The organism is Enterovibrio sp. FF113, assembly GCF_041439165.1.
GTDB lineage: Bacteria > Pseudomonadota > Gammaproteobacteria > Enterobacterales > Vibrionaceae > Enterovibrio > Enterovibrio norvegicus_A.
Map to the genome: position 1 here is coordinate 1 of NZ_JBGONO010000024.1, position 57,671 is coordinate 57,671.

Sequence of the window (57,671 nt, forward strand, 5' to 3'; positions counted from 1 at the left end):
TTTCTAGTTTCTAGTTTCTAGTTTCTAGTTTCTAGTTTCTAGTTTCTAGTTTCTACAAGATTAAGGCTTCAAGCTTTCTGGCAACACCACTAAACAATCGGCCTGATTTCGAGGCCAGATCTTATATTCACCGTGGTATTTGATGATCGATTTGTAATCGGTCACCTTAGTGGCGAGCAAGCCGTTAGCCAAAAAGGCTTCAATGAACCAAGCTTCTGGACCGCGGACATAGAGGCTCATCGGCTTCACTAGCTCCCCTGCTTCGTTGAAGCTTTTTTCCACTGCAGCACTATTTGCCACAAAGGAATGCTGCCCATCAGAAATGACCCGCATCTTGCGGCTTATCTCTTGATCCGTATGCACCATCCAATCATTCTTTTCCAGCTCGGTAAGCAAATCATCAAACTGAGCAATCGTGACAGCAACATGCTCATCGCCGTCTGGAAATTGATGATGATATACCGAAGCAATATGCAGCATTTGGCCTTTAAGATTGGCGTGTTTACCCATACTGCGACCTTGCTGAACCCAACGCGTCAGATCTTTCAGCACAACGTTGTCAAAACGCTGTTTCTTGATCGACTGCGCCACCCAGCGACAAAGAAAAGAATCTTCACTCACTGGGTTGTTTTGTATTTTTCCTGCCGCTTTCGCGTCGTTAAGTTCGCTTAACGCTGAATCCACTACGGATTTGATTTCTTTTATGTAACTCATGTTCTTATTTTTTCGCTAAACCCCAGTAAAACAGGGCGGATAAAATCGCACATGCAGCCATAGCACCGGTCATGGGCCACGCTGAATGCACAGGAATGGAGGCGACTATACCACCAACAATAGTACCGATACCAAATCTCATTGTGCCTGCTAATGAAGAGGCTGTACCTGCCAACTCAGGGTAAGCACTCAGCACACAGGCCATGGAATTACTGCCAACAATGGAAATCGTACCGACAAAGAGCATTACCGGAATCACTGTTCCCCATAAGCCCAAACCGAAAACCTGACCGACGATCAACCCAATGCCAGCGAAGAGTTGGATCATCAAACCGATTTTCAGCATATTCTCGCTGCCCACTTTGCGCACAAACTTGCCATTCAGCATGGTAAACAGAATCAAGCACACCACGTTAAGGCCAAACAGGTAACCGAAGTTTTGGGTGCTGACACCGTAGTAATCGATGTAGACAAAAGAACCTGCCGTTAAAAAAGAGAACATGCCTGCAAACGAAAAACCAGAAGCCACGATGTAGCCAACAGATTGCTTGGTGCGCAGAATTTTCGCGTAATTACGCAAGGTCGAACCGATACGTAGCCGCGGGCGGCGATCAAGCGCCAACGTTTCAGGGATCATTGTCACCACGAGCACAATCACCAGTGCGGCGAAACCTGCCAGTACCCAAAAAATCGAACGCCATCCAAACCAAACCGCCAGATATCCCCCCATCATAGGCGCGGCCAAAGGTGCAACCGTCATGACCAAGGTAATAAACGACATGGTGCGGGCGAAATCTTCTTTATCGAACATGTCGCGAACCAGCGCTTGAATCACGACTGCAGCAGCAGCGCCACAGAAACCTTGCGCAGCACGAATATAAGTCAGAGTTTCAATATCAGTGGCGTTGGCACTCACCACTGCGCCGATCAAGAACATGATGACGCCGACGATCAATACGGGACGACGACCATAACTGTCTGAAATTGGGCCGTGAATCAACTGCCCCAGAGCAAAACCCGCGGTATACGCCGCGAGTGTACGCTGAACAAGCCCCGGCGCGACACCCAACTCCCTCGCGATATCAGGCATGGCGGGTAAATACATATCGATAGCCAACGGCGTCAACGCCGCAATCGCGCCAAGGACGAGGATCAAAAGAAAGGTCAGCTGTTGAGCTGGCTGATGTACCGCATTCGTTGTCATGTACGCCTTAGAAAGAAAAGGTGAAGAAAAAAGATGCACAGTTCAAAACTGTGTCTGGCTCACATAATAGCACTATGATTAATTCCCTTGAGGAAATAATGACTTTCTATTCAGACACAAACGGAATCGCTAGTAAATTGCAGATAATTAAGCATAAAAATTCATCATGACAATAAAATATCTCGTCTATCGGCTTGTAGCATCTATACATGAGACTTCACCGTCGGGAAACCGAGCACAAAAAAACGCCGCGGAACAAATGCCCGCGGCGTTTTCAATCAAGATGGTTTAGTTGAAGGTGCTGACTAGCGCACTTCTCGTCTAAGACATCCGATTTCGATATGATTATTTGCGAGGCATAAAGAGTGCGATTTCTTGTGCGGTTAGTGCACGGTATTGCCCAGGCTCCAGTGAATCGTCTAGCACTAATTCACCCACTGATTCACGGTGAAGGCCGACGACTCTATTGCCGACAGCAGCAAACATACGCTTCACTTGATGGTATTTACCTTCGTGAATCGTCAGTAGTGCTTCCTTCTCGCTCACTTGCTCTAGCTGTGCTGGTAGCGTGTCTGTTTTTTCTCCACGAAGCAGAAGACCTTCAGAGAACACATCCGCCGTCTCTTCTGAAATCGGATCATCCAGCACAACACGATACACTTTATCGCACTTGTGTTTAGGCGATGTCACACGGTGAGACCATTGACCGTCATCAGTCAGCAGAAGCAAGCCTGTTGTGTCACAATCTAGGCGACCTGCAATGTGCAATTTATCCGCACCGACTTCGTCTACTAGGATAAACACGGTCGGGTTATGCCCGTCTTCATGAGAGCACACATAGCCTTCAGGCTTGTTCATCATGATGTAACGCGGGCCAGACAAATGCAGTGAAGCGCCATCGAATTCGACATCAGCATCTTCTGCAATTTTCAATGAGCCGCTCTTAACGATGTCACCATTAACTGTCACGCGTTTTTCTTTGAGTAATCTTGTTGCTTGGGTGCGGGTAACACCTACCGTTTCACAAAGAAATTTGTCTAGCCTGATCATTGTATTTTGTCCGTGATGTTCTCGATGGGCGCATTATAGGAAGTTCACGTTAAAGGTACAGCGAAAAACGTTTTATCAATCTCATATTGAACCGATGAAATTGCACTCTCGTTTCTCATGTCTATAACTAAGAGATGGCGAACTTAACAAATTCGTTACAGTCTAATCCTGTGCCCTTGGATTTATGATTATAATCTCGCACTGGTTAACATGTTGATTAGGGAAGCATTTATGAATATTACGCTGCAATCACCTTCCATAGAGTCAATGCCGCGTCTCCTCGAACTATCAAAGCAACTGCATGATCACGAGGCACTTTCTTTTGATGTGGCACATGTGACGTCTGCGTTCAATTTCTTGATTGCCCATCCCGCACATGGCGATGTGTTTCTCATCGAGCTTGATAAAAGTGAGGAACAAGAGGCGATCGGCTTTGTTGTGCTTTGCTACAGCTTTAGCATTGAACTGGGTGGACGCATCGCAGTCATCGACCAGATATACTTGTCACATGATTGGCGACGCCAAGGGGTGGGTTCTCATGTCCTACCCAATATCGAATCTCATGCACAAGCGAGAGATTGTCACGCAGTCATTCTTGAAGTAAACATCGGCAATAGCGGCGCACGTGAGTTCTATGAACAATTCGATTACATGCCTCGACGTCAACACTGCTTAATGACCAAGCGATTGTTGCGCTAATGAACTCGCCCGCTAGCTAATTATTCTGTGCCTCGCTACACTGGGCGGCCTTAAACGGCTGCCTTATTGATCGCATGTATACCCTTCGACCTTACCAAGCAGACACGGTGAAAGCCGTCGTTCACTATTTCCGTCGCCATTCTACGCCCGCCGTTGCTGTACTGCCTACTGGCGCGGGTAAAAGCTTGGTCATCGCCGAGCTAGCAAAGCTTGCCCGAGGGCGAGTATTGGTGCTAGCCCACGTTAAAGAGTTGGTGGAGCAAAACCACGAAAAATACGAAGGGTACGGCCTAAAAGGCGGTATTTTCTCAGCCGGCTTAGGCCGCAAAGAAAGCGCAGATAAAGTCGTGTTCGCCTCGGTGCAATCCATGGTGCGAAATCTTGACGAATTCAACGATCAGTTTTCCTTGCTCGTTATCGACGAATGTCACCGTGTGCCAGACAACGCAGACAGCAGTTACCGCAAAGTTATCTCTCATCTACAGCAGGTTAACCCCGGCATTAAAGTGCTTGGTTTGACCGCAACGCCCTATCGCCTCGGCATGGGTTGGATTTATCAGTTTCATACCGCAGGTCGTGTGCGAAGTGAAAAGCCGCGCTTCTTCCATGACTGTATTTTTGAACTTCCGATCCGATTTTTGCTTGATGAAGGCTTTCTCACTGAAGCCAAGGTGCTGGATGCGCCCGTACTGAGTTATGACTTCTCGCAGCTCAAAGCCTCAACGACAGGGTTTTACAAAGAAGCTGACTTAGACCGTGTTATCGAAAATGCCCCTCGCGCGACGCCACAGATCGTCGATCAAGTCATGCAATACGCGAAAGACCGTCACGGCGTGATGATTTTCGCCGCCACGGTGAGACACGCTCAGGAAATTCTTGGACTTTTGCCACCCGCTGAATCCGCGCTGGTGATTGGCGAAACCGCGCTGGACGAACGAGACAGCATTATCCAGCGCTTTAAAAAGCGAGAAATAAAATATCTGGTTAACGTATCGGTGCTGACTACAGGATTTGATGCGCCGCATGTTGACCTGATCGCCATTTTACGACCAACTGAATCAGTTAGCCTGTATCAGCAAATTGCAGGCCGAGGCTTAAGACTCTCCCCAGGCAAGAAGGATTGCCTGATATTAGATTACGCTGGCAATGTTTACGATTTGTATCAGCCTGAAATTGGCGACCCTAAACCTGACAGCGACAGTGAAATCGTCACGGTTCCCTGCCCCGCATGCGGCTTCAATAACAATTTCTGGGGTAAACTAGACGACAATGCATTTCTGATTGAGCACTACGGACGTCGTTGCCAGGGCTTTTTTGAAGACGAGGATGGCGAACGAGAAATCTGTGGTTATCGTTTTCGCGCCAAGTATTGCAGCGAATGTGGCGCAGACAATGACATTGCTGCTCGTCGCTGCCATCAGTGCGACCATACCCTTGTCGACCCTGACAAAAAGCTACGAGATGCATTAAAGCTCAAAGACGCCATGATCATGGCATGCGCCGACATGCGCTTGGAAGCGGGTAAAAACAAATTCGACAAGCCACAACTTAAAGTGACTTTTGTGGGACACGACGGCGCCGAGATCCACGAAGTCTGGCCGCTTTCCACTAAACGACAGAAAGATGATTTTCTCGCAAAATTCATCAACCCGCATTTGGTTGACCGTCATCGCCCGTTTACCGATACCGCGCCTTCCAAGGTTGTCAGAGCTGAGCATCGCTTACGATTGCCAGATTTTGTCGTGGCGAGGAAGAACGGTCGATTCTGGGCGATCCGCGATAAAATCTTCGACCTCGACCAATTTGCGTCACAGCAAGAAGTGAGCGACATGATCAACAGCGCAGCGTGAAACAACGTGGAACCAAAACGTGTAAATTGATTGCCATAACGTGCATAACGAACAGTAATCACTCAACGAGCCACCAAATGACGTATAACGTCCTAGTTTCACTTGTGATCCCACTATCTGGGTGGTAGTATCCGCGCTCGATTTACTCGTATCTAGATTGGTCGCATTCTGGATACATATTCTCAACTCTCTATTTTAAAGAGTATATATTATGAAATTCGAAGCAGTAGTACGTACTGAGCAGGGTAAGGGTGCGAGCCGCCGCCTGCGTTTGACTGACCACTTCCCAGCTGTAGTTTACGGTGGCGAAGCCGCTCCAGTTGCTATCTCTCTTGAGCACGCTAAAGTGATCACTCAGATGGATAAGCCTGAGTTCTACGAAGCGATTACTCTAGTAATCGACGGTCAAGAAGTGAACGTTAAGCCACAAGACATCCAACGTCACCCGTTCAAACCAAAAGTTATGCACATGGATTTCATCCGCGTATAATTGCTTTTGCAGTTTGACGGCTCTTCGCTTCGCTAAGAAGTGAATGAGACACAAAAAAAGCGCCGACTATCGGCGCTTTTTTTGTGTCTGTTATTTTAGGTATTATTCTTTCAATGCCAAACTTGGCTCATATTCATCACCAAGCTCACCTATTTCCAATCTTTCTGGTTCTAGTCGCTTTTGGTTTTAGTCTTCATCACCAAACAAGGATTGTTGAGGATTGGTTTCTTCGACAGCTTGCATGGCTTCTTTCGCCAATTTCGCCTTTATAACACGCGTATAGCGCTGCTTACATAACCGCACGACATTGCGTCGCTGTTCGCTGCTAAAGTCATTCCAATGGAAACGCTCATCCCTGCTGCGTAAGCAACCTTTGCAATACCCCTTATTGTTCACCTGACAAACACCAATACAGGGGCTGGGCACCGTAAAAAAATCAAGTTGCTCCAACTTTGCACCTCATTGCCGTTAAGCTATTCATTTCATTCAAGCGACTTTCCGATCGAAAAGCAAATTTCAGCAGATATCAAACGGGATCAAGTAACAGAGTGAGTAATCGTTCCATGCGAATACCGCCCGCTACATTCACTTATCTACCTCTTTTTATGACAACCACATAGTAGGTGAATTCACCTACATAAAAGAAATATCATTGCGTTTAGTGGTCTGAATTTGTTACTTTTACCACATAACCTTTCGGGTTATCGTCATGAATCGGAATAAGTGACGAGAAGAAATGAGTAATAAAAAGGAGTAGTTATGTCGTTTTTTGTACCCGCTGCAGAATCCCAAGAACACGCAGAATCTATTTATACTGCGATAGCCAAGCATATTGATGCTCCCATCAACGACGCACGTATTGCAGCCCTGACATGGAAACATGAAGGTCAGGAAGTCATTGCCAAGGTAGGACAGGCCCTGCCAACGTGTTTTGGCTCAGACGATGAAGTTATTCTCGCCATATTTGACTGTGGTGATGTATTTAAAGTCTGCACCCCAAACCGTGGTGCGGTCTGTTTTGACCCAGTAGTCGCTTCACGCACCAACGTTTCGAACGTTGATCTCTTCTAGTACCGACGAATTTTCCAATAAAAATACCGGGGAATACCCCGGCATTTTTTCTCTGGATAAAACTTAGAACAACCCCAACTGTGGCATCGACAAGGCATCAAAGCTCTTGCCGACAAACGGTAAAATACCGTCTGCAATAGGTTTTAACTGCTTATCAACGTAATGCTGGTAATCATATTGGCTAACCAACGCTTCTAATGGCTCAGGGCCATTTAGCGTGATCACATACTCAATCCAACCGCCATGCTGGTATTGCAGCGCTCGACCGAGTTTTTCATTCACAGCATCGGCCTTACGGGCGGCTCTTACATGCGGCGGAACATTTTTCTCGTAATCAGACAGCTTGCGACGCAGCCTCTTTCGGTAAATCAACTTTTCATTATTGTGACCGCGTAACGTATCTTCGACCATGGTACGAACATAATCATCAATGTCTTCACCATCGAAAACCCGTTGATACAAGGTCTGCTGAAACTCCTGCGCCAGCGGCGTCCAGTCGGTTCTGACTGTTTCTAACCCTTTGTAAACAATGTGTCGCTCACCTTGCTTGTCGACCAAGCCGGCATAACGCTTTTTGCTGCCGGTATCTTGGCCTCGAATCGTCGGCATCAAAAACTTCTGATAATGCGTTTCATACTCAATTTCGAGCGCCGAAGGGATCTGATATTCATCCAGAAGGTGCTGATCCCACCACTGATTGATATGTGCCACCAGCGATTGCCCTACTGCGTCCGCTTCTTCGTGACTGTATTGACGCCCTAACGACACAAAGGTCGAATCAGTATCGCCATAAATAACGTTGTAGCCTTTCGCTTCAATCAAATCACGTGTCAGCTTCATGATTTCATGCCCGCGCATAGTGATTGACGACGCTAAACGGTGGTCGAAGAAACGACAACCCGATGAGCCCAGCACACCATAAAAAGAGTTCATGATGATTTTTATTGCCTGCGAAAATGCTTTTTCGCCCTGCCGTTTGGCTTCATCGCGCGCTTTCCAAAGGTTTTCAATCATGGCAGGAAGAAAGTGCGTCTCACGGTGGAAAACACCACCACGAAAACCCGGCACAGTCAGGCTTGGATCGTCCTGTTTCAGCCCTTCGATCAAACCCAGCGGATCAATCAAAAACGTACGGATAATCGACGGGTACAGCGATTTGAAATCGAGCACCAGCACAGAGTCATACAAGCCAGGCTTACTGTCCATGACATAACCGCCGGGGCTGGCAATCCAGTTTTCACTGGTCAGTGTAGGCGCGACATAGCCAGCTCGGTGCAACCTAGGCATATACAGGTTGGTAAACGCTGCAACCGAGCCGCCAATGCGATCTAGCTCAATGCCAGTTAGGCGGGTGCGTTGGATCAGAAACTCCATCAAATGGGTATCCGCAAAAATACGATTCACCAACACACAATCTTGTAAGTTATATTTCGCCAATGCGGGCTTGTCGTCCCGAAACATACGATTGATTGAATCCATACGATCATAGGGATTATCAATCGCTTTCCCTTCACCAAACATGGTTCTGGACACCGATTCCAACGACCAAGAACGAAAACTGTATGTCGCCGTTTTCAAGCCATCAATACCGTCAATCACCACCCTTCCCGGTAACGTAATAAAGCCTTGGCGACTGTTGTTGGAATCACGCCAATGCGCTTTTTCAGCACCTCGGCCCAAGCGCAAATCAATTTTGTTAAATGCCGCGCGTTTAATCAGTAAGCGAAAATCGAAATCGACAACGCTCCAACCCACGATCACATCGGGATCAAAGCGAATAAACCATGCATTAAGAGCTTTCAATAGCTCGAGTTCGTTATCGACCCAGTCAATCCAAGGCATCTCTTCTGTATTATCAGGCGTTGGCCCAACCATGATGACGCGGCTGTCCATCTCACCGTCTAAGCCAATGGAATACAAAACGCCCTTTTCAGAACACTCAATATCCAATGAAACACGCGACAATGAGGTCGAATAGTCAGACGCTTTGGCTTTCACATTACGGTATTCGACAAAACCATTTTTCTGCTTTGCTGTACCCGTAAAGGTTAACCCGCCGCAAATAAAGCGCTCCATCAAGTAACGGTCGGTTAATCGCACGTCTGCTTCATAGGGTTCAAACTCTTCGGCTTGCAACAATCGACTCGCGCGAGTGGCATCAGAAATGGTATTGAAGTAGAACCCCGTCATCTCACGATGCAGAAAATCACACAACGCGAGTGCTTTGCAGTGAAAACGAAAGGCAGCCTCGGTCAGAGTTTGTTGCGCTGCGGACACCCGTTCGTTGGCAACAAAGAAAACTGGTTTCTCGCCTGTTATCACCAATTTTGCAGGGCCAGTATTTGTCTGCACCCAAAAAACAAGTTCGGTGACATCACCGATATCTCGGCCATGGCGGCTGATGATGAATCCTTCTTGATATTGCAAGGCGGCCTCAGAGGTTAAATTGACGCTGGCAGTATACCCAAACTCGAGCATCATCCGTTAGGTATGCTTTCGCAGACAAAGCACTGTTGAGGCCACACTCTTGGTCGCTCCTCCTTCCTTTGAACTTGTTATTGCTAGACTCATTATCTATTGATAGAAATACCAACACTCAAGGATGAACCATGAATAGTCGCGTCTCTCACATTGTGGTCGTTGATGATGAACATGATGTTAGGACAGTTTTGACCGATGCATTACGCCAAGTAGGTTACACCGTCACGCCTGTATCCACTGGTGAAGAGCTCTACGCGGCAGACAATGTCGATCTTGCTGTTATTGACCTGCGCCTTAACAACGAAGATGGTCTTCAACTTGCCCGGCAACTTCGCGAAAACAGTGACATACCGATCATGATGTTGACGGGGAAAGGCGACGAAACAGACAGAATCATCGGCCTCGAAGTGGCTGCTGATGACTACATGATGAAGCCGTTTAATCTTCGTGAGTTCACGGCCCGCATTAATGCGCTTTTACGTCGAAGTCAAAACGCCGGCACAAAACGAGTGTCCGTTGAAACAAACGAAACGGTTTACCAGTTTGACGATTGGACGTTATATCTCTCGCGGCGATTGCTTCAGCATGCCGATGGGCGCACACCAGATCTCACTTATGGCGAGTTTTCGTTGCTAGAAGCCTTTATCTCCTCACCGCAGCGGGTATTGACGAGGGAACATTTGATGGAACGAACCCATGGCTATGATTCTGACTCTCTCGATCGCACCATAGACGTGCTTGTGGTGCGTCTTCGCCGCAAAATCGAATCCAACCCTCGAATCCCTCGACTCATCAAGACCGAACGCGGATTGGGGTATTGCTTCGATGCTTCCGTCACCAAACTCGTTCCACAACCTCACTGAGCCATCCCATGAACGGAAACAGCATTCGCCCTCACTTAATGTTGACGCTTTCCGTCTTGCTTGCGCTGACCACACTCATGGCTGGCTTTTCTCTGTTCACGCTGTGGCAGAACCAATATCTGCTCGACAGAGTCACACAAACTACGCTCGCAGATACTCAGACCGCATTGAATTTATCCCAGGGTGTTGCCCAGATTGCCGCGTTGGCACCTTATACGGCCGCTTCAGCAAGGCCTCACCAAATCCAAAACGAGAAGAAACAACTTCAAGCGAGGGCAGCGACGTTAAACGACGACGCCCTAAAGCTCACCACACCTTCATACGCCCACGAGTTGGGTCAGCGCATTGGCGAAGTTGACGTGACCCTGCAAAAACTCATGTCGAACGTTGAGCGAGAATTGTATATCCGAGAAGATTTGATGGCACAGCAGTTTGCACTTGATGAGCTAGACGCCTACCCATTTGGCGCCCTTTTTATTCACGCTTTTGCGAAAGATCCTACCCGCATTTCGCAAGGCTGGATTGACCAAATCACCAATATGCTAACGAGTGACCCAGTCGCAAACGAACGAATCGCCCATGATGTAATGCCAGTTTTAGCGTCATTGACTCGAAGTAATACACATATCAACGTCCTGCGTTCAGAAAATGCCTTCCTGCTTGCTTCAATCCGCGCACAATCAGATCGCATGACCGACTATGTGCGTGAAATCGTCGCTATTCATCAGCAGGAGGTAAGCGAGCAACAACGCCTAGCTAAATCAGCGATTAATCGTGTGATGCTACTGATGGCTATGATTCTACTTTCTTTGGTGGCGGGCGTTTACTACCTCTACCGATTCAACGATAAAATGGCCAAAGATCTCCTAAGCGTAACGGATGAGATGCTAAATCTAGCTCAAGGCAACACCCAGCAAGCGCCCGTTAAGCTCGAACGAAAAGATGAAATCGGAAAACTGGCCACCGCATTCTCGGCATTTCAGCGAAATGCCATAGAAAAAGAGCGCGCGACACAGGATCTTTTCCAGCAAAACGTACTCCTTGAAACCATTTTCCATGAAATGCAGGATGGCCTAAGTGCCTTTGATGCCGACAACCGCTTGCTCGCGTGGAACAGCAAATATGCGTTCCTATTAGGTATTGATGAAAACCAACTGGCGTTCGGCATGACCATTGAAGATGTGCAGGAAAAGCTTTCACTTCGTCTTCAGTCTTCCGCTGAACATGCACAGCAAAATGAAACCTACACCTCGCTAAGGCACCTTCAGCCCTTGCTGTTTGAAAGACAGTTCAAAGATGGGCGTATTATCGAATATCGTAGCCAGCCCATTCCTTCTGGCGGATTTATCACCTTGTATCGCGACCTAACAGAAAAGCGCCAAATCGATCTCGCGCTCAAACAAGCACAAAAAATGGAAACACTGGGACAACTCACTGGCGGGATAGCACATGATTTCAATAATCTACTCTCTGCCTTGAGCGGAAATTTAGAGTTATTGGATATGACTAGCACGCTCGATGACACCAGCAGGACCTATTTAAACCGCGCACTCTCTGTGACCGAAAAAGGCAGCCAGTTGATTGAGCGCCTGCTTGCTTTTAGCCGGACCCAACCCCTCCACCCCGAACCTGTCAACGTCGAGCAAACCTTGGATGAGTTGTCCGATCTCATGGAGTACTCGTTAGACGGCACAAGTCAGTTAATGATGCATACCTCGCCACAAGACGCGCTCATCTTTGCGGATAAAAGTGGGCTAGAAAATGCGTTGATGAATTTACTTCTCAATGCCAATGCCGCCATGACACAAGCAGGGAGAGTTATCGTCACGACACGCCAATGCTGCCTACTTCACGACAAGAAAGCAGCGGTAATTATTGAGGTTGAAGACTCAGGCAGTGGTATTCACCCTGATGACATCGATAAAGTGATGGAGCCATTCTTCTCGACCAAAGAAAAAGGCAAAGGCAGCGGATTGGGTTTGAGCATGGTATATGGGTTTGTGGAGCAATCTAAAGGCGAGATTGTGATTGATTCAACTGTGGGCAAAGGCACGGCTATTAGCATGATCCTTCCTTGTTACGAGCTTGAACACCTCGCTTCAACCACGGAAAAAACCTCAATGACTTCTATCCCAGATGCTACCAATACAACTGCACCTGCTGCCACCAGCACTATGCAAGCGCTTCACCTTGAAGGCATCACCATTTTGCTGGTTGATGACGACAATGATGTCGCGCTACCGATAAAGCAAATGCTAGAAACGCAAGGTGCTTCCGTAACGCTTGCGACTTCAGCCAAAGAAGCCATCAAGCTCAGTGAAGCGACAAAGCCGAACTTTGTCATCAGTGATATTAACCTTGGCAACAAAGAAACTGGCGTCTGGCTCAAAAACACGCTTCACGTTATACAACCTAAAATACCTGTGATCTTGATGTCAGGATTACCCAAAGAACAGCTTAGTCAGCAGTTTGGCTATCAGTCAGATTGGGACTTGATCACAAAACCCGTCACTCGTCATGCGCTGTCAGCGGCACTACTTCGCGTTATATCAATCGGTTAGCGCCTTTGTTTCAATTGTGAATGAAATATCTTTCCGTTTGAAACCGACCATTCGTTTTTGTTTGTCAGTCTGTAGATGTCAATTCACAAGGAGATTTGCTATGAATTCGCTTTTACGGAAATCGCTCTTAAAAAAATCACTGCTGGCCGCCATGATTGCATCGCTACCGATGGCACAAGCCACAGCAGAAGAAGTGCTCATCGGTCTCATCACGAAGACTAACACCAACCCTTTCTTCGTGAAGATGAAGGAAGGCGCACAAGAAAAAGCCACGGAGCTTGGCGCAAAAGTGAGTTCTTTTGCCGGCCGTTTTGATGGCGATACAGATTCACAAGTTCAGGCCATTGAGAACCTCGTGGCGGCTGGCGCGAAAGGCATACTGATCACACCGAGTGACCCTCAAGCACTCGCGCCCTCAGTCAAACGTGCTCAAGATGCCGGTGTATTGGTGATTGCGCTGGACACCCCTTTCACACCACCCAATGTGGCTGATGCCACCTTCGCGACTGATAACTTCAAAGCCGGTGAATTAATTGGCGAATGGGCGAAAGCGCAAATGGGCGATGAGGCCAAAAATGCCAAAATTGCACTGCTTGATTTGAGTACAGCCAATATCTCTGTCGATGTTGCACGTAACCAAGGTTTCCTAACAGGCTTTGGCATCGACACCAAAAACCCTAACATTAACCGCGATGAAGACGACCCTCGCATTGTGGGTAACGACGTGACACAAGGTTCTGAAGAAGGTGGCCGTCGCGCCATGGAAAACTTGCTGCAAAAAGATCCCAGCATCAACCTCGTATACACCATCAACGAACCCGCGGCTGCAGGCGCATATGAAGCGTTGAAAGCACTAGGCCGGCAAGATGATGTGATGATTGTTTCTGTTGATGGTGGCTGCCCAGGAGTCGATAACGTTGAAGCTGGCGTCATTGGTGCAACCTCTATGCAGTTCCCTTTGCAGATGGCTTCGCTTGGCGTAGAAGCTGTCGTTGAATACGCGAAATCTGGCGTAAAACCGGGCGCTACACCGGGTAAAGCATTCTTCGATACGGGCGTAGAGCTGATCACTGATGAGCCCGCAACTGGCGTGGCTTCATCAACATCTAAGCAAGGTAAAACTAAGTGCTGGGGCTAATCCTCTAATGCGATAGAGAGGGCGAGATGCCCTCTCTCACTTTCTTGCGAGCACGGACGCACTCGGGAGCGCGTAATGTCATCACCACAAACCCCCTCACCTAGCGGCAACAGGCTCGCGGGTGACCAGCTTTCGAACGAAACCTTTAGTCTCGTTCAGCGCATTCAGCTTTATCTTCACAATCACCCCACAGCAGTACCCTGCCTGGTGCTGATACTTGCGGTCGCTTTTTTCTCTACCTTGGTTGGCGATAGATTTTTCCATCCGTTCAACCTGTCATTAGTGCTCCAGCAAGTGACGATTATTGGCGTGATTGGTATTGCCCAAACGCTGATTATTTTAACAGCAGGCATAGATCTTTCTGTCGGCGCCATTATGGTGCTGACCTCTGTTGTAATGGGCCGATTTGCTATCGACTTTGGGCTGCCCGCCCCTGTCGCGCTCTTTGCTGGGCTGCTTGTGGGCGCGTTGGCAGGCCTAATAAATGGCCTATTGGTGGCAAAAATCAAGCTTCCCCCGTTCATTGCGACCTTGGGGACTTGGAACATCTTTTTTGCTCTTAATCTGTGGTATTCAAACAGTCAAACCATTCGCTCTCAAGTCATCGACCAGCAAGCGCCGCTGTTACAGTGGCTTGGTAATACCGTCGAAGTGTTTGGCGCTCGCATCGCCTACAGTTCCCTTTTTATGTTCGTTTTGTTCATCGTGTTTTGGTATGCACTCAATTGGACGGCTTGGGGTCGACATGTTTATGCCACAGGCGATGATCCTGATGCAGCGCGCCTCGCAGGCATTAGAACTAAACGAATTCTGCTGTCGGTGTATATCACCGCGGGCGTAGTTTGTGCCTTAGCGGCGTGGGTATTAATCGGTCGCATCGGCTCTGTCAGCCCGCAAGCAGGCTATACCGCCAATCTCGATTCCATAACCGCAGTGGTCATCGGTGGCACCAGTCTTTTCGGCGGGCGTGGCTCCATTTTTGGCACACTTATCGGCGCCCTGATCGTGGGAATATTCCGAAATGGCCTTGCGCTAATGGGCGTAGACGTGTTGTGGCAGGAGTTTACTGTCGGCGTATTAATCATTGTTGCGGTCAGTATCGACCAATGGCTGCGGAGGGTATCGTCATGAGTGAGTCAAACCAAGTACCTGTTCTACAAGCGCGAGGGTTGGTTAAACGCTACGGGCGAGTCACCGCGCTAGACGGTGCAGATTTCGACTTAATGCCAGGTGAGATACTCGCCGTCATTGGAGACAACGGCGCGGGCAAATCTAGCTTAATCAAAGCACTTTCTGGCGCACTGATCCCCGATGCAGGAGAGATTACCCTTGACGGTAAGCGCGTGAATTTCAACAACCCGATGCAAGCGCGAGAAGCAGGTATTGAAACCGTATACCAAAACCTTGCTGTTGCCCCTGCTCTAAACATTGCTGATAACCTGTTTTTGGGCAGAGAGATAAGACACAATGACTGGCGCGGTAAATGGTTTCGTATGCTGGACAAAAAAGCCATGCGAGACAAAGCCAAAGAGAAACTCACTGAATTAGGATTAATGACCATTCAAGATATTACGCAGGCCGTCGAAACCCTATCAGGCGGTCAACGCCAAGGGGTAGCGGTCGCTCGCTCAGCGTTATTTGGGTCTAAAGTTGTGATCATGGATGAGCCCACCGCGGCACTTGGCGTTAAAGAGTCACGGAAAGTACTCGATTTGATCCTTGAGGTGAGAAATCGCGGCATGCCAGTGGTACTGATCAGCCATAACATGCCTCATGTATTTGAAGTGGCCGATCGGGTTCATATTCATCGCTTGGGTCAACGTGTGGATATTATCTCACCCAGCACCCACACCATGTCAGATGCTGTTGCCATCATGACGGGCGCCATGGAGCCCGGCACTTCAGAGTCTGGTACTTCAGAGCAAGCAAAAGCCCCTGCATGAAAACACTGAATGCCCTGACACTTTACCTCGTCTGCTTGTTTCCTTCATGGTCTCAGGCAGCCATCACGGCAGGTGTCAGCGTGTCAGATCTCACCAACCCCTACTTTGTTACCATGGTGCGAAGCCTTCGCGATGAACTACAAATAACGTTTGGCGATGATGTTCGCCTACTGGTTCGTTCCAGCGCTTATGATCACCCTCGCCAAGTGAGACAGCTTGAAGAATTTGTCGCCGAAAAGGTTGACGTTATTTTCCTCGTTGCGTCCGACGAACACAAAATCGGCCCTACGGTTGAACGTATCGTGACACATGGAACACCCATTTTTGCTATTGATGTACGCGCCAAAGGAGCAACTGCGACCATTACCACTGACAATGTTCAGGCCGGACGCATTGCTTGCAAAGGGCTAGCGGAATCACTAAATGCCCGCGGAAATGTAATCATCATTAACGGCCCCCAAGTTTCTTCTGTCATCGAGCGCGTGACCGGATGCAAACAAGCGCTGGTGCACTATCCCAAGATAGTGGTCATCAGTGATCAATTGAACGGCACGGCAAGTATTGAAGGCGGATTGGAGAGCATGGCGTATGCACTACAAGCATACTCAGGGATTGATGGCGTGTTTGCGATTAACGACCCGACAGCTCTTGGCGCAGAGCAAGCCATCGTACAAGCCAACGCCAACGCGCTGATCATGTCTGTAGATGGAAGCCCTGCTGGACGTGATGCCCTACTTCAAAGGCGAAAAGGCTGGATAGGCACAGCAACTCAGTTTCCAGATGTCATGAGTCGCGAAGCTGTCAAAATCGCTGATAAATGGCTCGATGAACATAAAGTCGATAGCACAGTAGTGTTAATACCCACAAAACTAATGAATCAAGACAATGCCGCTTCATTTAGCGCATGGTGAACAGTGACGACGAATAAGGACATGGATCGGCGCTTTACACAAATAGTGAGGGGTCGTGTGTTAGGCGCTTTGTGCTAGGGTCGATGTAAACAAGAGAAAAGCACTGAACCGATGCTTAGAGCGTTACGCTTCGTTTTCAACCAGACCTAAGCGGTACTCATTCTGACCTAAGTCACTGGCGACTGTTTTCGATCCCTGCCAACGAATGTCACTGCAATACCAAGTAATATCACAGACGCAGAAATCATCATTCGCATCGAGATAGACTCAGACATCAAAAGGTGACCCGCAAATGCTGCCATCACAGGAACTGACAGCTGCATCACCCCTGCTTGTGTCGCTTTAAAGTGCTGTATCACGCCGTACCATATGGCGTAGCCAATCGCGGAAGCAATGGCACCAGAAGCAATGGCCAGCCAAACACCCTCTTGAGAAAGCGTATTCATTGGAATATTGAGTAAGAAAAATGGAATAACAAAGAAAAGACTTAGTCTAAAGTTAATACAGTTAGCTTTGAGTTGTGGCACTTTCATTTCTTTACCCAGCACGCTATACGCGCCCCACGCCACACCTGAAATCGCCATCAATATACATCCCCACACATTTGGAGAATTTACACCAGGTGAAACAAGGTAGCCCAAACCACAAATGGCCGTTAACGCACCAATGTATTCCATGCCACTTGCGCCACCTTCGCGATAGTGACCGTAAGCAAACATGGTTAGTTGAACAAAGGCAAACAAGATAAGTGCCCCCATTCCGGTATCAAGGTATAGGTAAGCAAACGAAAACGTGGCGGCGTACAGAAACAGCATCGCTGCCGCCAACCAATGCTCAATCGCACTATGGAGCAATTGGCAATTGTCTTCCGGCGTGTTGCGCTTTGATGCGACTAAAGAAGAAAGCAAAAACAACATCGCGGCACCAGAAACCAGCCGGATTGAAGTAAATGAAGCGGGATCGATATCCGTGTCAGACAAGGCCATACGGCAAAGCACAGAGTTTGCTGCGAAGAAAATCAACGCGAGAATCGCCATTGTTATGTTTTTAATAGAAAAAGATTCTGCTCGCAACATAGTTCCATTCACTGTAGTGACACGTGCCAATATTGACCGTGTAGCTTCTACATATCTTTCACACCTTTGAGAAAAATCAGATTTTTTGTTTGGTATGTTGAACTTTGTCAAGACTCATAGAATGAATATAATGGGCAATATCTCAACAATGTCGTTTGGAAATTCGACGTTGAGAAGGTAAAATATCGCTCCTGATTTTTAGTGGTGAAGTGAATGTCTGACGCTAAACGCAAAGCGCTTAAAAAGATTGCAAAATGTTTGGAGCTGAGTAACTCATCCAACATCAATGAAGCTGCCGCAGCGATAAAAATGGCACAGAGCCTGATGAAGAAATACGGCTTGGATCAAGACGATATTGATTTCATCCGTATGGGAAAAACCACATCAGCCACCCTGCTACCCACCTCGATCAGCGACGCTGTTCTCAAAATAATTCGAGGCATTAATACCCGCTTTGGCGTCGAATGTGTGCTAACGAACCACAAAGGGCTTAAAAAAGCGGAATTCATTGGCGATGCCGATCGCGCCATTTTCGCCGCCTTCGCATTTGATATTGTCTATCGTGAAATGAATGAACACATTGGGCAATTCCGCAATAGCTTCCAAGGTTCAGGCACATCGCAAACAGAGATCACTCGCAGAATGGGTTCGTTCACGTTTGGCTGGCTTGATGGCGCATTAGCAAAACTGCCTAACATCGCGCCTGATGGCGATGCAGACAAAAAAATCAAAGACTATATCGACAGCCAGTTCAAGAACATCGACCGTGAAACCTTTAAGCAACAATTGAGAGATGCGATGAAGGGGATCACAGACGATTATGAGAAAGGCATGAAAAAAGGAAAACAGATTTCCGTCAGCCGCCCAGTGTCTGGCAAACAAGCAGCAAAGCGCCTCTACTAGGCGCTTTTTCATTTAATCCCAACACTGCGACAACGTCACTTACCCCCCAGTTAGCCCCAGTTAATTTCACGCAAGCCACTGAATTAACAATAATCCAACAAAAAACCTCTTTTTTTGAACAGTGTTGTATTAAAAAAGCCTGAATTTCTGTCCTGCCTATTGTATTGCGCGCTTTCCCCGCCTAGCCTAGCTTATTAAATCACCACATCAGTTGGTGATTGAAAAGATTTGCGAAAAGCAAACTTGTGGTGGTGACTTGTAACGTAGTACTGAAGTCTCTCTTACCAAACCCTCTCTAGAAGGAATGGAGAAAACAAATGAAAAAAGCAGTGATAAGCCTTGGATTAATTGTGGCCATAAGTCCATTGGCAAGTGTATACGCTCAAGATGATTCAAACTTTTACCTCGGTGCTCGCGTCGGTTCTTCAACACTTTCAGACGCTTGCCAAGTTGGCAGTTGTGACGACAACGAAGTCGGCGGCGGCTTAATTGGTGGTTACGACTTCGGTAACGGTTTCTCAATTGAATCAACCTATGATTACCTAGGCCATTTCGATGCAAGCTATAGCCCAACACCTGGCGCTATTAGTGGCGATCTGACCGCATTGACCTTGGCGCCAAAACTGGGCTTCGGTATTACTGACCAAACTGAGCTTTACGGTAAAATTGGTGCCGCTTGGTGGGATTGGAACAGCAACGCAGGCGACCAAGACGATATTTCTCTGCTAGGTGCAGTAGGTCTTGATCACCGTGCAAGCGATCTGGTTAATGTTCGACTTGAATACCAATACATCCACGACATGGATGAAGGTTACTTCAACGCCGATAATCACCTGATCAGTGCTGGTTTGACTTTCCACTTCGGTCGTACCTCTGAGCCAGAACCAGTTGTCATGGTAGTTGAAGAAATTGTTATTGTTGAAACAGTCGCAGAGCCTAAGAAATATGTGTTCTCTGAAGCCGATGACGTAGAACTGTTTGCGTTTGGTAAAGCAACCTTGTCAGATGGTGCTTCACAGCAACTAGGCCCGATGCTTAAACGCCTACAAGATTTTGATACCTCAACGGCTATCATCGTCGGTCACACTGACAGTGTCGGTTCAGAAGCATTCAACCAAACGTTGTCAGAAGAACGCGCACAGACTGTTGCAAACTACTTCGTCGATAACGGCATCAGTGCAGACCGTCTGAGCGTTGTTGGTGCAGGCGAAAGCGATCCTGTAGCGTCTAACGACTCTTCAGAAGGCCGCGCTAAAAACCGCCGCGTTGAAATTGAATCACCTGAGTTTGTTTACGAAGAGTAATCACACCGAGTGATGACACGCCAATGACCAGAGCCACGTCGTAATGACGTGGCTTTTTAGTTCATGTGGACAGAATCAAACGCCAGCAGTTGGTTCCCAGCCCACAAGCAAAGCATCAATAACCGGACGATCTTCGCTTCGCACACCCGCAACGCGCTGATAAAGCGGACGAGAACGATCATTCAAACGGGGATATTGCCAACCGTGGGTGGTTGTAACAAATGTTTGGGCGAAATCCGCAGAGTACCGCAGGCAACCTGCCATCACAGTATCAACGTAACTCTGCACCACTGGCTGAACGGTACACGGCGTAATCACCTCTTCTGTCACGTATACATAAACAGGCCCATCAATAACAAACGCATCGTCCAATACCTTAACGCGTTCACTGTCTAACAATATCCGCTTATAACCTGCCTCACGAATATCAAAAACATCGAGCGCCGAGTCGTCAATGTGAATCAATACGCCATTGCAATAACCATTCCCTTCACGAACAACAAGTGGAGACATCTTGGCTGTACTCACTTTACTCCAATGACGTTGCAAGCCAGACACCAGCGCTGGAAACGCTTTCCCAGTCTCACCCGTCAATCGTCTAGATTCGTCATTAATCAAACTGCCATAACCAAAAATGTACATAAACCCACTTCTTCTTTGTATTTCCTACAGAATACTCGACAAACGCGTGCTAATGTCAAACGAACGAGGACATCGCTTGGCACTAAACAAGAGTAAAAACACCTCAAGCGCCCTCTCAATCGACGCTTTTTCAACCAGATAACGTTTGATTGCGTCATCATCATCGAAAAATTTAAGCTCAATAATAACAACGCCCGACAACAGCATTATCATCGTCCTGATGAGCCTACCATGTTGAAATGGTAAGAATGGAATCATTCACAGCTCACGGTTGAGATACGAGATGGAATAACACTATGAAAGCGATAGAAAAAATCGAAAAACAGTTTCAAAAGCTCTCCAGCTATTCGCATTTAGCCGCGATTTGCGGGTGGGACCAAGCTACGATGATGCCAGACGGCGGCAACGACGCACGCTCAAAAGCCATGAGCGACCTCGCTGTGCTTTGCCACGAAACACTCACAGACTCACGCATGGGTGAATGGATAACAACAGCAGAAAGTGATACGTCACTCACTAACGAACAACGAACTAACCTTCGTGAAATTAAACGCGCTTGGACTCAAGCCACGCAATTTCCGTCAGAACTGGTTGAGAAGAAATCTCTGCTTGGTTCAAAATGCGAACATGAATGGCGCAGCCAACGCGGCAAAAATGATTGGCCTGGATTCGCAGAGAACCTGAAAAAGGTCGTAGAGGCGTCTCGAGAAGAAGCTAATACCCGCGCCACTCAAACGGGTGTCCGCCCTTATGACGCCATGCTCGACCTTTATGAACCCGGTATGACCACCGAAAAACTCGACATACTGTTTGGCGATCTTAAATCATGGCTGCCAAACCTGATTCAGAAAGTGCTCGAAAAGCAAAAATCGACGGTAATCACCGAGCCAAAAGGCCCTTTTGACACCGACAAACAAGCAGCTCTCGGCAAGCAGATGATGGAAATCCTCGGATTTAATTTCAATCACGGACGACTCGATGTCAGTGTTCACCCATTCTGCGGGGGCGTACCTTCGGATGTTCGTATTACCACCCGTTACGACGAGCAAGATTTCACGTCTGCGATAATGGGCGTGGTTCATGAAACCGGACATGCTCGATACGAACAAGGCTTGCCAAAAAGCTACGCAGGCTTTCCCGCTGGCGAAGCCCGCTCGATGGGGATTCATGAAAGCCAAAGCTTGTTCTTTGAAATGCAACTGGGTCGACATCCGTTCTTCGTTGACCACCTCGCCACACTATCCGCAGAAGCCTTCGACAAACAAGACGACGCTGCATTTGGCAGAGAAAACATCAACGCCCTCTACCAGCGCGTCCGACCTGGCTATATCCGTGTTGATGCAGACGAAGTGACCTACCCAGCACACGTCATTCTTCGCTTTGAGATCGAACGCGACCTAATCGAAGGAAAAATTGAAGTCGATGACATTCCAGCCTTGTGGAATCAGAAAATGCAGGAATATTTGGGTCTCTCAACCGACGGCGAATACACTAACGGCTGTATGCAAGATATTCATTGGACCGATGGAAGCTTTGGGTACTTTCCAAGCTACACACTAGGCGCCATGTATGCCGCACAATTCATGCATGCCATGCGTAAAACCGTCGATGTGGATGCATGCTTAAAGAACCTAGATTTGGCGCCGGTCAGTACATGGTTGGAAGAGAACATTTGGTCAAAAGGCTCAACGCTCTCCACCGATGAATTGGTGATTCAGGCGACGGGCGAACCACTCAACCCTGAGTATTTCAAACAGCACTTGATTGCGCGTTACTTGATTGATTGATTAACTACCAGCGCGGCCGAGTGCTGCGCTGACATTTTCTGGACAGAAACTGCTGAAAATTGGCGTTCTAAATCGTTGAGTATCAATAAAGTAAGCTTGGGCAAATTTCGCTTTTAACAAACTATATTCTCGTGACTATTTACTGCGAAATTCTTACACGTTACTCAACGAGTAATACACCACCATTTCTAATACCTTGATGAAGCTCTCCGTTTCAAAAAAAACAAGGCATACTGAAAAATCCAAACAGAAAATGCCTTAATAAAAAGTCAGTATGTCATATTGATTTTTACGTATTATATGTATTAGCCTCGCTTCTCAATAAAGTAGGAAGCGTTGGCCTTTAGCTGCCTATGGCTATTATTCCACTTCGCAAAGACTCACCGTTCATCTTCAACCAACACATTGAGCATACATCCACATAGCCATGAAACTGAAAAGCTTATACCTTTTGCAACGTGTATAGCTTGGTTGCCCATCTCTGGCTATCACTCTGATGAAGTCACGTAATCAACAACACCGAGTGAAAGTATTGAAAATTGGAATAATAAAAATACACCACAGCGTCACAAGCAAATATAAGATCAAGCACATAAAAGCAGATCAGCAACAACTATAATAAATACCATTATTAAGAGTGATACTTTGGTTATGTCCATTTTTATTTACTCAACGCATGCATAACTGGTAAGCATTGGAATTGTTGATGAGTTCTTTTAAAACAGTATTCGGTATCGACTTACGTACATTGGCATTGTTCCGTATCGGTCTCGCCTTAATGATTCTGGTTGATCTGATCAGTAGAGCGCGTGATATCTCTGCGTTTTATACTGATGACGGGCTGCTTAGTCGCACCGCGTCCATGGCGCTTTCCTCAGAGTATCGACTTTCACTTTATTGGATGAATGGTAGTGAATGGTTCGTCACGTTACTTTTTGTCATTGCTGCGTTCGTCGCTATCTTGCTCCTCATTGGCTACAAATCCAGAACCATGGCGTTCATTAGTTGGATTTTTCTTTTCTCTATCGTAAATCGAAACAGCATGATTGTAACCGGCGGTGACGTACTGCTCGTGGTTATGTGTTTTTGGGCAATCCTGTTACCTATTGGTGCAAGATTTTCAATAGATAGCTCGCTAAATCGTCGATATAAAACAGACGAAAATGCAGTACCTGATGACCACAGATACTTTTCAGTTGTATCGGTCGCCGTTCTTCTTCAGGTGATGTATTTGTATTTTTTCACCGCATTATTGAAAACGTCAGATGACTGGCAAGTCACCATGGATGCCGCATACTACGCCGTTCATATCGAACAACTCGCCACCGTATTTGCCGTTTGGATGAGAGGTTTTCCTGAACTGTTAACCTTTGGTACTTACTTTGTTTGGTATCTAGAAATCATTGCAATATTTCTGGTTTTCTCTCCTATCTTCCACGTTCAATTGCGATTATTCACACTTGCACTGTTGATCGTCATGCACAGCGCCTTCTTTCTGTCTCTCCACATCGTGCTTTTCCCATTTATCGACTTTATGTCGCTGAGCTTACTCATTCCGGGAGTGTGTTGGGACTGGTTAGCCAAATTCAATGCCAAACCCAAACGGAGAGACATCGTTATTTTCTATGATGAAGGCTGCGGATTCTGCAAGAAAACCTGCCTAATACTGCGAAACTTTCTTCTTCCTGACAGTGTCAAGATACACCCTGCACAGAAGAACCCCGACATTTATCCAATCATGGAAAAGGAAAATAGCTGGGTGCTTCGTGACCATCAAGGTGGCTTACACACTCACTGGAATGGCGTTCAATATCTGTTTAGGGTATCACTACTTTTTAGACCCATCGGAGTAGTGATGGGATGGAAACCCCTATTAGGGGTTGGAAATAGACTCTATCGTTGGATAGCCGATAATCGTGACATGATGGGGCGAATTACTGAACGCTTTCTGCCTTATAACGACCAAAAAGACCGTGCCGGTTATGTAGAAAATTGCGTGGCCTTGGGGGCACTTTATATTGTGACTTACTACAACGTTAGCGGTGTTCAACAATTTCACGTAAAACGCCCGCAACATGTCTCGATACCCGCTAAGGTGCTACGCATTGATCAACATTGGGGTATGTTCGCTCCCTCCCCCCTTAAATTCTCTTTGATGCCCGTTATCGAAGGTAAAACCCGAGGTGAAGACGTCGTTGATGTTTGGAGTATGAGCTTTGAGCCACCAAGCCGAGTGATACCTGAACTTCTATCTGCAGAGTTCAAAAATTACCGTTGGCGTAAATACTTTGGAAGATTGCATTCAAATCGTAACAAGAAAGTACTCGCAGGTTATGGTGGCTATTTATGCAAGCAATGGAATAACGAAATCTTACCCAAAAACAAACAGTTGGCATCTTTCACAATTGAATTTGAACGACTAAGAACCATGCCAAATTATAGGCCGCGTAAACCCTCAACAATAAGGGTGTGGACCCATTGGTGCTTCAAAGAATACGCAAAAAAATAGGTTTATCTGTTGCAGCAACATCTGTAGTAGACGTTTTAGGCTAGAGCGATGGATCATTTGGGTACTTACCAAGCATCGCACTAGGTGCCATGTATGCCGCGAAATTCATGAAAGCCATGCGTAAAACCATGGATGTGGGTGGATGTTTAGAGAACCTAGATTTAGCGCCGCTCAGTGCATCGTTGGAAGAGAAAATTTGGTCAAAAGGCTCGACACTCTCCACCGATGAATGTTTATTCAAGTGACGAGTGAAGCGCTCAACACCTCACCACCGGCACATCGCCCCACCGCGTCGTATACTGGGGCGACAAAAATTCACGCCGCATACCCCACTTCGGATCGATCCCCTGCGCAGCCATAAACACCGCGCCCTTACCATAACGTTGATTTACCCCATCAAACGCCTGCATCAATGCCGGGTTACCTGGCTGTGAGTTAAACAAGTCTGGCTGAACGTGCTTGGCGTTCACCAAATCAAGCAACCCGACACCTACCTTGTAATAACGCACCCCTTCTTGAAAAAGCTTAGGCACCATCACCGCCACTGCAGAAGTGATCACCGCCGTATCATCCGCCGGAAACGCAAAGTGTTGCATCTGCTTAAAACTCTTTGGTCTTTCATCAAACGGAGAGTTACCCGCAAACACCATTAACACCGAACACAAAGACCCTTGCGCACGTAACTTCGCGGCCGCAATTCCCGCGTGTTTACACAATGCCTGGCGCAACGATTCTTCATCTTGAATTCGCTCCCCCATCGACCGTGTTGAGAAGATCTGCTTCTTGTCCGCGCGGGCCACATCCCACCCTTTGCAGACTTCGCCGTTTAACTCCCTGACCGTGCGTTCCACTTCAACGTTAAATGCCTTACGCGCAAGGCCAAGTGGCATGCGAGACAACTGCAGTGCGCTATTCACCCCTTGAAGCTTCAACCTCGCGGCAATTTTACGGCCGATGCCCCACACATCCCCCGCTTCCATGTGCGAAAGCACCGCAATACGCTCGGTTTCCGAGTCCAACACACAAACACCGTTGTAACCCTGTAACTTTTTCGCTGCATGGTTAGCCGCTTTGGCCAAGGTCAAGGTTGCCCCCATACCTACCCCGACCGCCAACCGACACTCTTTCCATACTGCATGACGCAGTTCCTGCCCTTGCGCACGTAAATCAAGCACCGCACTGCAGCGATGAAACGATAGGAACGATTCATCAATCGAGTAGACATGCTGCTCAGGCCCAAAGCGACCGATCACCTGCATCATGCGATCAGACAAATCGCCATAAAGCTCATAGTTCGACGAACACACAATCACCCCTGCCGCCTCACAACGGGCACGAACCTGAAAGTACGGTTTGAATTTCTCTATGCCTGCCTCTTTCGCCTGTCGGTTCGCCGCGACGACACAACCATCGTTATTGGAAAGCACAATGACTGGCTTGCCACGCCAATCAGGCCTAAACACCTGCTCGGCACTGCAATAAAAGGAATTGGCATCCACTAACGCGAACACAAAAGCGGACTCTGGCGGTGACAGCGGATAGAGCGGATCACAACACCCTCAATGGTAAAGGTGTCGTGTTGAGTGATGGCCACAGAGGAATACTTGTCATTGGCCGAGAGCAAAAGGCGACGCGAAACATCAAGTAGCTTACAGATAAACTCGCCGTTTAAGTTTGCCACAATCACATCACCATCCCTGGCGGTAACGTGCCGATCGACGATCAAAATGTCGCCATCGAAGATGCCCACGCCCTGCATGGAATCACCCGACGCTTTACCAATAAAGGTCGCGCTTGGATGCTCGACAAGCAGCTCATCAAGGCTCAAAGGCAATTGGCGATAATCGCCCGCTGGCGACTCAAAGCCAGTAATACCGGCACTCGCAAGAATAGGGATAATGGTCATAAAATATACTGTTTATATATACAGTATTCATTTTAGCGCTTTTCGTCTTACAAGCAAGATCCCACGTTTCTGACAGCCGGAAATTTGAACAGGACTAAAACGCAGCAGGGGCACAATCACGCAAAGATAGTTGAAACCGTAAATGCCATTGAAGCAACTGAGGCTGCTTGGAAGGCGCCAAGAGACACGTGCTGGGCGACGGTTTCTATAAACCTACCGTGCTGGCAGATATGAGTCAGGATATGGCCGTCGCAAGCGAAAGCACCGACTCAGTCACCCCCTCCTCCCACAACACCCCCATCATCAAAGCCATGCTCGATGTCATTAGATGGCCACAAAGGATGACGAAACAAGAAGAGAGCGCCAGCGCCAAGACATACCAACCGCTAAAGCCGCAGGCAATGACAAAATCAGCGACAATCAACCCGATACAGAACGGCATCAGAACGTGAAAAACCACAGAGAGAGGAAAGACAACACCTAAACCGTCTGAGTAGACATCAAGAACCGTTTAGCGCGTGGATCTTGGATTCATGCTCGGTATGCCCATCATGTGGCGCCATCTTGACCTGAAAATTGTGCGCCTTAATCCCGGCAGCCTGAAAACGTATTGCGATTCCCGTACGAATATCACTGGCGAGATTCCAAGCTCTGGAAGCTGAATTAGTCCAACCCGCCACCCAGCATTGATAAGCATCTTTATCGAGATCCATGACCCAGAATGCAGGCGCATCCTGAGAAATAAAATGCTGGCTGTCCTCCACTGCCTCAATAGCCATCTGTCGTACTTGCGCTAAATCATTTTCGTAAGAAGTATAAAACTCCACATGAACCCAAATGTAAGGATCGTTGTAAGAGAAGCTTTCCAACTCCAGAGACAGCATTTTGTTGCTGGGAATGATCAACCGCTTCCAGTTCCAGAGCTTAATAATCGTGTGGTTTAGGCTGATGTCCTCCACGGTACCGTATTGGTTGTCAACCACGACGGTATCCCCGACCCGGATAGCCTTGGAAAGAGAAAGCACGACACCAGCAATAATATTTTCGATAACAGGCTTCGCTGCAAACCCCAGAACCGTGGTAGAAACAGCAACAACAATTGAAACCAAAGCAGCAGGTATCGAGTTTAGAAAAGGAAACGATAACGCGATACCAAAGACAACAAAGATAAAGAAAAAGGCTATCTTGCTGATAATGGAAAAACGGTTCTCAATTTTCTCTACCGCCGCATCAATTTCTGCGGGTTGTCCTGGCACTTTAGGAGAAGTAGTCTGGACGCTGTTGAAGTTTTTAAGACGCCGGAGCCTTTTCTCACGGTTTGATTTTGATTTTAACAGCGCAGAAGCCGCCCACCAGATAACAACTACCCCAATAAGGCAGACTGTACCAAGATAGATATAAAGATTGTCTATCGTCATACCCGCACCATTTCCTATTTATTGCCAAAACACAAAGACGCCAAAACCTTTGGTTTCATGGTAGACACCTTGCACGACAAACTCCACGACCAATAGAAATAATCTGGGTGTTATGAAGCGTTTATTTCAATATCCAACAGCTTCAGATTGACTAGATATGGTACTAATGACCCGCTTCTGAAACCTCAATATTGAAGAGATCGGATATACTTACTTCATCGTGATGGCATAGAGAAAATAACATGACGAAAAACAGAAAAAGTGAGGGTGTTGCAAGTGTTTCACCAACGGATGCACACGAACGCCGCGCAGCTAAAGCCGTTGTCTGTTACGCCACAGATTCTCTGCCTCCCTTTGATGCCAATTTTTATCACACAGCAAGAGTTTCATCCACTCGCACTGCTTTACAAGAGATCCCCCCAAGGGAAGCACGCTGCTTTGTCGTTCCCGAGGGGTGTTTTTTCCGGATATCCTGCCAGCATGGCTCACAGGTTGGGGACTTGAATCTCTGGCAACGAGATGATCTCAGTGAACACTTTTTCAGTGGAAAAACCCGACAACTGCATGCCACCCATTTAACAACCGGTGACAGATTGTGGAGCAACATGCCTTATTTAAGGCCGATAGCAACGATTACAGATGATTCATTGAGCTGGTATGGATGGGATCAGGATGGCGCGGGTGTACATGATGTCATTGGCACGCGTTGCGACCCCTACACACACAACCGACTCCATGGAGAAAACTACCATCATTGCTGCCACTCTAACCTCACCCGTGCACTGGCGGATACACGAGGCGTCAGCCCAAAAGATGCAGAAAAACACATTCATGATGTATTAAATGTGTTTATGTGTACGGGTTTCACCAAAGATTCGCACCAATATTTTATGAAAGCCAGCCCAGCACGCAAAGGGGATTATATTGAGTTCTTTGCCGAAACCGATTTGCTTGGAGCGCTTTCAGCATGTCCAGGGGGAGATTGCAGCAGCACCCATTCCAGTGATGGCGCGCAGTGTTTTCCGCTGACGGTAGAGGTTTTCACCCCAGAGAAACAAACGCTTGATACGTGGCAACCCTTCCAACGTAGTGAGTACATTGCTAAATAGCTCACGTTAATCCTTGGTACAGCGAGTGGAAACTGCCGAATTTACCACAATGCGTATTTACATTGATGTAACACTTATTTATCGACGCATAAATTTACTTAGACCATGGTGGTTCTGGTCAGAAGAGACACTCTTTGTGTCCCCCCTTGAGATCACCGTTAACTTCCTAACATTTCATAACTTTACGTGAAAAAATCATCAGCGAAAGATTTCATCGCTCCTGACTAACAACACCCTCTCGCTTTTCTCCTCTGCTCACACCGCTCGACAAAATCTTGATATGACCTCTCGCTTTATGAATTGCCTTATCTGCTCTTGTTCGTACGTCAATGTATGCACCACTCTTACTAACGGCTCTAATAAATAACACCTTTACACCTTTTGATGCTTATTCCTAATTTTGTGCTTGATTTGGAGAAATACGAGTATGAGCGAAGTCAAACTTCCATTTGGCGCAAATGTCCTATTTGTTAGTGGCACTGCTTCTCTCTACCAACTTCCAACAAAAATTGAAGTCGTCGTCGGCAAGCACCTCGATAAGGGTCAAATACTTAACGTAGAAAATGACACTATCATTGCTTTTCAAGATGACAACGGAAGACCATTCATCTAAAGCAATAGCGATATACATACTTTGAACGAAGCACTTAGCTCAGATTCCGTCCATGTCGTCGATCTGGGCGGAATTGAGCAGCAAAATCTAATCCATAAGGGATCTCGATAGAGGGGAAGTTTTCTGGTTTTTTAGAGACTTTATAATTCTCGCTGGATTCCCCATAACGATGGAGCCATCCGGTACCGAACGAAACACAACACTGTTGGCCGAAACAACGCAGTTTTTTCCAATCTCAACGCCTTTCATGATCACGGCCCCTGTACCAATCCATGAACCATTACCAATTTTCACAGGTAAAACTTCAAGCCTAGCAATTTCTGTATCCGTTCCACGACCTTCAGTTGTGTGTCCGTCGCAGTCCATAATAGTCACCAACGGTGCGATACCTACATCATCACAAATTTCTACGTGAGAATACGAAACAATAGCAACACCCATCATTTGCACACGATCTCCTATCGTAATTTTCCCTGGTGGGTTTGCGTTTGCTTTGACTGACGTGAGTTTGGTGCAGGCACTATGAAAAGGAGGGCGATCGCTATCTGATTCGATAAAGCTGTTTTTACCAATAGAAATAACACCTCGAAACGCGTCGATTTCCTTTTCATTTAGCTCCTTATAAACGGAGTAGCCGACTTCATCCTGGACCGACGTAAAGCAAATACGTGGCACGTTTGAAATGACGGCTGAGTCATCTACGCTAACCCCTCTTTCTCGTAATAAATTGGCGACATGTGCAGGATCGGTCAAGAACGGTCCTTCTTCAGCTTGGCGATAAAAGGCTTGGTCATCTGGCAAACTGACAAATTTACTTCTGTACGTTGGCATTTAATTCCCTATAAATCATGGTGAAAACCTAACACTTGTCATTATTTAGACAACAAAATTGCCTGACTCCAATTCATTTTCAAAATGTCAGAAGAAATATCACTGTGTTTGTCTATGATGTATTTCAGACTTTCCTGACCTGACGATTTCGCATATTCAGCTGACTTATCATGAGGGAGATGAAGCGCCAGTGGCGTTGAGAGTAAACCAAACTTACCACCTGCTGAGAATAACCGTATGCCAAGCTCCATGTCTTCCCCCCCCCATCGACAAAAGGATTCGTCGAACCCTTCAACATCCTTTAGCAGTGACGTTTTACAACTCACATGACATGTCCAGAAGACAAACCAAGGGAAGCGACTGCTCTTATAGCCGTTCTCTAATGCGTGAAGGTGATCATAACGACAATCTGGGTACTGATTATTTTGTGCTAGCACTCGAAATATGCCTTCAGCATGATGCTCACGATAGAGGGTCAAAAGCGCCTTTTCATTCCTAACTTCAAATTCGTCGAAGCCGTATGAAAAACCAATGAGTACATCATCATCACTGCCTTTATAATGATTGCTATGAGCGAGGATAAGATTGTCAGGTGCTATAACGCCTGAATCTAGGAATAGGCAAATTTCATGTTTTGCTGAAAATATCCCGATATTTCGAGCTTTGGCTGCTCGAAAGCCTTTGTCCTCTTGAAAGAAGTAATGAAGGTTGATTCGATCTTTAAAACTGTTCACAACATGACGGGTATTGTCTTTAGAGCCATCATCTACAACTATTACCTCAAATAAATCATCGTCACACTTTTGCGCCACAAGTGACTGAAGCGTCTCCTTCAGTAATTCGCTACGGTTATACGTCGGGATCACCACACTGACTTTGTTCGCACTCATTTCTGCCACCTATTTTTTAGGGAGTTCACAAGAGGCCTTAGCGACCAGTTCGTTCAACGCACCAACCATGGAGCTCATCCAAAGTGTCTGATAGCAACGATTAGGGTCTTTAAATTCCTCAAAACGCTCAGCGATCTCTGCTTGTCCAAGTTGGTAACCCGCAATAACGCAGAATAAACTCTGTGTAGAAAGAAGTGTGTCTACACACCCATAGAAAGCATCAATCGTATCGGGATAATACGTCAGCTTCACATGCTCAGAGTCCAAATTTACTGTGCGTATTCTTTCACGTTCTCTTGTGTAGATATTCAATGTCAAAGGAGAGAAATTCGAAATCATTTTTTCTATATCTTTGACTACGACGTAGTCATGAATAACCATATTAACTTCAGTGTTATCGGTTAAATTTTTGAATAGCACATCCACACAATCGATATGTTCAAAGTCCACATAAGATGGCATCGTTGGGGTATTGGTTATCTCCCACTTTCTTTCACTAAACTCAAAATCAGAATGAATATTTGTCGCCGACGAAATAATTGGAGGTATCATGAAGCTGGTTTTGAATTGAGACGCAAAAATCCCAACCAATCGTTTCTTGCTTTCCATCACTCTGGTTATGTTTTCAAACTGAGTGTCTGGCAAACTTCCACCGTTAATCTGGGTAATCAGCCTGTCTCTCATTTCGCTACCAAAATCATGTCCGTATGGTAAATCCTCATAAAAGCTAATTCTGCAATTAACGAATTCGTCCTTATAACGCTGTAGCATTAAAATCGCGGCGTTGCGGGTATTATGGTGATCGGAGTGTGAACCTGACGCGATAGGTATCCATATATCGTCAGCCTCAAGAGGGGCAATAGCATCCCTAAGCATCGCAGCCAGTTCCGCAAGTTGATCATAGTGTAATAAGTCCTGACCATTCCCCTCCATCCACCTAAGAGGTTTGTCTAATTGTCCTAGATGAAGGTGTGTGGCTCCAACCATTTCACAAGAGAGTTGTGCTTCCTGTGCGCGTCGCTCAGTAACAAACTCTTTCTCATGCGTCGTTTTTTCGTGATAACAGGTATAGTTGGATTGAAAAATGTTGGTGACAATCGTCACCTTCTGCTCTCCTCGCCGATTCAGTAATGCTCCCCCGACAGAGAGCATCGCATCATCAATATGCGGTTCGATTACAACAAGGTGCGAATCATTTTTCGCCGTTAATGGCTCGACAAATTCAATAATACCAAGATTCCACCAGCGCTCTATACAACGCTCTGAATCTGGAAAACCATCAATAACATTTCCCAATGTAGGTTGCTCATGTAGCGTGTTAAATAATCTAACCTGATCGCCTGTCAGTTTATCAGATTCACGATTAGAAAAATGAAACCGGCCTAAGTTGAAAAATATTCCATCACCTACTAGCCGAAAGTTAGGATTAACAACCACCTTACTGTGAAAATAATGATTGTTAATCCCGTTAGAACATTGTAAGAATCTCATTTTATACCTTTATTAAATCACACTGAAAACAAATCCAATGCAGAAACCCCAAAAAACCCATTAGGCATTCACATCGACAATCATGTTTCAAATTATATTTAGAAAAATGATACATTCATTACTTTGTAGAAAAAACTAAAGCAACGAAAGGCACCATAGATCTCATGGAAAAATGAGAATCAAAATCACATCCCAAATAGAAATAGCGTTTATAACAGCACAAGTGAAAAAAATAGGCGTCAATTTACTGGATAAAATTGACTCTTTCCGAGGAAAGATCGCAAGTGGATATATGCTATAAATATTCAATGCCTACGCGCACAAGCCTGTGAATCAATAGGTTAAATAATCAACAACTTGGACTGATTTGGGTAGCAACTTATTGAGTAATTACTTAGTTAAATGAAAGGACAACCATTGGCCTGAACATAAAATACTGATGTACATTCACGTGAAATCACACATCTTTTTCTAGCGTCGATCATCCAATATATACATCACCCCATGTAAACTGCGTCTCAAAAAAATGTAACGTTTCTAGTTTCTGCGAAAAAAAACACAGTATATGGCTCGTGTAATAAACGCTAATTTTCTCTTAAAAAATCGACAACCCAAGACACCCTTCATAAAGTCACAAAGACCAGAAATCACAACACACACAACATATAATCTCAAAATACAACAATCCAGCAGGCATGACGCAACTCACTCCACCCATAAAAAAACAAGTGAATTTATAAATGTAACATTAAAAATCAATTAGTTATGCTGTCATTTTCATTGTAATGAAAATTCACACTTTTAGCATATATACGCATTTCCCATATTTTATGATTAATGAGAGTCCTCTCGCGGCCTCACCCGAAAAACATAGATTACTAGACACTTTAAGTATTGAATCTCGATTCTTGTAACTGTCAGTTCTGCTCATTGCAATACATTCAAGGTAGGGATCATGTTTTTCCAATTTAGTACTCTGGTTGATGTTCTCGATAAAGCGAGTCAACAAAGCACCAAAGGTATTTACTTCTCCCACCACAAAAATCCGGCGGAATTTTTAAGCTATGGCGAGTTAAAACAACAAGCACTCGCGGTCTCCGAGAATTGGAAAAATATAGGTGTCAAACCCCAAGATAAGATCATTCTCCAAATTGAGGACAATGAATCATTTGCCATTGCCTTTTGGGCGTGTGTATTTGGAAGATTCATTGCTGTCCCCTTAGCTTTTGGCACAACACAATCACACAAACAAAAATTGGCAAGCATCGAAAAAACGCTTATCACACCATGGATAGTGATTGAAGATGCCAATCGAGATCATGGCTGTGCTATTGATGACGATAGAGTGCTCTTACTTAAAAAGCGCCAAGATGTCCTAGAAATAGAACCCTCTCGAATAGATTCAAAACCAGATGACATTGCATTCATTCAGTTTTCTTCAGGTTCAACTGGTTCTCCTAAGGGAGTGACCCTTACCCATACAAATATCATCACAAACAACATATCTACAATTGAAGCCACAAAAACGACTTTAAACGACACCACTTTTAGCTGGATGCCACTGACTCACGATATGGGACTCATCGGCTTTCACATCAATCCAATGATGGTTGGCTGTGATCAATACTTGATGCCAACAGCAAGTTTTATACGAGACCCATTAAGTTGGCTGAAGAATGCATCAGACGTCAAAGCAACCATTCTTTCTTCGCCTAACTTTGGCTATAGCTATCTACTAAAAAAACTAAACAACTCCCGAAAAACCCCTGAATGGTCTCTCTCTAATGTGCGCCTCATATTTAATGGTGCAGAGCCGATTGATGCCGCATTGAGTGAAAAATTTACTGCCGATTTGGCAAAGTTTGGCCTCAAAAGCAACGTGATGTTTCCAGTATATGGGTTGGCAGAAGCCACGTTAGGCGTCACGTTTCCTCCCGCTGGCCGACATCTCAAAACGATTTTCGTAAACAGAGACCATTTAGGTATTGGCGCAGAAGTCGATGTACAGCCTCATGGGCTGCAGTTTGTTGCTTTAGGAAGGCCGATACATGACATGGACGTTGATATAACGCTCAACGGTCAACTCTGCGACGAAATGGTCATCGGAGACATTGAGATAAGAGGTGGCAGTGTTACAAAGGGGTATTTCAATGACCCAGACAAGACAGCTGCAACGATCTCTAATGATGGATGGCTAAAGACTGGGGATCTTGGGTTTTTCAAAGATGGTGAGCTTTACGTAACAGGGCGAAGCAAAGACCTAATCATCATTAATGGACAAAATATTTACCCCCACGATTTGGAGCAAACCCTCGCTAATGCCGAGGGAATTTCACTAGGCTCTGTCGCTGTGACTTCTATCGACTCAACCAGTCAAGCAAATCCATTACTCGCTGTTTTCGTCCAGTATCGTGGAACACTCGAAAGCTTCGTCAGTATAAAAAAATCCGCACAGACCCTTTTGCTCGCACATCATCAACTCCATGCCGATATCGTTGTACCTGTAAAACTTATTCCCAAGACGACCAGTGGAAAGATCCAACGCTTTCAACTCAAAAGTAGAGCAGAAGATGGAGAGTTCACTCAAGTGTCATCAGACATTGAGGCACTCGAGTTCGGGCAAGCCAGCACCCAGCCACTGTCTGAGACAGAAAATGAACTCGCCGCACTGTGGAGCGACATTTTGCATTGCGGAAAAGTAACCAAATCAGACCATTTCTTTGCAAAAGGCGGCAATTCTCTCGACGCACTTTATCTACTTCAGCAAGTAAAACACTCATTCAATGTTGAAATCTCTCTGACTGATGTATACGACTATCTGACTTTAGAGGAAATGGGGCAAGCCATTGACCACGCGCGAGCGTCGGACTCATCCAAACGCAGTATCATTAAAAAAGCCAATCGCGATGTATATGCTCTAACGGCTTCGCAGCTTTCCATGTTTGCGCTCTGCCAAAGAGAGACCGGCACGGCTTACAACGTGTCCGCTGCAGTAGAACTAGATACAAGGTTTGATGACAACAGTATACAAAACGCGGCGCATGAGCTTATAAAGTGCCACAGGGTACTTAGTACCAAAATCCAGTGGCATTCAGACAAGCCGTGTTGGGAATATGACGCTCGCACCGATAGCTCTGAATTCATTCATCATATTGAGCTAAACGACCAAACTGACCTGTTGGCTCAATTGGAAACCATTGCTGCTGCGTTTAATGTCAATACTGACAACCTGATACGTTTCTATTATGGGAGTTACCGCAATAAGTCTGTACTGGTTATCGATTGCCATCACTTGATTTGTGACGGCCTATCACTGCCTATACTCTTTGACGAGTGGGTTTCTGCGATAGAAGGAAAAAGCCTTGTATCACAAAGCGCCGAGCAGATTGATGCACTAGATATCTATGAAAGCCAGCAATCTGTCTATGTAGATGGTGAAAAGCAAAATTATTGGCGAAGTGCGCTTGGCAACCTTCCGAGTGAACTTGTTTGGCCACAACAAAATAGACGACTTCCATTGCAAGATTTTTGTGGCGGTGCCGTCCATAAACCACTGCCATCTGATCTGTTGTCAAAACTCGAATCATTTGGCTTAGATCAGAACACCAGCATACAAAATGCACTGTTAAACTTTTTCCAAATTTGGGTTGCACAATGTTGCAACCAAGACACATTTTCTGTCGGCATACCTATTACGCAAAGAAATGCAGACTCGATTTCATTGCCCGGAATGTTCGTTGACAGCGTTCTACTTACACCGACGGTTGATTTGTCTAAATCCGTTCATGAAAACCTGTCAACGCTTTCCATCCATGTCAAATCACGTCTTCAGAATCATATTGCTTTTCATGAGGTTGTTAACCTAGCCGAGAATAGCTTATCTCAAAGCCGCAATGCGTTGTACGACATCATGTTTGTTTACCAACCCATGCCGCGCTCCCTCTCGTCTGCCCGTTACAAGCACATTCCATTTCACAATGGAGGTGCAAAGTTAGACCTAACGCTGTTCATCCAACATAGCATTGACGGCCACCTTCAAATCACGCTTGAAAGTGCTAAGTCTTTGTTTTCCTATGAAGACCTTTCTTCAATGCTCAACAGTTTTGTTGAAATGATGAAGGAAATGCTTGATGCACCTGAGATCGCTCTAACGACACTCTTTGGCAATACTCAGCAAGTCGCTCCCATCACGTTCTCTCCAGTGGTGTACGACGATAAGAAGACCATTAGCCACTTATTAGATGACGCGGCACAAACAGTGCCAGACAAGACTGCGTTAATCAGTGCTGCAACATCTCTATCTTATCGCCAGTTATTTCAAGCTAGCTGCCGTGTTACCACTGCACTAAAAGGTTTAGGTGTTAACAAAGGCGATCGGGTCGCTGTCATCAGTCCGGCTTCAATTAATCTACTGGCTCTCCTTAGCGGGATAAACCGCCTTGGTGCTTGTTATGTGCCTATTGACCAAGACTTACCTACGACCCGAAAAGAGCGAATCCTGAGTACCGCAAAGCCAACTATTGTTGTTTACCAAAGCCTCCATGATCAAGATTGTGTGCCTCAATGGCTAAGACAACAATACGTAACAGTCGAATCAACACAATTGTTATCAACTGCTTCGGACGACATTCACTGTGATAACCAAGCTGAGCCTGATGACCTTGCATACATCATTTTCACATCAGGCTCTACTGGTGAACCTAAAGGTGTAAAGATCACCAACCGTGGGCTCACTAATTATCTTAATTTTGCCAAACGGTATAACCAGAATAATCCCATCCACTCGGCATTGTTTACGAGTATCTCTTTTGATTTAACAGTCACAACATTGTTTGCGCCACTGACCTCATACGGAACATTGCTGATACCCGGCGCAAGTCAACTCTACAGCCAACTCGAATCACTGCTATTGGATGCGCGAGTCAATACGCTCAAAATTACGCCAGCCCATTTAGACATACTGACCACAATGGCGGAAATACAGGATACCTCTAACACTCACCTCACTTGCTTCATTGTGGGTGGTGAGCAGTTAACGACAAACCTTGCCAGTCGAGCACAGCGCGCATTCCCGAACGCAAAGATCATTAATGAATATGGACCCACTGAGACCGTTGTTGGTTGTATTACACATACATTTAATGAACACAACGATACGCATCATGTTGTCCCTATCGGAAAAGCGGCCGATAACGTAGACGTTTATCTTTTGGATGATTCCATGCGTCCGGTTAATTCAGGTCAAATGGGAGAAATATGGATAGGCGGTGATGGCGTCTCCCCTGGGTATTTTGAAGACTCAAAAAACACTTCATTATCGTTTGTAGACAGTCCATTTGGCGCACGATCAACGCTATACAAAACGGGTGATATTGCACAGCAGAATAGTGAAGGAAACCTCATATATCAGGGACGAGATGGTGACCAAGTGCAACTTCGAGGCTATCGAATCGAAGTCACGGAGATTGAAAGTGCGCTACTAAAATACGATGGCGTTATATCAACAGCGGTTCGCGTTTTCGAACAGCACGGTGCCAAGCACTTATATGCATTTTATGTGTCCTCAAATGAACTCATTGATCCAAACCGGTCTCTGTCATCTGAACTACCAGATTACATGCTGCCTCAATTCTATATTCGCCTCGATACCCTTCCATTAACGCCAAATGGCAAGGTCGACACGCAGGTATTGCATCAAATCGCAGATGAAACATCGGCACAAAAACAGTCGGAGAACAGCAATTCAAATGAAGAACTGCCTCTCGGCGACAAAGAGCTTGCCCTGCTGAATGCTTGGAAGAAAACGCTCAACGTTGAGCTTATTTCTTCTGATTCCAATTTTTTCCAAATAGGCGGGGACTCCATCAAAGCACTGCAAATCGTGGCACATTTGCGGTCGGAAGGATGGGCTTTAGACACTAAAGAAATATTACTTCATCCAACAATTAAAGAGTTGACGAACAAGCTGTCCAAATCAGCCAGTGCCCCAGCATACTCTCAAGCGCCGCTTGAAGGTAAAACCACAATGACGCCGGCAATGAATTGGTTCTTTGACCAACAATTTACTCATCCAGGTCATTTTCATCAGTCAGTTCTATTGGATCTCTCTCTAAACCTATCTGCTGAAACCATTGAGCAATCCTTAAAAGCCATACTTGTGCAACATGATGCCTTGCGATTGAGTTTTTCTCATGGTGAAGCTCATTATCAGCACATAGATATTGCGAATGAATTTGTGTTGGAACGTGCGCCAAAAGACAAAGCGTTGTCGTTGGAGCAATTGGGACTATCACTAAAACAGAACATATCCCTCGATGACCGTCTCCTTTTTAAAGGTATATTCCTCGAAGGCGATACTCCTCAATTGTTGCTGATTGCCCACCACTTACTAGTTGATGGTGTTTCATGGCGAATAATCCTGGAAGACTTAGCGTCAGCATGTCGTTCAGTTGATGCGCGAGAACACATCAAATTGATGCCAAAATCGGCGTCTATTCAGGAATATACTGACCAGCGATTCGAAGATAGATCGACGACCAATGATCTTTCTAACAATCAATATTGGCATCAATCCACATCTGAACCACTTAGATTGCATCAAAGTCATCAGCGACCAAACGATATGATGCTGACTGAACGCCTAACGGCTAAACACGGCATCTTAGACAAGCTTTTCAGCAATGTTCACGACGTTTTCAATACCAAGACTCAGGACTTATTGCTTGCCGCGTTGACCCTTTCATTGAAAGCCCATACTAAACAGAAGCAATTTAGCATTGATGTTGAATCCCACGGACGGCAGACCGAGTCAATCGACCTCTCTCGTTCCGTAGGATGGTATACCGCGTTTTACCCCGTACATTTCACCAATGTCGAACAACCGGATAGTGTCATTCGTGATGCCAAGGAAGGAACACGAAATGCCCCTCACCACGGGCTTAGTTTTGCCGTTAGCCCATATCGAGATACTTATCCTGTCAAACCTGCGTGCAGATTCAACTATCTGGGCGATTTGAACGTCAACAATGAGAGCGATTTATTCTTGCTCAACCTTACAGATACAGGGCCAGATTGCAGTCAACTAAATGCAACCACTGCGCACTTTGAATGTGATTGCTGGATATCTGGAAATGAACTGATTCTACAAGTCAAAGTCATGGGGCAAAGCGGAGATAAAACAGCGAGTGAGCTGCTACGACAGTGGGAGAACAATATCGAACAGTTGATAACCCACTTACTTAGCGCAAATGACATTCATTTCACACCATCAGATTTCAGTGATTCAGGTCTTAGTCAGCAAGATTTAGACGCACTTTTTTAGTCAAACGTACGGAACACCCTTCTAGGGCAAGCACACAAACAAGGACAATAGAAATGTCAGGGATTGACAAGAGCAATGTTTCAGCGATTTTACCGCTTCTGCCACTGCAGGAGGGCATGTTATTCCATCATATCGCCGAACCTGACAGCCAATTGTATTTCGAGCAGATCAGACTCAATATCAGCGGCGTGCTTGACACTAGAACGTTGCAATCCGCATGGGATAAAGTCGTCATGAACAATGACGCCTTACGCACTGTTTTTCGTTGGAAAGGCATCGACAACCCTGTTCAAGTTGTCCTTAAAAAACGTGAACTAAACGTAGACGTTTATGACAGCACTCTGGATCACCCCAGCCTACTTTCAACCCTTCGTAGCCCTAACAATATTTGCTTAGAGTCGACACCTATTCAGCTTTCTGTTCTAAAGCACAGTGAATCGAGCTACACCATCATCCTTTGCTTTCACCACATTATTTTAGACGGTTGGAGTAGCGCTCTACTATTGAAGTCGCTGTTGGATGTATATAAAACGCCAGATGCGACAATGCCACTAACAGCGAGCACCAGCGAGATTGTTGAGGGATGGAAGAAAACCGACTCAGATAAAGCGACGACTTGGTGGCGAGAAGCGGTGACATCGGCAAAAGTTAACCGACCTCTGCCTCGTAGCACGGAACTTACAGACGAAAGCAAAGCAGTACAAATTACCGAGAACAAAACCGTACTCACGCTGCCACAAAACACATTAGAAGCCATCAAAACGTTCAGCGAAAAACAATCAGTCAGTGCTGCAACCATTTTTCATGCCGTGTTTGCGCTCACACTGCGCTTTTACCAAAATCAAAAGAATCTGACCTTCGCAACAACCGTGTCTGGTCGTCACCTTTCCGTGCCCCATATTTCGCATACCGCAGGGTTATTCATTAATACTGTGCCTTTTTGTGCATCGCTCAATTTAGAACAGTCTTTTAACGATTGGGCGCACCACGTTCAAGGCTACCTTGCAGACATCAATGAGCATGGGGCATTCGCACTTAAAGATATCCACGGTTTAACATCACTGCCTCAAGAAGCTCGGATGTTTGATAGCTTATTAGTCGTCGAAAACTACCCCTTAGACACGACGATCGCTCAAGGCACCGGTTTTACGATTAACACTTTAGAAACAGACGAAGAAACAGATTTTGATCTCACGTTAGCAATCACACAACTTGAAGGATTTGAGTGTAACTTGATCACCAAAAAAGGGCGATTTGAGTCATCATTCAGTCACAGCTTCCTTGCGCATTTCTCATCAATTCTTGAACGTTCTCTACAGATATCAACCGCTCCCATGAAGTCGTTATCACTTCTTAGTGTGCAACCGTATACCCTCGCTCCCTCAAAACCTGAATATAAGAAAGATCTCATTTCTTTGTTTAAACAAACGGTTTTACGTTTCCCAGAGAAATCAGCGGTTTCATCAAATGACACCTCATTGACTTATCAGAAACTGGATAACATCAGCGACCAAATCGCCGCGTCTTTAGCAAATAAAGGGGTCGAAAAAGGAAGTATCGTCGCGCTGAGAACGCCACAGAATATCGACATGATTTGCGCCATATTTGGCATTTTGAAAGCAGGGGCGACTTACCTTCCTCTACTTCCAGATTTACCGGCAAAAAGATCTGAATTTATGCTGGAAGATACAAGTGCACACTGCTGCATTACTTCCGACGAGGACAAGTACACCTCAGCGATTCCAACGTATAAAATCTCAGAACTTATCGATGGAAGCCAACCTGCACCGAGTTTAGATCTCAACATAAACGATATTGCATATATTATTTACAGTTCTGGCTCGACAGGCATACCTAAAGGGATCTGCACACCACACGGCGCGGTATCGAGCTTCGTCACATCACCGACTTATGTTGATATTTCTCACAATGACAAAGTGTTGCAGCTATCATCCTATGGTTTTGATGGTTCGATTTTCGACATCTTCACAACCTTGTGTAACGGTGCGGAACTGGTCCTCGTTGATAAAGAGACACAAGAAGACCTTACCGCCCTTTCTCGCCACATTGAAACTGCTGAAATCTCGGTGTTTTTTGTCACTACAGCACTGTTTAACGCCTTGGTCGATGTCAATCTCAGCGCCCTCTCTCAAGTCAGAAAAATATTGTTCGGCGGTGAAAAAGTCTCAGTGCCTCACGTACGAAAGGCATTTCGTTCCATGGGGCCAGGCCGCCTTGTTCATGTATATGGCCCGACAGAAACGACCGTTTTTGCTACGGCTTATGCCGTGGATACCAGTGCACAAACAGCTGGCACCTTCCCTATCGGCAAAGCCATTAATACCACTGAAACCTACGTTATCGATATTGATGGACTCCCTTGTCTTCCCGGCGTCCCAGGCGAGCTATACATTGGTGGTGATGCACTGGCAAAAGGATACTTAAACCGTCCTGATCTCACATCTCGCCAATTTATCGTTTTACCTGGGTATCAAGGGCGCCTCTATCGCACTGGTGATGAAGTTATCGCATCACCTGATTCTACGTTGACATATGTGTGCAGACTCGATGCGCAAGTCAAGATTCGCGGTTTGCGCATCGAACTAGGCGAGATTCATACTCACCTTATTGATATAACGGGTGCTTCAGAAGCGTTTGTCTCAGTTGTTGGTAACGATGAAGGCAACGGCTCTATTATTGCTTACCTCTGTCAGTCAGAGCTATCTGACCAAAACGCCATTAGTCAGAAATTGGCTGAGTTTTTACCTCGCTACATGCTTCCTCAATCATATTTCCATTTAGACCGTTTACCTTTAACGGCGAACAACAAAGTAGACATTGAAGCACTGCCCACGCCTAACACGGAACAAAAAACAAGCCGCGCCCAGCCCGCCAGCGCGACAGAAGAAAAAATGCTTGAAATATGGAAGCGGATTTTGGCTCAACCAAATCTATCCGTAAACGATGACCTATTTCGCTTTGGCGCAAACTCGCTAGCCATTAGCAGAGCGTCAGCACAGATTCAGAAACACCTAAGCAAGCATCTCGATATTAAAACGCTTTTTGCTACACCTACAGTGCGCGAACAAAGTCGCCTTTTAGACAAAAAAGCAGATGAATCTGACGTTAGCGACATTCAGCCCGCCAATGACTTAACGGCATTCCCCGCCACGCCGATGCAAGAAGGCCTATTCACTCAATCTCAAATGTTGCCGGAAAGCACTGCATACAATATGCCTTTGGCTCTCAGATTAAGTGGCAATGTTTCACCTGATCATATTGAACAGTCTTTTAAAGGTGTCATGAAAAGGCATCCTATCCTCTGTTCTCGCTTTAAATACAACGCAAGCACACTATTTCAGGAAGTCGTCGAGCCAACAGTTCATGCTGAATGGTTTGATAGTGGCACTTTGTTATCAGATTGTTGGCGTTCATTTGTCAGGCCGTTTGATCTAACTACGGGGCCGTTGTTTCGCCTTGGGATTATTCCTGAGCAAACGAGTCATATTCTTCTCCTAGACATACACCACATTGCCAGTGATGGCGTGTCTCTCATTATTATTCTCAATGAGCTTTTAAAGGTGCTATCTGGCGAAGATGAGCAACTAGCCACGCCAGAGGTTTGTTTTGGTGATTATGCACATTGGTTAACGACCGAAAGCCAACAAAACAAGCTAAAAGAACAGGCTGAATTTTGGGAAAAAGAAATCAAGTCTTTACCGCCAAGACTTGATTTCATTACTGACCACCCTAGACCGGAAACGCCTTCATTTAAAGGCGCTCAGGTACGGATTTCACTTGGCAATACTGTATCCAATGAAATAGATGAACTCGCTAATGCCAGTTTCTCTGCAAACACGATCCTTTTTACCGCTTTCCACTTAGTACTGGCTAAATACAGTCAACAAATCGAATTTTCTTCATCCATTCTCTGCGCAGGAAGAACACAACATCAAACGGAAAATATGGTAGGAATGTTTAACAACTTTCTTCCTATTGCTTTCCATTGTGAACCTAACCAGAGCATTCAAGAGCTTCTTTGTGCACAGCACACACGTTTAATCAGTGTGTTGAACAACCAATCATACCCTTTTCACGAAATGGTTAATCAATGGGCAGACCAAGAGCCGGGTAGAAATCCAATTTTTGATAGCATGTTTATTTTCCACAACCAATTCGCTCAGGCTGAAACCATTGCGTTGAATGGGCTGACACTTGAGAATTTAAATGTTCCATCAAATAACGCCAAACTCGACATAAAGCTAGATATCTATCCGTCTGTTGATAACGGCTACCAAGCGATATTTGAATTCAGCACTGACCTTTTTGAAATACAAACGATTGAAGTAATGGCGAACCATTTTGAACATGTGGTTCGAAATATGCTCGCTAACCCACTGACGCTCGTCAATGACATTGCGCTCACTACAACGGATGAATCAAATTACATTTTGTCCGAGTTCAATGACACGCAAACAGCCAGCAGTTCACTTCTATCACTCAAAGAAAGGTTTGAAGATCTCGTTGAAGCTCAACCTGGCGCAATAGCCATTTCATCGAAAGACAGTGCACTCACCTGGGCGGCTTTTAACAGAAAAGTAAACCGTATGGCTCACTATCTTATTGAATCAGGTGTTGGGCCAGAATCCATTGTTGCCATTCAAATGCCTCGAAGCATAGATATGATGGTGACACTGTTCGCTATCACCAAGGCTGGCGGCGCTTGGCTCCCAATTAGTGTCGACAACCCGGAAAAAAGAACGCATTACATACTTGAGGATTGTGGAGCAAGTCTTCACCTCCATGGTGAGAAACCCGCCAACAATGCGCTTTGTCAGTCTGTTGATGTGACGACATTAGACACCTCTCGCTATAGCACCGACAACCCCAAAACGGCTCATTCACCGACGAATCTAGCATATGTGATTTACACCTCAGGCAGCACTGGTGAGCCTAAGGGTGTTCTGATTGAACACCATTCCTTGGTCAACCGACTTGAATGGATGCAGAAAAAGTACCCATTGTTTAAATCTGACATTGTTTTGCAAAAAACGCCCTACACATTTGATGTATCGGTTTGGGAACTCATTTGGTGGTCATTCACGGGGGCAAGCCTTCACCTTCTTGGCCACGGAGAAGAGAAGGAGCCATCAAAGATTCTTTCCGTCGTTGGGGAGCAGGGTATTACCTGCATGCATTTTGTTCCCTCGATGCTGTCTGCGTTTTTAACGGCTCTAACACCGAAAGACGCCAAGAAGATGAAGAACCTTAAGCAGGTTTTTGCAAGTGGAGAGGCGCTCACTTACCAACAAGCCCGTATGTTCCAAACCCAGCTTCAAGAAACCAATGGAACGAAACTTCACAATCTATATGGCCCTACAGAAGCCACAATCGACGTGTCCTACTTCGATTGTTCAGTTGCCAATTTGCCCAACCCGATTCCGATTGGAAAGCCTATTGATAACACCACATTACTTATTTTGGATCTTCATGGTCAGCCCTGCCCCATTGGTATTGCGGGCGAACTCTTTATTGGAGGGGTAAACCTTGCTCGCGGTTATCTCAACAAGAAGAAACTGACCGCTGAGCGATTTATAAACAACCCGTTTGGTGAGGGGCGTCTTTACAAAACAGGCGACAAGGCTCGCTGGAAACACTGCGGAAATATTGAATATTTAGGGAGACTAGATCAACAAATAAAAATCAGAGGCCAACGTATCGAAACAGGCGAAATTGAGCATGAGCTCGCTAAAGTCACGTCGGCTTGCCATGTCGGGACATACCTTGATAACAACGATGAAATATCGCTAGCCGCTTGGGTCGTTCCAATCGATGAAGAAAACGATCATATTTGCGCACAACTACGCCAACATGTTCTTGATGCATTACCGTCATACATGGTGCCTTCTATATTCGTTTTAATGAAAGACATGCCTTTAACGGCAAACGGTAAGCTGGATCGTAACGCGCTTCCAAAGCCCGAAGCAAAAACACGTTATTCTGCGCCACAAAATGATACAGAGCTTCGGTTAGCAAACATCGTAGAAGGCATTCTCAAGCGAGACAACGTTAGTCGAGATGATAATTTCTTCTTAATTGGCGGTCATTCTCTATCCGCAACACGACTAATGGCTAACATGCGTGAACAGTGGAACGTTGATCTTCCCCTGCGTGATATTTTTGCTTCCCCCCTTATTAAAGAGCTTGCGTTAATAATATCAAATAGCGCTCCATCCGCTTATTCAAACCCTGTTACAAAAACAGAAAACACCCATAAACCGTTGTCATTTGGGCAACATCGCATGTGGCTTATCGACAAAATCGACCATACAAAAGGTCGTTACAATATTCATACAAATTTGCACATCCAAGGCTCGATTGATTATCTGGCGCTTGAGAAAGCGATCAATATAACCATCATGCGCCATGAAATCATTAGAACGACCTACTCTTCTGATGGTCATTCGGTGAGTACTTCGGTATCCCAGAATGTGGACCTCGACATTGTGCATTTCGACCACCAGGAACTTTCTATAACCGAGAAAAAATCTGCATTAGCTTCGCTTACTCAAGAAATGAGTCATTTCCCATTCGATTTGAGCAAAGACTTGCTGCTGCGCGCTCATCTCATAAAGCAAGATGCCAACAATCATATTTTGCTACTCACCATGCACCACATTGCGTCTGATGGCTGGTCTCTTGGGGTACTAACTCATGAACTTAGTACCTTGTATCAAGACTTAACAAGCGGCAATTCCCCTTCCCTGCCCCCTATGGATATTCAATATTCAGACTATGCAACATGGCAGCGAGATTTTGAAAAAACAGACGCTTTTCAGCAGCAGAAACTTTTTTGGACGAGTGCGCTGGAAGGGCTCCCTGAATGCCACCAACTGCCGTTGGACTGCCATAGACCCGCGATTCAATCGTACAAAGGCGCTAGGACTACACAATACCTGAGTCCATCGTTAACAAGCGCACTTAAATCGCTCTCAATGGAGACAGGAACAACGCTATTCATGGTTTTTCAAACTGCATTTAGCCTGTTCCTCAGCAAATATTCTAACGAGTCTGACATTGTCATGGGAACGCCTATTGCTAATAGAGAGCAACCCGGCATTGATTCACTAATTGGTTTTTTCGTTAACACTCTGATTGTACGCTCGAACATCAATCAATCCGATTCTTTCGAAAACCAGCTACAACAGAATCGAAGTCACTTGCTTGCTGCGTATGCTCACCAACAGTATCCGTTCGAACAGCTTGTCGAGGAGTTGTCCCCAACACGTAACCTCAGCCATCATCCCCTGTTTCAAATCATGCTAGTTATGCAAAATCAGGATATTTCGATCCCGACTATCGCTGGCTTAGAGATTAAACCACTAGATGTCACTCCCAATACCGCTAAATTTGATCTCTTGCTAGACATTGCGGAAACCGAAGACAGCCTGAGACTCCACTGGGATTTCGACGCTGATCTGTTTACACGCGAAACCCTACAACAGATGACTACGCGCTTTGAGAATCTGTTGCACTCAATCGTCGCGCATCGCGAAAAACCTCAATGTTTACTGAGCCTTATTAGCCAAGAAGAACAAATAGAAATAGCGCATGAAGCAAGATCGTCGACAGTTTTGAGTCATCTTTCGACCGATACGATTGTGACGCGTTTTGAAGCCATGGCACTGAGGTATCCCGAGAATACGGCTATTTCGTATCAAGGGAACGAATGGAATTACCAATCCCTCAATGAACGCGCTAATCGACTTGCACACCTTTTAAAAGCCAGAGGTGCCAAGGAAGAAGTGAAAATAGTACTCGTCGCAGAACCTTGTTTCGAAATGCTAGTCGCCATTCTCGCCATCCTAAAAACAGGCGCGGCCTATGTACCCGTTGACCCAAACTCCCCACAAAAACGGGTGCAACATATTCTTTCTGATTGCGGCGCAACGATATTGGTCACAGCAACAAGTCACGATGTCTTGCCAGCAGAAAGTGGCGCGTTAAATCTATTTTCCGAAAACACGCAACAGGCACTTCAAAACCAGCCTACTACGTTTTGTTCTCAGGTTAGCCATAACAACTTGGCTTATATCATTTATACGTCTGGCTCTACCGGTATTCCGAAGGGTGTTCAGGTTGAACACCGCCAAGTTGTTCGACTTTTTGACACCACCGAGGCCAAATTTGGTTTTACTGACAACGATGTGTGGACGCTCTTCCATAGTTTTGCTTTCGATTTCTCCGTTTGGGAAATCTGGGGAGCATTGCTTCATGGTGGAAAACTAGTCGTTGTGCCACCGCTGGTAGCAAGATCTCCAAATGATTTTTGTCAGTTACTAAGCAAAGAAAAAGTCACCGTTCTCAACCAAACACCTAGCGCTTTCTATCAGCTTTCTGAAATGGAAAAGAAAACCAATCATCCACTGACACTGCGTTACGTGATTTTTGGTGGAGAGGCATTGACGTTTAGTGCACTTCAATCATGGATTGAAAGGCACCCTCTCAATCAAACGGCGTTAATCAACATGTACGGCATCACTGAAACGACCGTACACGTTACTTATAAGTCCTTAACCGCGTCAGACATTCACAATGCACACCGAAGCCTGATTGGACAGCCTATTGATGACCTCTATATCTATATCATGGGCGAGGCCAATACTATTCAGCCGGTCGGTATTGCTGGGGAAATGTACATAGGCGGTGCTGGCATTACCAGAGGCTATTTAAACAGGGATAGTTTGAACAGAGAGCGTTTTGTCGAAGACTCCTTTTCACCCGACCAGACACTTTATCGCTCAGGCGACATTGCGCGCAAATTGCCCAACGGAGAGATTGAATATCTCGGACGCGGAGACGAACAAGTAAAAGTTCGAGGTTTCCGCATCGAATTGGGCGAGATAGAACATCAATTGCAAGCCATCGACGATATTTCTGAAGCCGTTGTTGTTCCACATGGTCAGTCATTGGCTGCATTCGTCGTATCTTCATCATCAAGAACGCTGAATGAATACCGCGCCTTGCTTGAACAGCACCTCCCTAACTACATGATACCTTGCAGTGTGACAGAAATTGACCATATTCCCCTGACAACTAACGGAAAAACAAACAGAGAAGAACTTCTCAACCGACAAGCTCCCGTGATGACGGGGAGTAAGCATACAAATGCTCAAACCGATACAGAGCGAAAGTTACTCGACATATGGGAGACGCTGCTCGGTGCAACCCGTATTAGCGTCACAGACAATTTCTTTGATATTGGTGCTAACTCTTTATTGATCGTTCAGGCACACGCCAAGATTGAATCGACCTTTGCAGGCTCTATTCGAGTAACAGATCTATTCAACCACACCACAATTCGAAAACTTGGCCAGTTGATAGACGCCAACAATACCCACATTCAAATCCAACCAACACGGCTTCCAGATTCGTTCTTTTCACCAAGAACTGGGCGATCAATGGTCACACTAAAAGCGTCCTACGACATACACACATGGGCAAAATTCATTGCTGCTATGCAACGTTGCGACACCCCTGTTCTTCATGGGCAGGTAGCCATTTTTGCCTACCTCATTGCCCAAGTGAATAAATGCCACGATGTTAACTTTACCTTCGCTGCGAAAGATGGATTGATCTCGCCGTTCTCGATAGACCTGTCGAATGCAAAGTCAATTTCGGAAATGGTTGCCAGCACCCAAGCTACGTTGGTGGACGCAGAGAAGTCTCCAAACATCAGCACGTCCGGACATATTGACAATAAACACACTCAAATTATTGTTCGAAGCCAGGAAGATAGCCTAAAGCAAGACGTAGAGCAGCATTTTGATTTAATGCTCTCACTACCAGAAGGTGGTGGTGCAAATGAACTGAGGTTACACGTTAATACAGGCACGCTACGAAAAGACCAAATCAACACACTACTTGCTATGTACTTAAAGCTTTTTGCTTACGTTACCCACGAGCTAACGGAGTGAATATGATGCTAAGCAACAGAGTGATTGTAAGTGTGGGGCTTCTCTCTTCTCAAACCGCGACCGGAAGTTTGTCCTTTGCCATCAGTTTGTACCTGTTGGACATAACAAAATCCGTCTCTCTATTTTCGCTAGCTGTCGCACTGTCTTTTGTTCCTTCAGTGGTAATCAGTCTGCTTAGCGGGGTTTGGGTGGACCGATGGGCAAAGAAACGGGTAATTTGCCTTAGTGATCTCTTCACAGGGCTTTTTACCATTGGCTTTGTACTCACGGTAGATTGGAGTACTACGCTAAACGCGCTTCTTTTTTATATCGTCATCATTGCAGCTATTCAGTCTTTGCTAAACCTGAGCTTTAATGCTGCTCTTCCCGAACTATTTGCTGAACAAGAACTTCCTGCGGCAAATGGGCTCATCCAATCGGTAACAGCCGTTACACGCATTGTTGCGCCAATCACTGGCGCCTTACTTTATGGATATGTAGACCTCTTCACAATCTTCTGTTTATCGGGCGCAACATATTTCGCTTCATCCGCGATCCAGACACAACTTCAAATAAAGAAACAGGTCAATAAAACACCTGCTGATGAAATCAGTTATTTTTCTGCACAAAAAGAAGTGTTTTCATATATCAAGGAACATCGCTCCATTCGTTTTTTCTTACTTTATGAAGTTCTACTCAACAGTATCTACCTTCCATTTATTCTTGTCATGATGCCGTTTGTTACTTACCAAGTTTGGGGCGTTTCACCATTTCAACTGTCGCTGATTGAAGCATCCATTGCTATCGGTACTATTTTGGGCGCGGTAATAGCAAGCAGGACATGGATGCAAAAGCGACTAATACGCTACTTCTGTCTATTGCTGATACCACAATCAATGATACTTATGGTGTGGGGATACCCATTTTCTGAAGAAAACAACACCATAAACATAACCGCAGTATTCTCAGGACTGCTTTTAATCCTAGCGATCCTAAATACCATTCAAAACATACCTGTACTATCACAATTCCAACGAACGGTACCACAACACATGCTTGGCCGCCTTTTCGGGATATTTTTTGCATTCTTAAATCTGGCCGTTCCTGCAGGAGTTTGGATTTTAGGCAGCATGTTATCAAGAGAGAATTGGCAACAATTCATTATGTTTGGATCCGTCTTTATGATCGGAATATCTCTACTTGGAAATAAGAACAAAAGTTTTAGATCTTTTGTTAATGAAAACCTTAGCAATACCACCGTGAAAGTAACGGTATAAACATATTTAAAAACGTGAATCAAAAGGAACTGTATGAACAACCATATGGAAGCAGAAGCGGCGCCTAGAGACGTGCCGTCGGCGTTCAAAAAGATCTTGAGATCTGTCAGTTGGACTGCCGTACATTCAATTATATATTTCGGCGTACTCATACCGCTAATTATGCTTTGGTATAAGGTAATGGGAAACCACGCCCAATATGGTGAGTGGTTTAATAATAATGGCATTGTCATGATTGTCGTCAATGACATCATCCAGATAACCCTTTTTTACGGTTTCATCCGTATAGCGAAGAAGGAAAACCTGTTCAAGCGATGCAATTTTGTGCGTATTGAACCAACCAAAATATACTTAATCATAGCGCTTAGCTTAGCTGCTGCAGTCTTTACACATACGCTTTTCGCATTGCCCTACCTAAAGAGCAATTTTGGTGGGTATGAGTCCGTAATGGCATTTTTGGTCGATACGCCAAGCGGGTGGTCATTCTTACTTTTCTTATTAATTGGTTCTTTTTATAAGGAAATATTTTTCCGCGGTTTATTGTTCAACGAACTGCGCAGAGGGCTATACCTCCCAGTATGTTATTTGCTGCTTTGTGTCATCTATACCTACTACTTCGAACTCATGCGCGATGTTCCACTTATGCTATACGCAGCAGTGGGAACATGCTTATTCACGACGCTTTATCTCTGGACTCGTTCAATGTATTCAGCGGTCATCATGCAGGTGCTTTCCACCGGTGGTATTTACGTGCTGCGCCACAATGCCATGATTGAGCAATATCATAACGGTTACCACAACACCCTACTGGTCTTTACGTTCTCAATCATCATTTTCTGTTTATTCAAACTCCGTGCTCTTTGCCAAACCCCATCGGCATATGAACACGAAGATTTCAAAAAATACGCTAAACAATAAAGGTTATTACTATGAGTATGGATACTACAATTGCGTCGACACGCATGGAAGAAAAGACGCAAACAGCATGGGGGAAGGTTATTGGCCTAACCTTAGGCTATCTTGCGGTTTATGTTGGTTTGGGATACGCGCTGATATTCCTTTTATTCGATGTTTTACTCGATGTAAAACCTCTGCAAGAGGCATTCTACAATCTACCTCTTTTAACAGCACTGCTCTATTTTACTTTGTGTGTCATTCTTTCCGACTTATTCTTTCGAGTAAGAGGCAAGAGCCTCATTCAAGCTTGTCAGTTTAGAAAAATTGATAAAACCACCATATTCCTGACGGTTTTCGTTGCCGTTTGTATGTCTATATTCACAGTCACTGTCGTCAACTTTAGTAGTGTAAAAGCAACGCTTCCCGAGCTAGATAATTACATGGCTTGGATCATGGACAAAGAAGCTGCCCCACTATTCCTACTTTTCTCTTTGGCAATAATAGTGCCTTTCGTGGAAGAAATCGTTTTTCGCGGCGCCGTATACAATGACTTGAAAGATTACAGCAACATCACCGTTGCGATTCTTCTGCAAGCATTAGTTTATGCCGTGATGCAATTTGAGCTCATTGTTGGGATATATTCTTTTGTATCTTCCGTGTTCTACATCATGGTCTATATCTGGTTCCGCTCTCTGTGGGCATCAATTCTAATACAAGCATCAAGCCTAGTCTGCGTTATAAGCTGGAGACGCTTTGGACTCAAAGATCAACTTGTCACTTGGGGTGATGACATTATGTACCTCGTGGCGGCACTGGCATTCACATTAATGATTACTGGCTATTTTTTCCTATGGAAACACTACAAGCGTAAATATGCATAACATCTGGCTTTAAAAATAGCACTCCCCCTAGGATAAGTTGTCACTAAAGGTTTTAAAATGGACTTAAATATCATCGACCAAATTGGCTTTTCAAACGAATCGTCTGACCATATTGAAGAAGTGAACAGCAACGATATTGCTGTTATAGGCATTGAAGTGAATTTGCCGGCTTGCAGCAATAAGTATGACTTTTGGTCAATGCTGAAATCAGAAGAACATGGTGTATCGACGTTTCCCTCTGATCGCCAAGTTGACACCGATGCATACATGCGATTTAAGCATCCAAACCTTTCTCCGGCTTATCGAACTGGGGGGTATCTTGATAGTGTCGATAAATTTGACCCCGCCTTCTTTGGCATGTCTCCAAAAGAAGCGGCCCTTACGGATCCCCATCAAAAACTGTTTCTACAGACTGCTTACCATGCTATCGAAGACGCTGGTTACACAGGAAAAATTCAAGATTCTGAAACAGGCATTTATCTCGGGTACGCCCATGATGCACTCTATCGACAATATATTGATGATGTCGCTCCAGAGCATAAAGCGTCGTCAACGTTAGGTAACCTTGCCTCAATGACAGCTAGCCGTCTTGCATATTTACTTAATCTGCAAGGGCCATCAATGGTCGTCGATACCGCATGCTCATCGTCTTTAACTGCTTTGCATCTAGCCTGTCAGGGGCTACGTAATGGTGATTGCGAAACCGCTATTGTCGGTGCCGTCAACTTAATGCTGTTACCCATTGAAACCGGTGACAAAATTGGTATCGAGTCAGTGGACGGTTTTACCCGCACTTTTTCAGATGACAGCTCAGGGACAGGGCTTGGAGAAGGTGTCATAGCATTGCTGCTTAAGCCGCTCACACACGCTATTGATGACAAAGATAACATTTGGGGTGTTATCAAAGGCAGCGCTATAAACCAAGATGGCCGCTCCGCAGGCATCTCTGCTCCCAATGGTGACGCACAGCAAAAGGTATTGGCAAAAGCCTGGAGAAATGCGGGTATTGACCCTCGAAACCTCAGCTACATGGAGGCACACGGAACGGGAACAAAGCTAGGAGACCCCATTGAAGTGTCTGCTATCAATGCCGCTTTTCGTCAGTTTACATCGGACACCGGTTTTTGCCCTATCGGCTCAGCAAAAACAAACTTAGGGCACCTTGATTCTGCGGCAGGCTTGCTGGGCATAGTTAAGACGCTGCTATGCCTAAAAAACAACCTTATCGTCCCTTCTCTATTTTTTAACGCCCCTAATCCAGCCATCAGCTTTGATGGAGCAGTCAGCGTAGCGACAAGCAAACAAAAGTGGGAGGGAGAAAATAGACTTGCTGGTGTCAGTGCCTTTGGTTTAAGTGGCACAAACTGTCACGTTGTACTTGAATCTGCGCCAATTCTAGACGCTTCCATCGATGATCAGCTAGCGCAATATCCATTTTTCCTTTCAGCAAAAACACCTTATGCACTGACATTATTGATACACAAAACTATCGAATGGTTAAAGCAATCACCTCGTTGTTTTAGCCAAGACCTTAGCTACACAAGCATCGCTGGTCGTGCTCATTTTGATTTCCGTATCGCAGTGAACTTTACCGACGCTACGTCGCTCATTACTGAACTGGAAAAGGCTATCAATGATAATAATGCCATCGACATTAATAACGTTGATGACGTTGACAGCCGATCTCAAGAAACCAATATCACCACAAACTTTTTAGCGGGTAAAACGTCCTTCAATGCGTCTGAGATTCCCTTTTCAGGACACCGCATTTCCATGCCAGGTTACGCTTTCGAACCTCAACGTTGTTGGACGCCGGTACCAGAGAGTTCTGCAGATACCATAGAAACACCTCCAACTCTCGAACCTGAAGTTTCTTCCATTGTTCTTCCTGAAGTAGAGCTTGAAGGTCAGTATGTGTCGGATACTGCGCAAATTGTCGCGAACATTTGGGGCTACACATTAGATATAGACACACTGTCTCCAGACGATGATTACTACTTGCTTGGGGGAGACTCCATTTTTGCTCTGGATGTCCAACAACTCGTCAATAGTGAGCTCAATGTGAGTATTGAGCTTCATGAACTACTTGAACACAGTGTCCTCTCTGCATTCACACAACTCGTTGAATCAAGACTCCACTCCGAAATCACAAACAGCCATTTACCTGCTTCGCATGACAACGAGATTTCACCGTTGAAATCACCACTTTCATTCGCCCAGAAACGACTTTGGTTTCTTGAACAGCTAGAAGATCTGGGATCTGCACTCAATCTGCCAACGGCACTTGAGATAAAAGGCAATTTGAATGTTGAATCGTTAACGAAAGCAATAGACCTAATTGCTCAACGCCATTCAGCACTTCGCGCGCGCTTCTCCACAGATGACAACGAAGTCACACAATCTTTTGATGCTTCTCTTTCTTGTTTTGAACAACGCTTTATAGCTGAAAACGATCTCTCCTCGACGCTTGAGGGCTTAGCCAACCAGCGCTTTTTACTAACAGAAGGCAAGCTGTTCAAAGTTAGCCTCGTTACGCTGTCAGAAACACGCCATATCTTGCTCATTAACTGCCACCACATCATTGCAGATGGATGGTCGATTTCACTTATCATTCGAGAGTTAAGTGAAGGATATGCACGCATAGAATCCGGAACAACACCGAGTGTTCAGCCACCGCGCGCATTCTCTGATTATGCCTTTTCCCAACAAGAGGTAGTGGCAAATTCAGAAGAAGATGCTTTCTGGTGTAACTACCTAAGCAATTTACCCACAACACCTTGGCTACCCACTGATTTCCCTCGACCAGAAAAACAAAGTCACGCTGGCGCCTCTTTTGAACTGGCACTAAGCAATACGCTGAGTACACAAGTAAAACAATGGAGCAGAGAGCAAGGACTAACACTTTATATGTCTCTCAAAGCCGCATTTGATATTACGCTGGCTTTGTATAGTGGACACTATGACATCGTTGTTGGGACACCCGTGTCCGGCAGGGAAAGTAATAAAGGGGAAGATTGGCGACAAACAGTAGGTCTATTTATCAATAACTTGGTTTTGAGAAGCCAAGTATTGCCTGAGAAAACCGTCTCGACATTGGTAGCTGAAGTCAAACAGGACTGCTTAAGAAGCTTTGCACACCAAGCTATGCCATTTGAACGCCTGGTTGAGCTCCTTCAACCTGACCGTGACCTTTCTTCAAGTCCGCTTTTCCAAGTGATGTTTGCCCTACAAAATGCACCTGTCGACACTGTCGAATTGAATGCTTTAACGTTGCGGATTTTGCCTCCCCTCAAACAAGCGAGCCAATATGATCTCACTTTGAATCTGTTTGACGCCAATGACGGCATTGCCGGTGCATTTGAATATTGTAGCGATCTTTACACGAAAGAATCCGTCGAAAGCCTATCCACATTATACCTTGATGTCCTTGTGGCGATGGTCAACAACGCAGACAGGAAAATCAGTGACCTTCTTGAAAATCAAACTAACGACGTGACAAAACAGCCTGAAAACACATCTGATTGGCTCAGCGCTATTTCATCGATTCGCGAGATGCTACCCGAAGCCGTCGCCTTCGAATATAACGATAAAGCAGTAACGTATAGAGAGTTTACCGACAACGCGCAGCAACTCGCTCATACACTCACAGACCACAACTGTGATCTATCAATGGTCGCGGTGGCGGCACGAACGCCTGAAGAACTCGCTACTGCGACTCTTGCCAGTTTCATGGCGGGAGGATCGGTTTTGGTACTCGATGGCGAAAACTCACATGCTTACCTAACCACGATGATTGAACAATCTGGCGCCACAGTCGCCATCGTTCCGACCCCATTAGAAACGCTAGATACCATACCTCAATTCACATACGGCGACCGTCGTATC

36 protein-coding genes and 1 pseudogene (1 of these 37 running past the window's edge) are annotated in these 57,671 nt (G+C 45.6%); 24 read left to right on the top strand and 13 right to left on the bottom strand.

Annotated features, from left to right (window positions below; translation table 11 throughout):
• Positions 1 to 60: 60 nt before the first annotated feature.
• The 3 genes from ACED36_RS17665 to rsuA form a co-directional block, all read right to left on the bottom strand.
• A complete protein-coding gene (locus ACED36_RS17665; RefSeq protein ID WP_016962214.1) occupies positions 61 to 714 on the bottom strand; it encodes a DUF2913 family protein in 654 nt (217 codons plus the stop codon).
• 4 nt (positions 715 to 718) lie between these two features.
• Positions 719 to 1,918, bottom strand: coding sequence for a Bcr/CflA family multidrug efflux MFS transporter (locus tag ACED36_RS17670; protein WP_371733615.1), 1,200 nt, complete (start codon positions 1,916 to 1,918; stop codon positions 719 to 721).
• Between the two features lie 345 nt (positions 1,919 to 2,263).
• A complete protein-coding gene (gene rsuA, locus ACED36_RS17675) occupies positions 2,264 to 2,968 on the bottom strand; it encodes a 16S rRNA pseudouridine(516) synthase RsuA (RefSeq protein ID WP_371733616.1) in 705 nt (234 codons plus the stop codon).
• A 231-nt stretch (positions 2,969 to 3,199) separates the two neighbouring features.
• Between rsuA and ACED36_RS17680 the strand changes: the two genes are divergently transcribed.
• The 3 genes from ACED36_RS17680 (at position 3,200) to rplY (ending at position 6,007) form a co-directional block, all read left to right on the top strand.
• Positions 3,200 to 3,667 carry a GNAT family N-acetyltransferase gene (locus ACED36_RS17680; protein WP_016962217.1) on the top strand — a complete coding sequence of 156 codons (468 nt, stop codon included), beginning with the start codon at positions 3,200 to 3,202 and terminating at the stop codon, positions 3,665 to 3,667.
• Between the two features lie 74 nt (positions 3,668 to 3,741).
• Positions 3,742 to 5,517, top strand: coding sequence for a DEAD/DEAH box helicase (locus ACED36_RS17685; RefSeq protein WP_016962218.1), 1,776 nt, complete (start codon positions 3,742 to 3,744; stop codon positions 5,515 to 5,517).
• A 211-nt stretch (positions 5,518 to 5,728) separates the two neighbouring features.
• Positions 5,729 to 6,007: a 50S ribosomal protein L25 gene (gene rplY / locus ACED36_RS17690; RefSeq protein WP_016962219.1), complete on the top strand. Its 279-nt coding sequence runs from the start codon at positions 5,729 to 5,731 to the stop codon at positions 6,005 to 6,007.
• Between the two features lie 186 nt (positions 6,008 to 6,193).
• Here the strand turns inward: rplY and ACED36_RS17695 are convergent, their stop codons facing one another.
• Positions 6,194 to 6,457: a DUF1289 domain-containing protein gene (locus ACED36_RS17695; RefSeq protein ID WP_017002877.1), complete on the bottom strand. Its 264-nt coding sequence runs from the start codon at positions 6,455 to 6,457 to the stop codon at positions 6,194 to 6,196.
• Positions 6,458 to 6,766: 309 nt separating this feature from the next.
• Between ACED36_RS17695 and ACED36_RS17700 the strand changes: the two genes are divergently transcribed.
• Entirely contained in the window at positions 6,767 to 7,078 is a 312-nt protein-coding gene (locus ACED36_RS17700) for a hypothetical protein (RefSeq protein ID WP_017002878.1), read from the top strand.
• A gap of 63 nt (positions 7,079 to 7,141) precedes the next feature.
• Here the strand turns inward: ACED36_RS17700 and ACED36_RS17705 are convergent, their stop codons facing one another.
• Positions 7,142 to 9,505 carry a DNA polymerase II gene (locus ACED36_RS17705; protein ID WP_371733637.1) on the bottom strand — a complete coding sequence of 788 codons (2,364 nt, stop codon included), beginning with the start codon at positions 9,503 to 9,505 and terminating at the stop codon, positions 7,142 to 7,144.
• Between the two features lie 182 nt (positions 9,506 to 9,687).
• On the opposite strand from ACED36_RS17705, the gene ACED36_RS17710 reads away from it, so the two are divergent.
• The 6 genes from ACED36_RS17710 (at position 9,688) to ACED36_RS17735 (ending at position 16,975) form a co-directional block, all read left to right on the top strand.
• On the top strand, positions 9,688 to 10,422 hold the full coding sequence (locus ACED36_RS17710) for a winged helix-turn-helix domain-containing protein (protein WP_017006926.1): 735 nt from the start codon (positions 9,688 to 9,690) through the stop codon (positions 10,420 to 10,422).
• Positions 10,423 to 10,430: 8 nt separating this feature from the next.
• Entirely contained in the window at positions 10,431 to 12,983 is a 2,553-nt protein-coding gene (locus ACED36_RS17715) for a PAS-domain containing protein (RefSeq protein ID WP_371733617.1), read from the top strand.
• 100 nt (positions 12,984 to 13,083) lie between these two features.
• Entirely contained in the window at positions 13,084 to 14,121 is a 1,038-nt protein-coding gene (locus ACED36_RS17720) for a sugar ABC transporter substrate-binding protein (RefSeq protein ID WP_371733618.1), read from the top strand.
• A gap of 75 nt (positions 14,122 to 14,196) precedes the next feature.
• Positions 14,197 to 15,252, top strand: a complete 1,056-nt coding sequence (locus ACED36_RS17725; RefSeq protein ID WP_371733619.1) for an ABC transporter permease — start codon at positions 14,197 to 14,199, stop codon at positions 15,250 to 15,252.
• Complete coding sequence (locus ACED36_RS17730; protein WP_016962229.1) at positions 15,249 to 16,064, top strand: ATP-binding cassette domain-containing protein; 816 nt, start codon at positions 15,249 to 15,251, stop codon at positions 16,062 to 16,064. The genes ACED36_RS17725 and ACED36_RS17730 overlap by 4 nt, the downstream gene beginning before the upstream one ends.
• Positions 16,061 to 16,975 (top strand): substrate-binding domain-containing protein, encoded by a 915-nt coding sequence (locus ACED36_RS17735; protein WP_016962230.1) that lies wholly within the window; start codon positions 16,061 to 16,063, stop codon positions 16,973 to 16,975. Before ACED36_RS17730 ends, ACED36_RS17735 begins: the two co-directional genes overlap by 4 nt.
• A 167-nt stretch (positions 16,976 to 17,142) precedes the next feature.
• Here the strand turns inward: ACED36_RS17735 and ACED36_RS17740 are convergent, their stop codons facing one another.
• Positions 17,143 to 18,012, bottom strand: coding sequence for a DMT family transporter (locus ACED36_RS17740; protein ID WP_241823939.1), 870 nt, complete (start codon positions 18,010 to 18,012; stop codon positions 17,143 to 17,145).
• A gap of 252 nt (positions 18,013 to 18,264) precedes the next feature.
• Here ACED36_RS17740 and ACED36_RS17745 point away from each other — a divergent pair, with 252 nt between their 5' ends.
• Together ACED36_RS17745 and ACED36_RS17750 are read left to right on the top strand one after the other, a co-directional pair.
• Positions 18,265 to 18,954 carry a DUF2786 domain-containing protein gene (locus tag ACED36_RS17745; RefSeq protein ID WP_016962233.1) on the top strand — a complete coding sequence of 230 codons (690 nt, stop codon included), beginning with the start codon at positions 18,265 to 18,267 and terminating at the stop codon, positions 18,952 to 18,954.
• A gap of 317 nt (positions 18,955 to 19,271) precedes the next feature.
• Positions 19,272 to 20,258, top strand: coding sequence for an OmpA family protein (locus tag ACED36_RS17750; RefSeq protein ID WP_016962234.1), 987 nt, complete (start codon positions 19,272 to 19,274; stop codon positions 20,256 to 20,258).
• Positions 20,259 to 20,333: 75 nt separating this feature from the next.
• Here the strand turns inward: ACED36_RS17750 and ACED36_RS17755 are convergent, their stop codons facing one another.
• Positions 20,334 to 20,900: a gamma-glutamylcyclotransferase family protein gene (locus ACED36_RS17755; protein WP_016962235.1), complete on the bottom strand. Its 567-nt coding sequence runs from the start codon at positions 20,898 to 20,900 to the stop codon at positions 20,334 to 20,336.
• A gap of 296 nt (positions 20,901 to 21,196) precedes the next feature.
• On the opposite strand from ACED36_RS17755, the gene ACED36_RS17760 reads away from it, so the two are divergent.
• The 3 genes and pseudogenes from ACED36_RS17760 to ACED36_RS17770 all read left to right on the top strand — a co-directional run.
• A complete protein-coding gene (locus tag ACED36_RS17760; protein WP_371733620.1) occupies positions 21,197 to 22,687 on the top strand; it encodes a carboxypeptidase M32 in 1,491 nt (496 codons plus the stop codon).
• 706 nt (positions 22,688 to 23,393) lie between these two features.
• Complete coding sequence (locus tag ACED36_RS17765) at positions 23,394 to 25,196, top strand: DCC1-like thiol-disulfide oxidoreductase family protein (RefSeq protein ID WP_371733621.1); 1,803 nt, start codon at positions 23,394 to 23,396, stop codon at positions 25,194 to 25,196.
• Between the two features lie 44 nt (positions 25,197 to 25,240).
• A pseudogene (locus tag ACED36_RS17770) lies at positions 25,241 to 25,557 on the top strand (hypothetical protein); the annotation flags it as partial.
• Here ACED36_RS17770 and ACED36_RS17775 read toward each other — a convergent pair.
• Entirely contained in the window at positions 25,454 to 26,707 is a 1,254-nt protein-coding gene (locus ACED36_RS17775; RefSeq protein ID WP_371733622.1) for a Y-family DNA polymerase, read from the bottom strand. The pseudogene ACED36_RS17770 and the gene ACED36_RS17775 overlap by 104 nt on opposite strands.
• Positions 26,695 to 27,102, bottom strand: a complete 408-nt coding sequence (locus ACED36_RS17780) for a LexA family protein (RefSeq protein WP_371733623.1) — start codon at positions 27,100 to 27,102, stop codon at positions 26,695 to 26,697. Before ACED36_RS17780 ends, ACED36_RS17775 begins: the two co-directional genes overlap by 13 nt.
• 167 nt (positions 27,103 to 27,269) lie before the next feature.
• Here ACED36_RS17780 and ACED36_RS17785 point away from each other — a divergent pair, with 167 nt between their 5' ends.
• Entirely contained in the window at positions 27,270 to 27,554 is a 285-nt protein-coding gene (locus ACED36_RS17785; RefSeq protein WP_371733624.1) for a hypothetical protein, read from the top strand.
• Positions 27,555 to 27,602: 48 nt separating this feature from the next.
• On the opposite strand, the gene ACED36_RS17790 is transcribed toward ACED36_RS17785, so the two are convergent.
• Entirely contained in the window at positions 27,603 to 28,520 is a 918-nt protein-coding gene (locus ACED36_RS17790) for a mechanosensitive ion channel family protein (RefSeq protein WP_371733625.1), read from the bottom strand.
• Positions 28,521 to 28,762: 242 nt separating this feature from the next.
• Here ACED36_RS17790 and ACED36_RS17795 point away from each other — a divergent pair, with 242 nt between their 5' ends.
• A complete protein-coding gene (locus ACED36_RS17795; protein WP_371733626.1) occupies positions 28,763 to 29,629 on the top strand; it encodes an urea carboxylase-associated family protein in 867 nt (288 codons plus the stop codon).
• A gap of 427 nt (positions 29,630 to 30,056) precedes the next feature.
• A complete protein-coding gene (locus ACED36_RS17800) occupies positions 30,057 to 30,242 on the top strand; it encodes a hypothetical protein (protein ID WP_016962269.1) in 186 nt (61 codons plus the stop codon).
• A gap of 87 nt (positions 30,243 to 30,329) precedes the next feature.
• Here ACED36_RS17800 and ACED36_RS17805 read toward each other — a convergent pair whose 3' ends face one another.
• From ACED36_RS17805 to ACED36_RS17815, 3 genes are read right to left on the bottom strand one after another with little or no spacing between them, the layout of a single operon-like run.
• Positions 30,330 to 31,073, bottom strand: coding sequence for a DapH/DapD/GlmU-related protein (locus ACED36_RS17805; RefSeq protein ID WP_016962268.1), 744 nt, complete (start codon positions 31,071 to 31,073; stop codon positions 30,330 to 30,332).
• 41 nt (positions 31,074 to 31,114) lie between these two features.
• The gene (locus ACED36_RS17810; RefSeq protein ID WP_016962266.1) at positions 31,115 to 31,963 is read right to left on the bottom strand and encodes a glycosyltransferase; all 849 of its coding nucleotides are present in this window, start codon (positions 31,961 to 31,963) and stop codon (positions 31,115 to 31,117) included.
• A 9-nt stretch (positions 31,964 to 31,972) separates the two neighbouring features.
• Positions 31,973 to 33,454 carry a PIG-L family deacetylase gene (locus ACED36_RS17815; RefSeq protein WP_371733627.1) on the bottom strand — a complete coding sequence of 494 codons (1,482 nt, stop codon included), beginning with the start codon at positions 33,452 to 33,454 and terminating at the stop codon, positions 31,973 to 31,975.
• A gap of 955 nt (positions 33,455 to 34,409) precedes the next feature.
• Between ACED36_RS17815 and ACED36_RS17820 the strand changes: the two genes are divergently transcribed.
• The 6 genes in view from ACED36_RS17820 to ACED36_RS17845 are tightly spaced (at most 57 nt apart) and all read left to right on the top strand, a layout consistent with a single transcriptional unit that may run on beyond the window.
• Complete coding sequence (locus ACED36_RS17820; RefSeq protein WP_371733628.1) at positions 34,410 to 40,775, top strand: amino acid adenylation domain-containing protein; 6,366 nt, start codon at positions 34,410 to 34,412, stop codon at positions 40,773 to 40,775.
• A gap of 53 nt (positions 40,776 to 40,828) precedes the next feature.
• Positions 40,829 to 50,752 (top strand): amino acid adenylation domain-containing protein, encoded by a 9,924-nt coding sequence (locus tag ACED36_RS17825; protein WP_371733629.1) that lies wholly within the window; start codon positions 40,829 to 40,831, stop codon positions 50,750 to 50,752.
• A 2-nt stretch (positions 50,753 to 50,754) separates the two neighbouring features.
• Positions 50,755 to 52,008 carry an MFS transporter gene (locus tag ACED36_RS17830; RefSeq protein WP_371733630.1) on the top strand — a complete coding sequence of 418 codons (1,254 nt, stop codon included), beginning with the start codon at positions 50,755 to 50,757 and terminating at the stop codon, positions 52,006 to 52,008.
• A 33-nt stretch (positions 52,009 to 52,041) separates the two neighbouring features.
• Positions 52,042 to 52,926 carry a CPBP family intramembrane glutamic endopeptidase gene (locus ACED36_RS17835; protein WP_016962258.1) on the top strand — a complete coding sequence of 295 codons (885 nt, stop codon included), beginning with the start codon at positions 52,042 to 52,044 and terminating at the stop codon, positions 52,924 to 52,926.
• 11 nt (positions 52,927 to 52,937) lie between these two features.
• Complete coding sequence (locus tag ACED36_RS17840) at positions 52,938 to 53,786, top strand: CPBP family intramembrane glutamic endopeptidase (RefSeq protein WP_016962257.1); 849 nt, start codon at positions 52,938 to 52,940, stop codon at positions 53,784 to 53,786.
• A gap of 57 nt (positions 53,787 to 53,843) precedes the next feature.
• Positions 53,844 to 57,671, top strand: partial view of an amino acid adenylation domain-containing protein gene (locus ACED36_RS17845; RefSeq protein WP_371733631.1) — the 5' end (the start) only. It continues 13,794 nt past the right edge of the window; 3,828 of the gene's 17,622 nt are visible here — the first part of the coding sequence; it begins with the start codon at positions 53,844 to 53,846; the stop codon falls past the right edge of the window.

What these genes read in the sequence shown, in the direction of transcription:
- ACED36_RS17780 (WP_371733623.1), bottom strand. Translation starts at nt 27,102, where the DNA reads ATGACCATTATCCCTATTCTTGCGAGTGCCGGTATTACTGGCTTTGAG.
- ACED36_RS17800 (WP_016962269.1), top strand. Translation starts at nt 30,057, where the DNA reads ATGAGCGAAGTCAAACTTCCATTTGGCGCAAATGTCCTATTTGTTAGT.
- rplY (WP_016962219.1), top strand. Translation starts at nt 5,729, where the DNA reads ATGAAATTCGAAGCAGTAGTACGTACTGAGCAGGGTAAGGGTGCGAGC.
- ACED36_RS17760 (WP_371733620.1), top strand. Translation starts at nt 21,197, where the DNA reads ATGAAAGCGATAGAAAAAATCGAAAAACAGTTTCAAAAGCTCTCCAGC.
- ACED36_RS17670 (WP_371733615.1), bottom strand. Translation starts at nt 1,918, where the DNA reads ATGACAACGAATGCGGTACATCAGCCAGCTCAACAGCTGACCTTTCTT.
- ACED36_RS17825 (WP_371733629.1), top strand. Translation starts at nt 40,829, where the DNA reads ATGTCAGGGATTGACAAGAGCAATGTTTCAGCGATTTTACCGCTTCTG.
- ACED36_RS17790 (WP_371733625.1), bottom strand. Translation starts at nt 28,520, where the DNA reads ATGACGATAGACAATCTTTATATCTATCTTGGTACAGTCTGCCTTATT.
- ACED36_RS17755 (WP_016962235.1), bottom strand. Translation starts at nt 20,900, where the DNA reads ATGTACATTTTTGGTTATGGCAGTTTGATTAATGACGAATCTAGACGA.
- ACED36_RS17740 (WP_241823939.1), bottom strand. Translation starts at nt 18,012, where the DNA reads ATGGCGATTCTCGCGTTGATTTTCTTCGCAGCAAACTCTGTGCTTTGC.
- rsuA (WP_371733616.1), bottom strand. Translation starts at nt 2,968, where the DNA reads ATGATCAGGCTAGACAAATTTCTTTGTGAAACGGTAGGTGTTACCCGC.
- ACED36_RS17765 (WP_371733621.1), top strand. Translation starts at nt 23,394, where the DNA reads ATGAGTTCTTTTAAAACAGTATTCGGTATCGACTTACGTACATTGGCA.
- ACED36_RS17685 (WP_016962218.1), top strand. Translation starts at nt 3,742, where the DNA reads ATGTATACCCTTCGACCTTACCAAGCAGACACGGTGAAAGCCGTCGTT.
- ACED36_RS17810 (WP_016962266.1), bottom strand. Translation starts at nt 31,963, where the DNA reads ATGAGTGCGAACAAAGTCAGTGTGGTGATCCCGACGTATAACCGTAGC.
- ACED36_RS17715 (WP_371733617.1), top strand. Translation starts at nt 10,431, where the DNA reads ATGAACGGAAACAGCATTCGCCCTCACTTAATGTTGACGCTTTCCGTC.
- ACED36_RS17680 (WP_016962217.1), top strand. Translation starts at nt 3,200, where the DNA reads ATGAATATTACGCTGCAATCACCTTCCATAGAGTCAATGCCGCGTCTC.
- ACED36_RS17815 (WP_371733627.1), bottom strand. Translation starts at nt 33,454, where the DNA reads ATGAGATTCTTACAATGTTCTAACGGGATTAACAATCATTATTTTCAC.
- ACED36_RS17750 (WP_016962234.1), top strand. Translation starts at nt 19,272, where the DNA reads ATGAAAAAAGCAGTGATAAGCCTTGGATTAATTGTGGCCATAAGTCCA.
- ACED36_RS17720 (WP_371733618.1), top strand. Translation starts at nt 13,084, where the DNA reads ATGAATTCGCTTTTACGGAAATCGCTCTTAAAAAAATCACTGCTGGCC.
- ACED36_RS17745 (WP_016962233.1), top strand. Translation starts at nt 18,265, where the DNA reads ATGTCTGACGCTAAACGCAAAGCGCTTAAAAAGATTGCAAAATGTTTG.
- ACED36_RS17840 (WP_016962257.1), top strand. Translation starts at nt 52,938, where the DNA reads ATGAGTATGGATACTACAATTGCGTCGACACGCATGGAAGAAAAGACG.
- ACED36_RS17805 (WP_016962268.1), bottom strand. Translation starts at nt 31,073, where the DNA reads ATGCCAACGTACAGAAGTAAATTTGTCAGTTTGCCAGATGACCAAGCC.
- ACED36_RS17730 (WP_016962229.1), top strand. Translation starts at nt 15,249, where the DNA reads ATGAGTGAGTCAAACCAAGTACCTGTTCTACAAGCGCGAGGGTTGGTT.
- ACED36_RS17700 (WP_017002878.1), top strand. Translation starts at nt 6,767, where the DNA reads ATGTCGTTTTTTGTACCCGCTGCAGAATCCCAAGAACACGCAGAATCT.
- ACED36_RS17820 (WP_371733628.1), top strand. Translation starts at nt 34,410, where the DNA reads ATGTTTTTCCAATTTAGTACTCTGGTTGATGTTCTCGATAAAGCGAGT.
- ACED36_RS17835 (WP_016962258.1), top strand. Translation starts at nt 52,042, where the DNA reads ATGAACAACCATATGGAAGCAGAAGCGGCGCCTAGAGACGTGCCGTCG.
- ACED36_RS17795 (WP_371733626.1), top strand. Translation starts at nt 28,763, where the DNA reads ATGACGAAAAACAGAAAAAGTGAGGGTGTTGCAAGTGTTTCACCAACG.
- ACED36_RS17830 (WP_371733630.1), top strand. Translation starts at nt 50,755, where the DNA reads ATGATGCTAAGCAACAGAGTGATTGTAAGTGTGGGGCTTCTCTCTTCT.
- ACED36_RS17665 (WP_016962214.1), bottom strand. Translation starts at nt 714, where the DNA reads ATGAGTTACATAAAAGAAATCAAATCCGTAGTGGATTCAGCGTTAAGC.
- ACED36_RS17725 (WP_371733619.1), top strand. Translation starts at nt 14,197, where the DNA reads ATGTCATCACCACAAACCCCCTCACCTAGCGGCAACAGGCTCGCGGGT.
- ACED36_RS17710 (WP_017006926.1), top strand. Translation starts at nt 9,688, where the DNA reads ATGAATAGTCGCGTCTCTCACATTGTGGTCGTTGATGATGAACATGAT.
- ACED36_RS17735 (WP_016962230.1), top strand. Translation starts at nt 16,061, where the DNA reads ATGAAAACACTGAATGCCCTGACACTTTACCTCGTCTGCTTGTTTCCT.